Here is a 57,671-nt window from a genome sequence, read left to right on the forward strand (position 1 = left end):
GCCACAAGAGGCTATCGATCACCGAATGAATTATTTATGGGGCGGCAAGTGGATTTGCTTGCTGCGTAATTGAATTGCAGTTATTACTTGAAACCGCCCTTCACTACTGAGCAGCCACTCAGTCATTACACCTTAAAAATCGTTTTGATTTCAATTGAATATATTCCCGAAAAAGAGATCGTGAACAACAGCAGGTACGCGAAAATCGCTGTTTCAGAGCACTTATCCGGGTTCCAGTTCCGGGGTGGGCTATGCGAGAATACGCCCCCTTTGATCAGACCAATTGAAGAATGACCCGCGCCATGGCTTACGACGCTGAGAAAACAGCATGCTCCCCACTCGACCCGCCCCTCCCACTTCAGGCTGGCGAACGCCTCCTGTGGGGTCGGCTCTATGGCATGAGCGACGCCTTGGCCATAGCGGGTGCCGCCAGAAAGCATGATGGCCTGCTGCTGGTGCTGGCCAACGATATGCAGAGCGCGGTTCAGCTCGAGCACAGCCTGGAGTTCTTCCTCCAGGGCGAAGAGATTCCCGTGTTCCCGTTTCCCGACTGGGAGACCCTGCCCTACGATGTCTTCTCACCGCTACCCGAGTTGATCTCCCAAAGGCTGCTGACCCTCTACTGTATCGCCACCATCAGGCGTGGCGTACTGGTCGTTCCGGTCAGCACCCTGCTGCAACGTCTTCCGCCAAAATCCTACCTGGACGGCAACTCCCTGATGATCAGCATTGGCGAGGAGATCCAGCTGGACACCATGCGCCAGCGCCTGGAAAAAGCGGGCTACCAGTGTGTGCCCCAGGTCATCGCACACGGTGAATTCGCAGTTCGAGGCTCCCTGCTCGACCTGTTTCCCATGGGCAGTGAAACACCTTACCGGATCGATCTTTTCGACGAAGAGATAGAATCCATACGCACCTTTGATCCGGAGACACAGCGCACCATCGATAAAGTAGAGCGTATCGAGATGCTGCCCGCCCGTGAGTTTCCCCTGGATGAGACCGGCATCACCCGTTTCCGCCAGGCGTTTCGCAACAGCTTCGAAGGCGACCCCCAGCGCAGCCTGATCTACCGCGAGGTATCCGAAGGCAACGCCCCCGGAGGACTGGAGTACTATCTGCCGCTCTTCTTCGAAGAGACAGCAACACTTTTCGACTACTTGCCGGAAAACCTGCTGATCACCCAGTTTGACGAGTCCAGGGACGAGGCTGATGCTTTTCTCGACCGGGTTGCAGAGCGCTATGAACAGCGTCGGCACGATGCAGAGCGGCCGCTGCTACCCCCCAATCGCCTGTTCCTCGACAGCGAGGAGATGGCGGCCAATCTCAACCGGGGTTGTTCAGTCCAACTGCAACGCACCGAAATCGAGTCGCGTCAGAAAGGCTTCGGCACCTTTCACAATTTCAACACCCGTGCCCTGCCCGTCCTCAGCTTCCAGCCCAGGGCATCGGATCCGGCCAGCGGCCTGAAAACCTTTCTCGACCAGGCACCGCCACGGGTACTCTTCGTGGCCGAAAGCGCCGGACGTCGTGAACAGATGCGCGACACCCTTGGCGGCTACGGCATACGGCCCCACGTGGTGGATAACTGGGATGAATTCAGGACATCGGATGAACAGCTCAACCTTGCTGTCGCCCCCCTGGAGCAGGGCCTCTGGCTGGAGCAGGACGGTATCGCCGTCATTACCGAAACCCAGCTGCTGGGAGAGCGTGTGCGCCAGGAGCGCCGCCGCAAGGCCAAGCACCGCGATGCCGAACAGGTGGTGCGCAATCTCACCGAACTGCACATCGGCGCCCCCGTGGTTCACGAAGACCACGGTGTGGGGCGTTACCTGGGTTTGCAGACGCTGGAAGTCGGCGGTATGCAGACCGAATTCCTGACGCTCGAATACGCCAAGGGAGACAAGCTTTACGTGCCGGTCTCCTCACTGCACCTGATCAGCCGCTACGTCGGGGCTTCTCCTGAAAACGCCCCCCTGCACCGTCTTGGCCGCGACCAGTGGGAGAAAGTAAAACGCAAGGCCGCCGAACAGGTACGGGATACCGCCGCCGAGCTGCTGGAGATCTATGCCCGCCGTGCTGCCAACCAGGGCTACGCCTTCCCGCCCCCGGGTGAAGAGTATGCCAGCTTCGCGTCATCCTTCGAGTTCGAAGAGACGCCGGATCAGCAGCAGGCCATCGATTCCGTGGTAGCGGATATGGAGTCCCACCAGCCCATGGATCGCGTGGTTTGCGGCGATGTGGGTTTTGGTAAAACTGAAGTGGCCATGCGAGCTGCCTTCACTGCCGCCCAGGGTGGCAAACAGGTGGCGGTACTGGTACCCACCACCCTGCTCGCCCAGCAGCACTACGAGAATTTCTCGGACCGCTTCGCGGACTGGCCGGTCCAGGTGGAGAGCCTGTCACGCTTCCGCACAGGCAAGCAGCAGCAGAAGGTTCTGGATGGCCTGGCCGGTGGCACCGTGGACATCGTGGTGGGCACCCATAAACTGCTGGGAGACACCATCAAGTTCAAGAACCTGGGGTTGGTGATCATCGATGAGGAGCATCGCTTCGGTGTGCGTCACAAGGAGAAACTCAAGGCACTGCGCAGTGAAGTGGATCTGCTCACCCTCACTGCAACGCCCATTCCCAGGACCCTTAACATGGCCATGTCCGGCATGCGTGATCTCTCCATCATCGCCACACCGCCGGCGGCGCGCCACCCCATCAAGACCTTTATCAACCAGTGGAACGACGCACTGATCATCGAAGCCTGCCAGCGTGAGATCAAGCGTGGCGGACAGGTCTATTTTCTTCACAATGAAGTGAGCACCATCGAAAACACTGCCGCCAAGCTCGAGGGGCTGATGCCTGGTGTGCGGGTACAGGTGGCCCATGGCCAGATGCGTGAGCGTGAGCTCGAATCGATAATGCGCGATTTCTATCATCAGCGCTTCAATATCCTGGTCTGCACCACCATTGTTGAGAGTGGTATCGACGTACCCAGCGCCAATACCATCATCATCAACCGTGCAGACAAGCTCGGCCTCGCCCAGTTGCACCAGTTGCGCGGTCGTGTGGGTCGATCTCACCACCGTGCCTACGCCTACCTGATAACACCACCGCCCAAAACACTGACCGCAGATGCCAGAAAGCGCCTGGAGGCCATCGAATCCCTGGAGACCCTGGGCGCAGGCTTCACCCTCGCCACCCACGACCTGGAGATTCGCGGTGCAGGCGAGCTGCTGGGTGACGAACAGAGCGGCCAGATACACGAGATCGGCTTCTCCCTCTATACCGAGATGCTGGAACGTGCGGTAAAGGCCCTCAAATCCGGCCAGCAGCCCGATCTCGACCGCCCCCTGGACCACGGCGCCGAGATCGACCTGCAGCTTCCGGCCCTGCTGCCCGAAGACTACCTGCCCGATGTACACACCCGGCTGGTGCAGTACAAGCGCATCGCCAGCGCCGTTTCCAGGGAGGAGCTGCGCGAACTCCAGGTGGAGATGATCGACCGTTTCGGCCTGCTGCCGGATCCGGTGAAGGCGCTGTTCGGTATCACTGAATTGAAACTCAAGGCCAATCCCATGGGTATCCGCAAGGTCGAGGCAGGCCCGGCAGGAGGACGTATCCTGTTCGATGGCCAGCCGAAAATCGACCCGGCGAACATCATCCGCCTGATCCAGACACGACCGAAGGAGTACAAGCTGGACGGCGGCGAGAAGATCCGTTTCTTCCGCAACCTTGAGAAGCGTGAACGCCGTATTGAACAGATAGCGGACATACTGGATGAAGTGGCTGGCCGAAACTGAGAAACCCGTTATTGAGCCCTATACTTTTTCTTCCGGGCAACGCAAAATGAACCATCAACAAACCACCCTGTCGCAAGTATCTATGAGATTTACCGGCTTACTGAGTACCCTGCTTGTTGGATTGACGTTCCTAGGCCAGACTGCCACCGCCCAGGAATCAGCCGTGGAGGAATCACAGCAACTCTACGATGTCGAGATCGTCATCTTCTCCCGCCAGGGCGCAGGCGCAGGCAGTACAGAGAGCTGGCCCGATGATCCGGGTACCCCCGACTGGAGCAATGCAGTAGTACTTGGTAATAATGATGTATCAATGGTGCCTGGCGCCTCGCTGTTCGAGCTTCTCCCGCCGGAGGCCCACCTGCTGTCTGCCGAGAAGCGTCAGCTGAGGCGAAGTGGTGGACGTCTCCAGTCTCTTACCCACATTGCGTGGCGTCAGCCCGGGTTCCCCAGGGAACAGGCACTGCCGGTATATGTAAGGTCTGCACAGAAAACCGACTTCGACCAGCCCCTTATGGAAGGTGTCGTCATCATCAGTCTTGGCCGCTACCTCCATGCCAATCTCGATCTTCTGCTGCGCCCCCAGTACAACATCATCAGCAGTGGCGAACCCCCCTTTGATCCAGGTTCTACCGGTCACCGTTTTCAGGGCCATAGAAAAATGCGCAGTGGGGAACTCCACTACCTGGATCACCCGCTCATGGGTGCGCTCATCACGATAGAAAAATACGAAGAGCCTGAGCCTGAGCTGATGACTGAAGAGATGCCGATCGACGTAGAGGCGCCTGCCCAGGAGATCTCGACAGAAAGCCCTCCCGTAAAAAGCGGTGCAACTGCTCAATAAGTTCCCGGAATCGTTGTATATATAACCTACTCATTACCCAGGGGACTGGGCTCCTACAGTGGAAAAGCTATACTCAACAAAACGAAGGGCGTAATGCAAAATCCATCGAGGAGGCCGCATGACAGTTCACTGGCGGGAACAACTCAGTCTTGGCAATGAAATCATCGACATGGAGCACCGTTACCTGATCTGCCTAGTCAATATGGTGACCCATTCCCTTGCCCATCCTCAAGACAGCCTCGACGATCTGAAATATGCAACTGAACAACTTGTGGATTACACCAAGAAACACTTCGAGCACGAAGAGAGGATACAGCTCAAAATCCAATATGCCGGTTATGCCGACCATAAAGCGGCCCATCAGAAGCTGATGTCAAAAATCGGCGAACTCCATAATGAAATTATGGCCATGGAAGAGGCATCACAAATTGAAGGTAAGGGTGATGAAATCGCAGAGTTGCTTCGCAGCTGGCTACTCGATCATGTCATCAAGGAGGACATGAAGCTAAAACCCCTGCTGTCGGGCTACTCGAAATACCTGATGCCTGAGTGATCACCTTTGTCTTGCCAATTACAGGGCAAAAGCCGTCACTACGCTCACTCCAGAAAACTGATCTCGCAGCGTACACCACCGGGCACTTCGTAATCGGGGTTTGGCAATTCGAGTCTGACGCCGAATGTTCCGCTGGCGGCATCGATCACCTTGTCCACGATCTTGACCTGGGTGCGGTGCTTTCGGCTGCCTGGCACCAGCGGCATGATTTCAGCCGCCTTGCCCACGGTCACTGCACCGAATAACCGCAACGGAAGCACTACCTCAACGTTCAGCGGATCGACCTGGGCCAACACCATGATGGGGCGATCCTCCACTGACTCACCGGGGTCCAGCAGCACCTTGTCGACGATACCCGAAATCGGGCTGGGAATGGTACGGCGGGCCAAGGCGTGTTCGGCTCTCTCCTGTTCGATTTTCGCCATCTGCAAACCCTCGCGGGCTTCCCGCAGTTCCATCTCAGCCAACATCACATCGGTATCGGCCTTGTCCTTCTCCGTGAAAGAGGTCGCCTTCTTCTTGTACAGGTTTACAACTCGCTTCTGCTGCCGCTTGAGATATTCGAGCGCAGCCTTTTTGGATTCCACGTTTGCATAGGAGGTGGCACGGGCTTTGGCCAGTTTCACCGCCAGCTTTTCGTGGCCAGATTCGAGTAACAGAAGCGGATCGCCTTTCTTTACAATACCGCCGCGGTTTACCGACAGTGCTTCAATAATTCCGGTTTCACGGGTGCTTACTTCGACCACCACGTGGGGTTCGATCAGGCAATCAACGTCCCTGGAATCGAGATTGAATGCGCCCGATGTGCCTGGAATTGCCAGGGTGCGCAGTTCTGCTGTGGCCAGGTAGCCTCCCTGACCCGGACCGGAAGAACCCTGCATGGCATCCGCTGCTAACGCAGGGAGGCAGCCACCCATCAGTGAAGCTAACAGAACTGCCCTCGTTCCTTTCAAAGCATTTTGCATCTTGTTCCCCATTTCGTTTATTCGCCGCGTCCGCTGAATGCAAGCATATCGCCAAGATTGTCATCCATCTTCAAGAGATCCTTGCGTGTCCGACTGTTATGCCCTTCAGCAAAACGCTGTACTGCGTAAACTATCACTTTCCCCAGCCAGGTCGGCAAGGCGTGTTCATCATATAGAGCCCAGGCAAGTATACGTTGCGTCAACGACCCCAGGTGGTCCTGCACCAATTCATCGTCAAGGGATACGAATGCCTGGTAACTGCCGGGATCACCCTGACGTCCGCCACGCCCGAACAGCTGCCGATCGATTCGCCTCGCCTCGTGACGCTCACTCCCCAGCACGTGCAAACCGCCGAGCTCCTGGACGCCTTGATCCAACTTGATATCCGTGCCACGTCCCGCCATGTTGGTGGCCACCGTTATGCGCCCGCGCTGCCCGGCCCGGGCCACGATTTCAGCCTCTTCCTGGTCCTGGCGTGCATTGAGTACCTGGTGAGGAAGATTGGCCAGGTGCAGCAGTTTGCTCAGTTGTTCTGATGCGACTACCGATCGCGTGCCGATCAACACCGGTCTTCCCTTCCGGTGCTCCTCCTTGACGCTATCGACAATCGCCCGCCATTTAGGGGCTGCCGACTTGAACACCTGGTCATCATACTGCATGCGCTGTACCGGCCGGTTGGTGGGTACCGACACCACGTTCAGGCGGTAGACCGACCAGAGTTCCTGGGCAACCTCGTGAGCCGTTCCGGTCATACCGGAGAGCAGCATGTATCGCCGGAAGAAACGCTGATAGCTGATGCGCGCCAGGGTCTCCTGTCTTCCGGTAATATCGCACCCCTCCTTGCTCTCGATCATCTGGTGGAGACCACGTTCCCAGGAACGATCCTCCATTACGCGTCCGGTGAACTCATCGATGATCTGCACCTTGCCGCCTTTCACAAGGTAGTGCTTGTCGAGCTCGAACAGGTGCAGCGCCGAGAGCGCCTGTTTTATCAGGTCCTCTCTGCGCTTTCGCCCTTTCCAGACACCGCCATAGCGCATGGAGAAGCGTTTCAACTGGGCCTTGCCGAGATCTGTCAGTTCGATCTGGCGTTCACGGCTGCGGACGGAAAAGTCTCGGGGTTTTTCCAGCTTCTCGGCGATGGTGAGCGCCTCCCGGTAGATCTGGTTCTGCTGGTCGACCTGTCCCTGTCCGCCCGACTTCGAAATGATGAGCGGGGTCCGTGCCTCGTCCACCAGCACGCTGTCCGCCTCGTCCACGATGGCGAAACAGAGTCCGCGCATGAGCAGCCTGCTTTTTCTCGGGTTGGGGTTGTAGAGCCCTTCCAGCTCCATGTGAAGTCGCCTGCTCTCCTGGGCCAGCAGGATCCGGTCCTTGAGATAATCGAACACCACCTGCTTGTTGGTGCAGTAGGTGATGTCACAGGCGTAGGCCACCTGGCGCTGTTCCGGGGTCATCTCCTCGGTAATAGTCCCCACGGTTAGCCCCATGGCCTTGTAGACCGGGGTCATCCAGTCCGCATCGCGGGTCACGAGAAAATCGTTGACCGTAATCACGTGCACCGGGATACCGGCGAGTGCGGCTGTCACCGCAGGCAGCGTTGCCGTGAGTGTCTTGCCCTCGCCGGTCTCCATCTCGGCGACCATGCCTTTGAGCATCACCCAGCCACCGAAGAGCTGGACATCATGGTGCCTGAGTCCAAGCTGCCGGATTGCCACCTCCCTGACCAAGGCAAACGAGAAAGCGATCAGCTGATCCCGCAACCCTTCACTGTAGAGGCGTCTGCGTAGGTCGACGGTGAGTGAACGCAGCGCTTCGTTACTCAGATCAGCCAGCCCCTTCTCAGTGGCTACCTGGTCCACTGATTTCACGAAACGCCAGTATCTCGTCTGCCGTCCATGCAGGTGCTGGCGAAAAAAACCGGCAGTCTCGGCTGCCGTTCTCTCCAGCCAGTTGTCCCGGATGTCGTCCCGTTGTGGATACCTGCCGACGGCAACACCGGGTCTGTATAGTGCAATGCTAGACACTGAACTGCCTCAGGAAGAGTTGACGCAGGCTCCGGTAAATCTGGAAGCCGATGGGTTCATAGCCGTGATCGAAGCGCACGAAGACCCGGCTGCCAAGAAAGGAGCTCCCTGCTTCTGTCGGAAGACCAATCTCGAGTTCAAACACACGTTCCAGGGTTGTCCTCCCGTTGTTGTCCCGGGGGTCTACGGCAAACTCACCGCCGCCACCTGTTCCCAGTGCGGCTGTCGGCAACTGGTTGGTACCGCCCGGAACCCGGCGCCAGACCACGGAGGGATAGGACGCCGCACCCCACTCTGCCTGCATGACATCCACCCTTTCCGTACGTTCACGTACCAGTGCAATATCATCCTGGGAGACAACAACCCGCGCGGTCAGGTGGTCAGATGGGTCGATCACATAGGCGATGAGCTGGCCTTTCTTGATGAAATTTCCAGGTATGTCTTCAACTCTCGGGATCACCAGTACGCCATCCCTGGGACTGCGGATGGTCAAGTCCTGGTACTGCTCCCTGGCCCGATCCAGGTTGGCACTGACCGAGGCGATCTCCTCCCGAATGACGGCAACCTGCACCCTGTCCATGGTCTGGGCGGCCATCCGCTGGAGTTCCAGTTCATCGAGTTGGGATTGAAGAATTTTCACACGTGCCAGTAAAAATGGGTCTTCAGCCTGAATCAGGGGTGTCCCGCTCTCCACGCGACTGCCTTCGGCTACCAGGACCTTGGTGATGAAACCGTCTGCCTCTGCCCGAACCTGGGATTTCTCTGAAGGCCAGGTCACGCCTTCTGCCCGTGTCCAGTGGGGTGCCGGCATGAGAAACAACAAAGCGAGCACCAGGCTTAATACCAACCCCGACATAGCCAATGCGCGTTTTCGTTTTCGTCTGAGTTTTGGACTGGTACACAAAAATTTCATGGTCTTACCTACCGGAATGACAACCTGGGTAACCGTACCCCATATGGCCAGCAGCACACCGACGATGAAGAACTTGCCGCCGATGTAGAGAATAATAGTGAACAGGATAAACAGTCGGTATAAAAATGCAGCTACACCGTAGAAAGAGAACCATACCCGCTCTCCCCGGCTGTTGGCGGGGGACTCTGCGTCGCGGGATTTGAAGAGATAGCGTTGAAACAGGTATCCCAGGTACTTGTTGGAGCGGTTACCCAGGTTGGGGATCTCTATGGCATCCGAGAGTACATAGTAGCCATCGAAACGTAGCAAGGGGTTGCCGTTGAACAACAGAGTCGACACCCCGCTGATCAGCATCACGTTATAGGCAATGACATGCACGGGGCCCGGTTCCACGTTGAGCCAGACAAACAGGGCCAAGGCACCCAGGAAGAGTTCGATCCCGATGCCGATGGCACCCACCAGCATGCGCTTGCGCTTCTCCCGAAAACCCCATGCCGAGGAAGCATCCACGTAGGGCACAGGGACCAGCACCAGCAGCATGATGCCGATTTCATGAACCTCACCCCCCGCCACCTTGGTGGCATAGCCGTGCCCCAATTCATGTATCGCCTTGACGATGGGATAAACCAACCAGAGAACCAGCAGGTTCTGGGGAGCCAGTGCACGGTCTACGACATTCTCGGTGAGATCATCCCAATGCATTCCGGCAAAAACCACACCCGCGCCAACGACCGCCAGCCAAAGCAGTGCGCCGTACCAGGTGAAGACCCAGCGAAACATGGGCATGGTTCTGTCCAGAAAGCCCTCGGGATCGAACAGTGGAAAACGGATAGCCAGCGGCGTCCAGAGTCTGCGCTTCCACTTCATGCGTTCGTGGCGCTTATAGCGCCTGAACAGTTCCCGGGTGTCAGGAGGGACATCGCAGATCAGCGAGTCAGCGGCGTGAAGCTGGCCCAGCAGGCGAATCACCTCATCCTGGGTCGGCGCGTCGTCTCCGGCATGTTCGTTGGTAGCCGACCAGAGATCCTCTATCGTCCTGCGTCCGTCCATCAGGCCGATGAAGTGATAGGAGGCCGGTGTCAGTCGATGGGAGCGCCCTGCCGCGATATCCTGCAGCACATACCAGACCCTTCCCCGATAATCGTGGCGGTGAATCTGTATGTGGTTCCGCATGCGGGGTTTGAGTTCCGCAACGCGATACCAGGAGGGACTGAACAGCGTATCGGCCATCTCTTTCCCGGGTTAGGGCCACCATGACCAGAAGAACATGCGCATCCAGTGCACGATCTTATGGGTCCATATCCAGATCAGCTTGCGCTCTTCGACAAAGATCTTGCCGACGCCTTCCATGCCGGGGCGCAGCATTGTGATCGTCTCTTCCTCCAGCTGGGCCTCTACCCGGAAGAAGTTACTACCCTCTTCCGCGGAAGATATGGGTGTAAGTTTTTTGACCTTGATTTCGAGAATGTCTCCCGGCATACCTGTCAGTGCCAGCTGACCGGTCTGTCCTTCGGTTATCTCGCCGATATCCCGCTCGTCCACTTGCAGGATGACCCGGTAATCATGCAACGGGGCCACCTCGAACATGATATCCCCCCGTTCCACCGGGGCACCCAGGGACTGACTGAGGTCTCCGGCAACTACAAAGCCGTCAAGGGGGGCCGCCACATTGAGGCGATTGAGCTGCTCCTCGATCAACGCGATCTGCGCCTCGGCCTGTTCGATCTGGGTGGCCAGGATGCGTGTCTTGGCTCGGTCATGTTGTGCCGAGGCCTCGCTGTATTCGCTTCTGCGCTGGGAGCGCTGGCTGATCCACTTGAGCCGCTCGAGTCGAAGGTCGCGGTCGTCCATGGCAAACATCACATCGCCGGCCTTGACGATGTCACCCGCACGCACACCGGCATGTGCGATATAGCCCGACAGCGGAGCTGCCACCGCCCGCTGCACAGTACCTTCAAGTATCGCATTGCCCGTAACCCTGTAATCACCTTTGGCAAAGGTAAAAAAGAGCACGACCAACACCGTGGCAATCACGCCCAGTTTTTTCCCTGTGTGCCGTGGTCCCAGCAGATGCTGAACATGGGTACGGAGATGATCCATGCCCTTCTGTATCAACCAGCGATCATCTCTACGCTTGACCTCCAGTACCGGTCCAAGCAGGGAGGCGGCGTGCTCGCACAACTGAACAGTGGCTGAGTCGAAATGTTCCCCTTCAGGGCGTTCAAGGATCAATGCGCCGATGGTCTTGTCCCCTACAGAGAACGGCACCGTGCAGATTGAACCGGTTCCATGCTCTTTTCCCAGGGTCTCGTGGGCTTTTATGACCTGTACCGGGGCATTCTGCCTGGGGGGGGTAACGATCACCGACTGCTGCTCGATCGCCTCATCCATTGCCGCTTCGATGGCACGGATGATATTGGCCTTTTCACCAAACGAAGCGCTGTGGGACAACCCCTTGAGTTGAGCATGGTTTTTCTTTACAAATCCAATGCTTACACGCTCGCAGTTGAGGTGTCCCGCAAGCTCGGTAACCACTGCAGTGGCAGCGGCCTGCAAGCGGTCGTAATGCAGCGAGGTGGCGACAAGTTCCAGTACCGTGACCAGGCGGTCAGTGGCAGTGATCTTCCTTCGCCTGATAAGAGATTCGAGCCACCCGCTACCCCATTCCAGTTGCTCTATGACCTGTTGCTGCTCTTTATCCGTACGGTGTGATATTTCGATGCCAACAGCACCACAAACCTGCGCGTCGATGATCAGTGGACAGGCAACAGCATCCTGTTTCGGACGCTGGCTCTTTCCTGCCCATTTTTCCGTACCCACAGCAGGACGTCGCTTTGTAATAGCGCTCTCGATGACCCCGATCAACCCGGAACCGCCGATGGAGCCCTCAGGCCAGACCGCTGCAGGTGAAAACGGCCCCTGCTCCGGTGCCCCCAGAACCACGACGCCCTGGGTCACGTCCTCTATGAGTTGGCATTGAATATCCAGCCATACGGCGGCAAATGCCTCCTGGCTGGCAGATGATTTAAGACGTTCCCAAGTTCCAGAGCTTTCACCGCTTGGGCTGATTATTGTTATGTTTCCAGTCTGGTCGGTATCGCCTGCGCCTGTCATCAGACCTCCCTACCACGATGCTTGACTTAAATGCAGTCTAACCCAAGCATAACCATTTAAGACAGGTCTAACCAGAATTTTGTGGCATAGAAATTACCTTCCCACGAACGGGGAATGGGCAGGTCCAGTTGTCACAGGCTCATCGGTGCCTGTTGTGAGCTGTTATCGGTTTATCCTGAACTCATTGGATCAGGGTGTCGTTGCCACTCTCGCCTTCCAGGATATCGATACCCTCTCTACCATCCAGTACGTTGTCCCTGACGTTACCCCAGATCTCATCGGCATAGCGACTACCAACCACGTTCTCGATGCCGGCACTGGTGGAGAACTCAAGGTAGAGGTCGTCTACATTGACCTCCTGCACAGTGGTGCTGGAGAGGTAGATCTCGATCGGGCCGTCAAATTCACTGAAGTCCAGGGTGTCAGTGTCATAGTAGGCAGTCTCTATGATCTGATCCTGTCCCAGGCCTGAGCCGACAAACAGGTAGGTGTCATCATTCGCGCCACCGGCCAGGTAATCATCACCTGCGCCACCATCGAGTCGGTCTGAACCGAGGTTGCCATACAGCTGGTCGTCCCCTCCGCGGCCTGTCAGCTCATCATCGCCATCTCCACCCGTGATGTTGTTGTCACGGCTGTTGCCACTGATTACATCGTTGAAATCGCTGCCGATTACGTTCTCGAGACCGCTATCACTTGAGAGTGTCAGGGCCAGGTCAGGATCGTTCACCTGCTGTTCTGTCGTAACCGCAAGATCAAGGTCGACCGTACCGGCGAAACCGGAGAAGTCCAGGGTATCCGTATCGGCATCGGCATCGGCAACCTCGACCACCGTATCGCTACCCAGGCCGCTGCCGCTGAAGATGTAGAGATCGTTGCCGCCGCGTCCCTCAAGGATGTCATCGCCTGCAAGACCTTCGAGACGGTTGTCCCGTGCATTGCCCTTGATCACGTCATCATAGGTGTTGCCGACCACATCCTCGATACCCGTGCTGCTGGAGAGGGTGAGTGCCAGGTGGGTGGCGTTCACTTGCTGCATGGCGGTATCAGCGAGATCTACGGCGACCGTGCCGGCGAAACCGGAGAAGTCGAAGGTGTCGGTATCACTGTTGTCAGCCTCGACTACCTGGTCGTGTCCAAGGTTGCCACCGGAGAAGACATACGTGTCATTGCCTGTTCCTGCCTCCTGGTAGTCATCGCCGGTTCCGCCTTCCAGTTGATCCGAACCGGTAGCACCGAGCAGTTCATCACTACCGTCATGGCCTCTCAGGACATCGTCTCCAACACGGCCTTCAATCCGGTTGTCACGTGTATTGCCGTCGATCACGTCGTCATACGCAGTGCCAAGCACATTCTCCACACCGGTACTGCTGGAGAGCGTCAGGGTAAGGTGTGTCGCGTTGACCACCTGCACCGAAGTGCTGGCCAGGTCGATTACCACCGGCCCGTCAAGGCTGATGAAATCAAGGGTATCGCTGTCCAGGTTAGCGGCTTCGATCACCGTGTCGCTGCCAAGGTTGCTGCCGTAGAAGACATACTCATCATCGCCACCGCGTCCCTCGAGGGTATCGTCACCTGCCGCACCTTCAATGCGGTTGATCCGCGTATTGCCCTGGATGATATCGTCGTTGGCGCTGCCGATTACATTTTCGATTCCGGTGTTGCTGGAGAAATCCAGGCCCAGGTTGCCGGTATTCACTGTCTGCAGGGTGGTGCTGGCTAGGTCGACGTCCACTGTGCCGGAGAAGCCGGAGAAGTCGAGCGTGTCCGTATCCACGTTCGCCGCCTCGATGATCTGGTTATCATCAAAACCGCTGCCGACGAACAGGTAGGTATCATCGCCCTCTCCACCGATCAGGGTGTCGTTGCCCGCACTGCCATAAAGGCTGTCTGCACCGGTACCGCCATCGAGTGTGTCATCACCCGGGCTGTCGTACAGGGTGTCGGCTCCTTCGCCACCCAGGATCGTGTTGGAACGTGCGTTGCCGGTAATGACATCGTCAAAGGCACTACCGATCACATCTTCAATGCCGGTCGCAATGGTCAGGGTCAATCCCAGGTTCGATGTATTCACATCCTGAAGCGCCGTATCGGACAGGTCTACCTCGACCGTACCGGCGAACGCCGAGAAGTCCAGGGTATCAACATCAGTATCGGTCTGGGCATCATCGGCCTCGATCACCGTGTCACTGCCAAGGGTACCGCCGGAGAAGATGTATGTATCATCGCCACTACGACCCTGGAGGGTGTCATCGCCTGCCCTGCCCTCGATCCGGTTATCCCGTGCATTGCCCTGAATGGTATCGGCAAAATCACTGCCGATGACATGCTCAATACCGGTGTCAGTGGACAGGTCGAGACTGAGATCGCCGACATTCACCACCTGCTCACTGGTGTCGGCCAAATCAACGGCGACGGTACCGTCAAACCCGGTGAAGTCGAGGGTGTCTGTACCGGTATTGGCGGATTCGATCACCGTATCCGTACCCAAAGCGCTGCCGTTGAAGACATAGATGTCATCGCCACTGCGGCCTTCGAGGGTGTCGTTGCCTGCGCCGCCTTCGATCCGGTTGATGCGCGTATTACCCTGGATCACGTCATCATTGCCGCTGCCAACGACATTTTCGATACCGGTGGTGATGGAAAGGTTCAGGCTCAAGTGGGTAGCGTTCACAACCTGCAGGCTGTCATCGGCCAGGTCGAGCTCAACCGAACCGGCAAATCCCGTGAAATCGAGGGTGTCGCTGTCCACGTTGGCAGCTTCTATGACGTCATCCTGCCCCAGGCCGGCTCCTGCAAACAGGTAGGTGTCATCCCCTTCATCGCCTGACAGCGTGTCATCGCCTGTTCCACCTTCCAGCTGGTCAGCTTCGGTACCACCATAAAGGGCATCATTGCCATTGCCGTCGCTAAGTACATCAGCTCCCGCTCCACCATACAGCGTATCGTTGCCATCATGGCCAGACAGTGTGTCGTCTCCGGCACCGCCATCAAGTGTATTGTCACGGGTATTGCCGTCGATGGTGTCATCATGGATGCCGCCGATAACATTCTCTATACCGGTGGTGCTGGAAAGATCCAGGCTCAGGTTGCCGACATTCACCACCTGCAGGGTGTCGTCTGCCAGGTCGACGTCAACTGATGTTGCAAAGATGGAGAAGTCCAGGGTATCGCTGTCGAGATCAGCGGCCTCTATTACTGTATCTGTACCCAAGGCCCCGCCGGAGAAGACATAGGTGTCATCACCACCCCGACCTTCGAGGTAGTCATCACCTGCCCCGCCTTCCAGCCTGTTGGGCCGTGCGTTACCGAGGATAGTGTCGTTGTTTCCGTTGCCGATCACGTTCTCGATGGCCGAACCGCTGGAGAGAGTCAGGGTCAGGTCAGTACCCAGAGCCTGCGCAGTGTTCAGTGCCAGGTCGATATTGACCACCTCGACAAAGCCGGTGAAATCCAGGGTATCGGTATCGACATCCGTCGCTTCATTGATGGTGTCGTTGCCAAGGCCACCACCAGTGAAGACATACACATCGTCACCACCCCGGCCTTCGAGGTAGTCATTGCCCGGGCCACCCTCGAGACGGTTGTTGTCTGCGTTGCCGTAGAGCTGATCGTTATATGCCGTGCCGGTGACATACTCCATGGCACCGCCGAAAACGTAAAGCACGAGGTCCGCACTGTTGACGACTGTGGCAGAGGCCATATCGACCACGACCGGTGCACCAAAACCGGAGAAGTCGAGTGTATCCAATAGTGCACCACCCTCTTCCTGAACGTAATCGGTTCCCAGTCCCGTCCCAACGAAGAGGTAGGTATCATTGTCGGCATTACCCTGTACCGTATCTAAGCCAGCACCACCTTCAAGAATATCGTCACCATTTCCACCGCTTATGATGTCGTCGCCCTCACCACCATCCAGAACATCATTTCCATCATGGCCCCACATGAAGTCGGCACCCAGACCTCCCTCGATGGTATCTGTACCTTCATTTCCATAGATGAAGTCATTGTCGTTTTCACCGTAGATGAGGTCATCTCCCGAGCCACCGAACATCTGGTCGGCGCCGTCACCACCATACAGGGTGTCATTACCCGAACCACTTGACATCAGATCGGCACCTGCGCCGCCATAGAACAGGTCATCACCGTGATCATCCAACATGGTGTCACTATCCAGACCACCATAGAGAGTATCTGAATCGGCACCGCCGTTCATTTCGTCTTCACCGGCCTCACCGTATAGGGTATCGATACCTTCGTTGCCTTCGATGTAATCGTTGCCGGCTTCACCATGGATTTCATCGTTATCCAGACCACCGTAAAGGTTGTCTGCATCATCACCGCCGTAGATCAGGTCTGCACCGGCATCACCCATGATGGTGTCGGTTCTGGCCTCGCCAAACAGGATGTCCTCGCCCTCTCCACCGGAGATGTTGTCGATGCCGTCACCACCCTTGATCCAGTCGTCACCGGCATTGCCCTGCAGGGTATCGTCGCCCGCTTCACCCCAGATGCTGTCGTTGCCGTCACCACCCTCGATATGGTCGATACCGGTCTTGCCCAGCAGCCTGTCGTCACCGTCACCGCCGTAGAGGGTATCGTCACCGGCATCGCCTTGCAGCCAATCGTTCTCGGCATCGCCCCAGAGGGTGTCGTTGTCCATACCGCCGCTGAGCCTGTCTCTGCCGATACCGCCAAGAAGCTCGTCGTCACCGGCGCCACCGAACAGGACATCGTTACCCTCTTCGCCTTCGAGTCGGTCATTGCCTGCATCACCGAACAGCCAGTCACCAGCCTGTCCGCCGTAGAGGCTATCTGCACCGTCACCACCGAACAGCGTATCGCGGGCATCGCCACCGTAGAGCATGTCATCTCCGGCATTACCGATCAGCCAGTCGTGGTCTTCCTCACCCCACAGTTGGTCGTTGTCGAGACCGCCATCCATATAATCAGCGCCGGTTCCGCCGTAGAGCAGGTCGTCTCCTGCATCGCCGAATACTTGGTCATCGCCTGTGTTGCCGTACAGGGTATCGATGCCGGCTGCACCATAGATGATGTCGTTGCCTTCTCCACCATTGATCATGTTGTTCAGCGAGTTGCCTGTAATCACATCGTCATAGACGCTGCCGATGACATTCTCAATCGTCAGGCTCTCGGCGAATGCAGACGAGAGGGTCAGATCGAGTTCACCCGCGAGCACCTGCTGCTGACTGGCGTTGGACAAGTCAACGGTTGCCGGACCGATGAACTCGCTGAAATCGAGGGTGTCGGTATAGACATTGTCGGCCTCGATGATGGTGTCGTGGCCCAGGTTGCCGCCAACGAAGACATAGACGTCGTCGGCATCGCGGCCATACAGGTAATCGTCGCCTGAACCACCCTGGATCCTGTTGCCCAGGGTATTGCCGTAAATGGTGTCCCCGTTGTCACTGGCGATGATATTTTCAATGCCGGTATCGCTGGAGAGTCTCAGGTTCAGGTTGCCCGGATTGACGACCTGCAGGTCGGTAACGGCCAGGTCCACGTTGGCCGCGACACCGAAGCCAGAGAGATCGAATGTATCGCTGTCAATGGCACTGAGCTCGATGATATCGTCGGTGCCCAGACCGGTACCGATGAAGGCGATGGTGTCGTCACCCCGCGATCCGACAACCAGGTCATCCCCGCCGGTGCCGGGCTGGATCCAGCCGTAATCGCCGTAACCAGTTGGGATCCAGCCTAAAACGCCGTCGTCCGGGACCCAGCCATAACTGTCGTCGGTTGGGATCCAGCCATAACCGCCGTCGCCGGCGATCCAGTCGTCACCAAAGCCGGCATACAACTCGTCGTTGCCATCACCGCCCTCGATGTGGTCATTGCCACTGCCTGCGCCGAGGCTGTCTACCCAGGTCTGGAGCTGCTCTGGCGTCAGCGCCTGATCAAAGATGACAATTTCATCGATCCAGCCATGGAAAGCGTCCTGTATCCTGAAATCGTCCAGATCGCCAGGTTCACCTCTGTTGACCCGGATGTCGCCACCCATGACAAAGGGATCGACATTACCGGCCAATCCGCCTGTGTAGCCATTCTGCCCGACAAGTACGCCATTCAGGTAGAGTTGCATGCCGGCATCGCCGAAGCTGAACGCCAGGTGATACCAGGTATCCGCGGCAATTGTCTGACTCGACTGGACAGTCCAGAGCTGGCTCGCTCCCTGCAGGCTAACGCTGAGGTTTTCATTATCAAGTGCTATGCGCAGATCGCCTTCGGTTATGCCGTCAACCGTTGATTTTTCGAACAAGGTCTGTGCGGTGTTGATGCGATCGGTGTTGAACCAGAACTGAATCGTTCCGTTGGTCAGTTCAAATACCGAATCGTGTGCGACCGCCACGTATTCATGGAGAGTATTGCCAAATTCGATTGCCGTACCGGCATCATAGAATACGAGGTCGGACGATGGGCCCGGATCCACCATATCGGGCGATGACAAATACAGGGTAGCGTCTTGCGGGAAGCCAGCCGAGTCTTCCAGCAAGGTTCCGCTGGTCTCGTTGAAGTTCCACCAGGCCACCGGCGGCATCAGGTCGCTGGCAATGATGTCGTCACCTTCATCACCGCGCAGGGTATCGTCTGCCTCGCGACCGATGATGAAGTCGTCTCCGGCGCGGCCTTCTATGGTGTTCTCGCGCAGGTTGCCCCAGATCTCGTCAGCGTAGGCGCTGCCGATCACGTTCTCGATGCCGGTGCCGCTGGAGAGCGTGAGCTGCTGGTGATCGACATTGAGCACCTGCAGATCGGTCACTGTCAGGTCGATGGTGATGCCACCGGCGAGGCCGCTGAAGTCGAGGGTATCGGCCAGGTTGTTGCGGTCCGGGTCTTCCTCACCTGTTTCGAATACCTGGTCGCTGCCCTGATTACTGTCGGTGAAGTAGTAGATGTCGTTGCCGAGCTGGCCGTAGAGCAGGTCATCGCCCTGACCGCCGGTGATGCGATCATCACCACCCAGATCGGGATGGGTCAGCATGATCTCTGCGCCGCTCTCATCGAGGGAGACCAGGTAACCGCGGTCACCGGTGATGATGTCGTCCTTGCTGCCACCTTTCAGAATGTCGTGGCCCTGGCCACCAAAGATGATCATGGGCACCGAGGAGGTGGATGCATCCAGGATATCGTCGTCTGCGTAACCCGGATAGATGTCGTAGGGCCGCTGGGTGTAGAAGACGCTGAAGTCATCTTCGTTTTCGGTCAGGTTGACCGTCAGTTCGTCATTGCCCAGGCCAGTGTAGATCGTGGTGATGGTCTGCACGCTGTTGTTGTAATGGGTTCCATCGATGTCGATGGTGTCATCACCGAAACCGGTCCAGAGGCTCACGCCGCTGCTGAAGTCGCCGTCGGTACGGTAACTGATTGCACCGTCGGCCAGGCCGAGCATGTAGATGTCATAGGTTTCAGGCACATCGTTGAGATCGTTGGCATCATCGTACGGCGGTACGTTGGGATCCCTGGCCTGGGCCCTGCTGAGCTGATCGGTAATCAGTACATCGGTGTCACCTACCAGGCTCGCCTCGTCGCTCACCATCAGCTGGTGGCTGCCGGCACCGGCGTCGATGTTGAGCCAACCGTCGATGTCGTGCAGATGGCCGAGCAGGAACGTGGTGTTATCGGACTGATCGTATTCCGCCCTGGAGGAGACGTAGATCCGCTCATCGCCGGCACCCAGGTTGAGGTTGGTATTGGCAGTGGTGCCCTGTACGCTGAAGACATCATGGCCATCACCGAGATCGATATTCAGGTAATCGATACCGTAGTAGTTGATGCCATCCACGCGGGTCTCGACAACCGCAGTCGCGGGCTCGATTATCTGTGCAGGCTTGACTACCGCCTCTCCATCACCGCCGGTGGTCACGTCGATAGTGAAGTCATCTGCGTTCAGCTTCTCAATCAACAGCTCGTTGCCGTCCTGGGTTGCGCTGTACGTGGTCTGACCGTCGGTATTGATCAGCACTACCAGGCCCTCGACCACCTCGGCCACACTGAGATTACCGGTCACGCTGAAGTCGAATACCATCTCAGATGCGTCAGCACTATCAGTCAGGGTGACGCTCCAAGTATCACCGTCACGAGGCGCTCCACCGAACTCGACAATACTTCTCTTCGCTGTAGTGGCTACTTCAACGCTGAAGTCGTTCCCGGCTAGGTTCTCGATGAACAGCGTCTCGCCCTCGTGTACCGCGCGGTACTGCGGCAGGCCGTTGATATTGATCTGTTCTGCAAGGGCCTGGACCACGGTGGTGAGGCTGACGCTGCCACTCACGGTGTAGTCGAAGGTCATGACCGAGCTGTTGTCGGCATCGGTCAGGGTGACGCTCCAGGTCTCACCGTCCTGAGGCGCGCCATGGAACTCGACGTTGCCGCTCAGGGCCTCGCCGGTCAGCAGGCTGGTATCGATATCGTGGATCAGCAGATCGTCATACTCACCCTGGAAGATGATATGGAAGACGTTATCGTGCTTGGTGACCAGTACGTTGTCGGTGTACGGCCATGCCGGATCGCGGGTCGCCTCGTCAAATACCGGGTCAATATCGCGGCTCGAGCCATTCGGGTTCAGGATCGGGCTGATTGCCTTGTAGAGATCAACGGCCGATGCGTCGTAGTCGATCGGATCGGTCACATGCTCGATCCATTCACCTATATCGTTCTGGAGCATGAAGCTGAGGGTGAAGGTGCCATCTGCAGCGTTCATGGTGATGGTCTGCACGTTGTTGAGCAGCTGCTCGGTGGTACCGTCGCTGTAGGTACTGACGAATACATTCACCGAAGCGTTCGGGCTGGGCAGCAGTCCACTGGTCTCGATGGTCTCGCCCCAGGTGATCTGGTCGAAGTCCACACCGGCCTGGTCGCGAACGAAGCTGATGCTGTAGCTGACCTGTCTGGGTACCGGCGGTTCATGAACCTCGACACGGATGTCGTCGAAGTCGAAGAGGCCCTGCAGCCTGGTTTCGATATCGGATTCACCCAGTCCGTATGCCAGGGTAACCATGGAGTAGCCATCGCCGCGGGTGTAGTACTGGCCTTCGGTGACGGTGGTGAATTCGCTGCTGTCGCGATACACGATCACCAGGGTCTCGCCAGTAGCCAGGGCGGTAAATGCCGCATCGGCCAGGGTATTGATTGCATCTGCAAGGCCCGCGGCCACATCGGCCATGGAGTCGAGGGCATCACCGGCGGTTACCGTGTAGCTGAATACGCTGGTGACATCGTCCACAGTGATCGAGACTGACCAGGTCTCCCCTTCTGCAGGCGTGCCGAGCAACTGGGCAGTGGTGGTGCTGGTTTCTGCATCGATGACCTGGTAACCGGAGATGAAGTCGTCACCGACGATCAGCTTGTTGAACTCCATGCTGAACTCGGTTGCAGACAGGTTGGTGACCAGCAGGTTGCCGCCGATGTTGGTTGCCACGAACGCATCGCCGAATGCGGTATCTGCGTTTATTGCCGCGGCCAGGCCTGCTGCCACTTCGGTAAGGGTGTTGCCCGCAACGACTGTGTAGCTGTAGCTGGTGGTGAATTCACCGTCGGTGATCGAAACTGTCCAGACCTCATCGGCGACCGCCTCAGTCAGCAGTACAGCGGTGGCAGCCTTATCGTTATCGATGATGTAGCTGCCGACATCGGCGAAGACCATGCTGAACTCATCACCTGCCGAGTTGGTTACCTGCAGGCTGGTTCCGTCAGTCCAGGCGGTGAAGGCACCTTCATAGGCATCGGCATCGTTAATTGCACTTTCGAGACCTGCCACGACATCAGCCAGCGTATCATCGGTTACAACCGTGTAACTGTAGTTTGTGGTGAGGGCATCCACAGTGATCGCAATCGTCCACACATCATCAGCTACAGGCGTACCGAACAGCACTGCAGTGGCACTGGTCGTGCCCCTGGCAACGGTGTAACTGTCGACACCATCGAAGTCCACGCTGAATGCATCGCCAGCCAGGCTGGTGACTACCAGTCGCTCACCAACTGCTATGGCGGTAAACGCATCATCCGCGTTTATTTCACTGGCGAGTCCTGCCGTCACATCTGCCAGCGTATCATCGGTTACAACCGTATAACTGTAGACGTTGATGTCTGCACCAACATTGATCGTGACTGTCCATACGTCATCAGCAACAGGTGTTCCAACCAGGCTTGCCGTGATGGTAGTGTCATACGCTGCCCTGCCATTATCGATGATGTAACGATCGGCATTATCGAATGTCAGTCCGAACTGATCGCCATCGGAGTGGCTGACAACCAGGCTGTCACCGCTGGCTGTGGCGATAATTGCCTGATCCAGCTCGGTATCTGCGGTGATCGCGCTTGCGAGGGCTGCAGCCACATCGGCCAGGGTGTCATCGGTCACAACGATGTAGCTGTAGTTGCTTATAAAACCGGCAACCGTGAGTAAAACCGTCCAGACATCACCGGCTACAGGCGTACCCATCAACTGAACAGAAACCGCCGTATCGTAGCTCTCGTTGTAGCTGGCGACCATCTGGATATCAAAGCCCGTACTGAACTCGTCGCCGGCCAGGTTGGTTACGACCAAGCTGTCGCCATCGGCGTTTGCTGCGAATCCACTTCCAGCATCCGCATTGATCTCGGCTGCAAGTCCCTCGGCGATTTCGGCCAGGGTAACGCTATTGCTGACCACGTCGAAGCTGTACTCCAGAGTGCTGTCACCTGTGGTCAGCTGGACACTCCAGACCTCGCCTGCCAGCGTCATCTCTACCCCATCCTCGGCCAGGTAGAGATCGATCACCGTGGAGCGTGAAGTCTCGGAGTCCACCGTGTCCACGTCGGTGGTACGCAGCAAGTAGGTACCGCTGGCGGCCTGGACGGTGATGGTCTGGATCTCGGAGACCGTCGGCATGTCGAGGCCAGTCAGGGTATTGCCGGTGAGCAGACCGATATTGTCCGTGACGTCGCTGCTGTCGTTGACCACCAGGGTGTCGCCAGCGTCGCCACCGCCATTGATGGTGAGCAGTGCGGCGATCGGATCGACCAGGTTGTCGATGCTGCCGACAACGATGTCGTCTGCCCCGGCACCGGTCTCGATGCTGGTGTGGCCGGAGATGGTCTGTACATATACATCGTCCTCGCCCTGGCCGAAGGAGATGTTGGTGGCGCCGGTGTGGGTGCTCTCGATGGTGAAGTCGTTGTCACCGGTACCCAGCTCGATGTTCAGGTTCTCGAGGTGATAGTAGGTGATGCCACCGGCGATCTCGCGACCGTTGATGATGGTGTTGCCGCCCATGCCGAGGCCGGTCAGGGTGCTCTCGGTGAGAACGCCGGTATCGTTGGACGGGCTGTTGCCGTGGAATACGGTGACCGTATCGACCTGGGTCGTCTCGTCGACGCGGATATTCGGGTTGATCGGCGTGTAGTAGTACTGGTTGCCGATATCGGGCTTGGCCAGCACGATGGTGTCATTGGTGCCGGTAATCGTGGCCGTACCTGATGTCGGAGTGATCACAGTGACATCGGTGATATCGAAGGCCATGCTGAAGCCCTGGTCGGCATCATTGGTCACTGTAATGGTGCTGCCATCCACAGTGGCTGAGAAGTCGACCAGCAGAGCATCGGTGGCAATGTCCGTGCTGTTGTTGCTGTTGATACCTGCAGCGATGGCCGTGGCGATATCGGCGAGCGTATCATCGGAGAGCACGGTATGGGCAACAACAACTACTTCGTCAGCTTCGGTCGTCAGCTCAAGGCTCCAGACCTCGTCTTCTGCAGGCGTTCCGCCCAGTTCCAGTTCATCGTTTAAGATGTAGTGCGTACCCTCGGTCGGCGTGGTGGTGACCGCATCGGCGATCTCGAATACCGCATCGAAGGTCTTGCCTGCACGGTTGACGATCTCGAAGCCGCCGTTCTGGATTTCTGCAACGTAGTTGGCCAGCAGCGAATTGTCGGTACCGTCACTGTTGAGGTTCCCGTTGATCAGTGCCGCCAGGGCGGCTGCGATTTCGGCAAGGGTGTCGCCCTCTTCCGTGATGCAGGAAACTGTGACCAGCTCACCATCTTCGTTGGTCAACTGGACGCTCCAGGTTTCACCGAGCACCGCCGTACCACCCAGACCGACGTTGAGTCCGTGCGGATCGTGCACGGTGTAGCTGCCGTCGGTGGTGGCACCGTTGGGCACGATCTCGAAATTGGCGGTGAAAGGTTCGCTCGCGGCGTTGACCAGTGCCAGTGTCGCCGTACCTGCAGTTTCAACATCAGGTTCAAAGCCAGCCACGTAATCAACCAGTGTCTGGATATCCTGGTTGATGATATCTGCCAGGGCCCCCGCGATATCGTAGGGAGTATCGCCCAAGGCAACCGTGTACTCGGCACTGACGATATCACCATCCTCGTTGATCATCTCGACGCGCCAGACCTCGCCTTCTGCTGGCGTACCGCCAAGATCGATGTTGATGCCATCCGGGTTACTTCCCCAATCGCTGGTGAAGGTAACGGTGTAACCGGAGACCAGCGGCAGGTAAGCCGAGCTGATATCTTCAGCCAGGGCCTGGGTGACCGTCTCTATGTCATCGCCTGCACCGACCGTGTAAGTCGAAACATCCTCGTCATCGTCGACGGTGGTATCCGGGTCGAGGGTCAGGATCCAGGTTTCACCTTCCATGGCCGGGGTTATCGGGGTGATCAGGCGGAAAGCACCCACTGTCCATTCGACGCCCTGATAGAGACTCTGAACCGGGGCACCGCTGATCGTCGCGTTGCCATGACTACTGATGACGTTACTGGAGTTTCTGACCTCGAAATCCACATCGAACGATGTGCCGTCAGGTTTCTTCAGGCGCAGCTTGCTGTTGCCAAGGATATCCACCAGCGCTTCGGCCTCGATGCCGATGCCGATGCCTGCATCGTTGATATCTTCTGCCAGTGCACGGACGACCTTCGAAAGTGCACGACTGTCTGCAGTGACGGTGTAGGTATATACATGGGTATCATCGATCGTGATCTTCCATGTGTCGTCGATATTAGCCGTACCACCAAGGGCCACCATGGCCTCGAGCCAGCTCAGGGATGCCAGGTCGTCCTGGTTTGGTGTGCCCATGAACTCAACGCGGCCGGTCAGGTCACCAATGCTGGTACCGCCAGCATCCTCGATATCCAGGCTGATCGTAAACGGCGTATCGTTAGCAAACGACAGGATCTCACCTGAGACATCGGCGACATCCAGGTTACTGCCGAAGGCCGAGCCAGTGAGAAGGGTGAAACCATAGAGGTAGTCGTCCATGCGCGGATCGAAGCCCGGACGTTCGCCGACCAGGGCGTTGAAGTGGAAGGCATCATCGTCGCTGAGCTGTGCCACGGTTTCGGCAACACCGTCACCATCCACATCGACAGTGACCACGCCGACATCGCTTAGCGTACCGTCGGCCAGCGGGAAGTTGGTCTCTTCGGGCAGGCGGAACGGATCGTTCAGGTAGCGCTCTTCATCGACCTGGACGCCTCCCTCGATGGTGAGCGGTCCGCGGATGGCGTTGACGCGCTCTTCGAATGCCGGGAATACCAGAGCGTCGCCGCCGTCAAGGACGCTGTCGTCGATTGCCATCACGTGAACGGTCTGTGGTGCACTCCAGTTGGAATCAGTAAAGACCACCTGCTGGGTGATATTTGCACCGCCCTGGCTGTCCGGATCGATAACCACGTTCAAGGTGAACTCATCATCGGGAATATCACTGCTGATTGTCACTACCCGACCCCGGATGATGATGTCGTACTCGTCGTAGACCAGGGTGCCGGGAACAGGATTGCCAAAGAGTTCTTCAGACAACAGCTGCTCGCCGAGTTCTGCAGCCACCGTGGCCAGGGTATCACCAAACAGCACCTCGTATTCCACGGTCGCTGTGCCACCCAGACCTGTGAGGATCAGTGACCAGGTATCGCCCACGGCCACATCACCGCCGGTCTCTACGGTGCGCTCGACCAGGTCCCCGGTTTCGTCGTCACGCTTCTCACCATACAGTGCGACACCTTCGGTATCCGGGGTGATAGCAAAGCCGGTGAAGAACGGGGCATCGTCGGTTACGCGGAGTTTGTAAATCCCTTGCCCTGCGTCAGATATATCCTCTGCGAAGTAAGCGCCATCCATATTGATCGCAGTCACCAGTGCGCTGACGATATCTGCCTGGTCTTCATCGGCGCCGACCTTGTAGAAGAATACGCTGTTGGCCGTGCTGCTGTAGTCCTTATCCAGGACATCGTTCGACAAGTCGGCAATCACATCGTCGTGCAGCGTCTCCAGCCCGATCTTGGTGTTGATGCCACTCAGGGTCAGTATCCAGGTATCACCCTCGATCGCCTGCCCGGTCAATTCGATCTCGACCCGGTCGGTAGCGGTATGGACCTGCAGGGCCTCGTTTTCACCAAAGGCGGTATCTGGATTGAAGGCGTCATCCGAGTTGTAAGTACGGGTCAGTTGCGGAACCACGTCGACCACAACCTCTTCACCGGCAAGCAGCTCACCTGTCAGTGTCAGCGTGTAGCTATCTACCCTCGGTTGATATTCGTCAGCATACTCTTCGGACATGCGCAGGCTGATTTCGTAGCGGCTGCTGCTGTCCGGCTGTTCTGACCAGGTATTGAGCGGCGACAGTATGTATTCGCGGCTCTTGGCATCGTAGCCGGTAATTATTGCCGACTGTCCCTTGCCTGCACCCTCCACGATGGTCAGGTACTTGTCTTGCAAGGCAAGTGCATCCTGGTTTTCATCATGTCGTGGCAGTGAAATGATCAGGTCGTAGTCAAGGCCATGCCAAACAGAATTGATCGTCCGCCACTGGTTGGAGGCGAGTTCCGGATATTGCGCAACCAATTCATCGGAGAATGTAGCTATAGAGCTGACGCGGACCTTGTATGTACCCGCCTCTGTGAAGACATACTCGATGAATGGATCCAGTCCATGGCTATCACTGCCCAGATCTACCGCGTCGTTGCTGGCCTGGTTGTTGGGATCCGCATAACCGAACCAATCCTCGACAACCAGTTCATCCGGCGTCAGGGTATCGTCGTCCGACTTGTAGATCTCGATCTTGGGACTGACGGTAGCACCTACCTGGGTGTAAATCGGCACTTGGTAATAGTAGGTAACAGGCACCCACCCGTAGATGGGTATACCGAGGAAGGACCCAGTCTGTTTCCACTCGAGAACCGTGTAAGACCTGGTCTCCCAGTGTGAGAGCACAGGAATCGGGAACGCATCATTGACCAGTTGGGTCTTGTCGATATCGAACAGGCCACGCACCTCGCCACCACGATCGGTCGAGAAGCTGAGCGGGTCGATATAACCATTTCCTGGGTTCTTGTCCTCTATCTGGATTCTTGTCTTAACGCCATTGGCATTTTCAACCAGCGTTACATCGTAGACAGCACTTATTCCATATGTGGCCTTGTTTATCTCCTCAACGAAGAGACCCAGAATATGCGAGAGTGTCTGATCATTCTTATTTTCAATTGAAGCGGGTGATGTCCAGGTGACACGCACGCCATCGATCACGATACTCCACTCTTCACTGTACCTGACGGCTTCCTCATCGGTCAGTTCACCGTCTGCCCCGACATTCGACGCGTAATCCCAAACCATCGTCGTGTAAAGGGCTTCGGTCTGGACTTCTTCTACTGAATCATAGGCCTTGCGTACCAGGTCGATCGGGCCGAGAGCGACGACCGCATCGGTACCGGTTGATGTGACAATGATCTTGCCACCCACCACCGTGGCACTAATGTCAGCACTGTTGGCGGTTGCCCATTCGTTAATCCAGGCAGCCAGTGCATTGGCAGCCACAGCAGAATCCCCTTGCTCTGCAGGGTACTCTTCCTTGACGCCATCATTATCCAGATCGATGAACCACTTATCACCCGTACGGTTCGGTCCATAATCACCAAGGGTAATGACCTGCTCCCAATCCACGTCAGGCTCACCGCTTTCGGCCATGGAGACAGTGCCAATAACATCTGGTGTAGCAATCGTTCCACCCGCTGTAAATGAGCTAATATCCATTGTTGTCCGATAGATGTAAATCTTTTCAGCATTGTTGAAGGCATCATAGTCACCACTGACATCACTGGCGACTCCTAATGCAACACCACTAAGACCACCGGTATTATCAACCGGAACCGTGTAACCATTGACACTACCGATTACACTCCATGTTTCTTGTTCCGCCGCAGTTCCTTGCGTGCTGGTAAGAACTACCGTGGCCGCTGCATGCACTTCGCCATCGATTACCTCGTCAGGCGTCGTACCATCACCAGGGTTATTGTCCCCGTCATGGTCATAGGCAATGGTAGGCGTGTTGGCCAGTTCATCAGCAGTACCTCCTTCACGGAAGATTACAAGGATACTGCCGGAATTGAATGCCTTATATCCATCACTAGCACCTTCTGTATCAATATCAGACGCCAGGTCATTGGCAACTTCAGTAGCGTCATGCGAAGGATTCTTATTGTAGGTAAAGGTAATGTCATCCGCTGGATCTGTCGTTGTATAGAGTGCAACCTCCCAGCTATTGTCATTCGACAAATTGAAATCCGCGATATCGAACACAGCCACCGAAGCAGTACCATCCGTGAAACCACCATCGGTAACTGCTTTGGTGATTGTCGCTGATATAGCAGATGACCAGTTCAATTCAGAACCGCCGAAGACAAGTTCACTGCTATTCCGGGTAATAGTGAAATCGGTATACCCGTCAACTATTCCATCAGAACCAGTATCATCAAATGCATCTTCCAGGTCACCGGCAATGAGACTTGGAGTATCATTAAGGCCGGCCGTTACTTGTTTTGTCACCCCGCCGACACTCAATGACCACTTTTCGTTCTCATAAACTGTTCCGCCGAGATTGACAACCAGTTCACGGCTGTTCCAGGTAATGGTTCCATCCAAAGTGAAGGACAGACTACCGGCGGTACTCGTCTGTGCAGGCAGAGTGCCGGTGATCGTGGCAGGCGCACTGCCATCAGGCGTGTGTGTTCCGCCCGGATCGATTTCTATACGGATGGTTATGGGATCACCATTGCTGATGATTTCCAACACATCGTCCGGACTGCTGACCGTAAGATCAATGCCACTGTTATTCGTATCATACGTCTCGATAGCAGTCTCAAGGGCATTTGCTAATGACGATGCTTGGCTTCCAGCTGTAGCCGTGCCAGCCAGTGCATCGTTGATATAAATATTCCAGATGTGCCCGTCGACTATGTTGTCAATGCTGATTTCGACCTTCTGGAACTCGATGGCACTGTCAGTGCTGTCTACCGGCTCGACACGGGTGATGATGCTGCCCGCCGGATTGATGGGCAGGGTCAGGGCATCGGGATAAGTATCACCAGCCAGGTTGAAGGCGTACTGGAAGGGATTACCATCGTCATCCAGGATGTTTGTGTTTATTGCACCCTCGATGATCAGGCTGATATAACCGGTATTGTTGACGGTGACCTTGAAGCGGGAGTCTGCATTCTCATAGACCAGGTCTTCATCATCATCGGTATCACCGGTGATGGCTTCAGCAAAGGCCTTGGCAACATCGACCAGGGTATCATCCGAGTCGACGGTATAATCGTAATCGCGGTATTGGAGGCCGAGGTTCCAGGTATCTCCATCCGTTACCGTAGTGCCGTCAACTCCGGTGCCTACCAGCTTCAGTTCGACCTTGGTGAAGTAGAGGTTGCCAGTATCCTGGACCGTATCGCCATCAACTGCCTCGTCATCGCCGGGTTCGAGCATGTAGTCGCTGATCTCGAATTCGTAGATGTCGTAGGTGCCGTCACCGGCGCCCTGGATCCGTACATAGGGCACGTCGGAACCGATGATAACGGCGCCATCATCACCAACATGGTATGCGGCGTTACCAATTTCCGGATCGTAGAAGGTGAAGAAGTTGACACCGTCCTCGCCTGTATCTATATCCCGCGGATCCACATCCTGAGAAGTGATATGGGTATTATCTGCCTCTGGCAATGGTTCAGGCTTGAACAGGAAGCCACCTACCTCGTGACCTTCTATGGAGACCTGGAGCTCGTAGTCAACACCTTCCGGTACCACGCCAACCTGGAGTCCGCTGTAGGGCCACCAGTTCTCCACTTTCAGGTAATAGGTGCGCTCTGTTCCATCCAGGTCTGCACGGTTGAAGGTGTAAGTGAGATAATCGTCCAGCCAGCTGGTGCTGCCTGAAGCGCCGTACCTGGAATCATAGGGATTCGACCAGCCCCAACCCCTGGCAACTCTGACCTCCACCCCATCGTCGTCTTCACCGTCATCGTCGGCATCAACACTCTCCAGGGTGTACAGGCTCAGGCGGCTCGCCCATATGAGCTCGTCTCCGTAGGTGAAACCGTGATCGATGTCGAAGATACCCTGCAGCGACGATTTGTAAGTAATGACATCGGGGTCACCATCATCTTCATCGATGAACATGTCATCCGTGATGGTGAATTCATAGAAGTCTGCATGACCATCACCGGAGCCGAGGATGGTCAGGTGCGGCCACACCGTGGCGTTCTTGATCTCGTTGTGCGCGTTGGCATTCCAGTCAGGCGCATCGATATTCAGCGCAGTGTAGATGCTGTCATGGATGCCGGATTCGATCATCACTGCCAGTCCGAAATCGCCGATTATCCGCTGCTCTCCATCCACTCCTTCGGTGAAAGTCAGGGTGAATGGCGTAGTATCGGAGATGTATATATGTCTGCTTCCGGCTTCTACACTGGCGGAGAACAGACCACCGTTGTTGATATCGGTAGCAAGCGCAGAAGCGACACTGCTCAATGTATCTGTATCGGCAATCGTATGACTGTAGGGATTACCGTTGATATAAATCCTCCAGGTCTCACCCACCACCAGGTCACCGGACAGGGTCAGCCATGAACTGGTTATCCGGCTGAGGAACCCTGAACCGAGCTGTACATAGTCGGTAGGCTCAATGACCTTGACCTCGCCATTATCCTGGATGACCAGGACACCTGGTGCGTCATCGTCGTGTATCTGCACATCAATGGCATCCGGAACCAGGATCTCTCCATTGGAGCCGGCGGTGTAGACGTAGCTTGTACCATCCTGCAGGAACGCTTCGTTGGTAAGGTTGGTACCGAGGGTCAATGTCCACTCGGTTCCCATGACGATATTCAGATCGTCCTCGTCGAGGCTCACCACCAGGCTGGACCAGTGGGTGTCGCTCTGCTGGCCGGTGATAGTGCCATTGGCGAGAGACTCGACAGCAGCTGACTCCGCGCGTCTCAGTTCAACGGTGAAAGGCCTGCCGTCGTTGCGAACGAGATGGACACCTGCACCTGCCGGGGTCGCATCCGGTGTGGAGGCACCCTTGATATCGAGTGTTCCAACTGCCTGGGCGCCTGGATCTTCGACACTGAAACTGACCGTCAGGGTTTCGGAAGCAGTAATCGTTATGGTGGAGACGTCTGCCGAGGCCGTGAAGCTTGCATTGGTGTCGGTATCGATCAGCAGGGCCAGTGCTTCTGCCACGTCACCCAGGGTATCATCAGTCTCAACCTGGTAGGCGTAGACAAAGCCGCCATTAAGCGTCAGCGACCAGACATCTCCTTCATTGAAGGGTCCTGCCAGGGTGACCCTCTTTTCAGTGTCGGAGACATCGACGATATTCGCAGTTCCTGGTGCCTCGGGTGCAGTCACCGATACCTGGATGGTAAACAGTCCTGTTCCTTCGTCGATATTGATCTGGCTGGTGAACGTGGTGTCGATTACTGCATTATAGGTTCCAGAGTCTGCAATGGCTGCACTGAGCCCCTCTGCAACATTGGCGCGACTGGCATCCATGTCACCTTCGACGATATCGGTTTCCTGGACGGTGTAGGTATACGGTGATCCATCCAGTGTCACTGTCAGGCTCTCACCTTTGATGACGTCACCACCGACCAGTACAGAGGCTGCGACGTACTCAGCCAGGGCCGTATATTCGGTACTGCCGGCCAGAGTAGCCAACCCAAGGGCAACATCTGCAAGGGTGGAAATTTCCGTTTCTACAGGGTACTTGTACTCGATTCCATTGAGAATGAGCGACCAGACGCTGCCTTGAGTTACAAAACCTGTTGCAGGATCCACAACGCCATCCAGGCTACCGTCCAAGGTCGCGATTGCATCGTCGTACGCTTTATCACCGCTGACAGTAACCGTGGCCTGGGTACCGGTTATGCTTGCCGTGCCATCGGAATCGCCGGCAGCTGCAAAGGTCACTGCGAAGAGTTCTACAGTTGAACTGATGGTGATTGTCTCATTGGCAACCGAGACACTGTAAACCAGCGGATCCAGTTCGTTGGTGAGAGCGGTTCCGATGGCCGCTGCAATATTGGCCAGGGTATCGCCCAACTGAACGCTGTAGTCGTAGGAGACACCGTTGAGCCTGAGCGACCAGAGCTCTCCGGACTGCGGAGTGCCGCTGAGGGTGATGTCCGCACTGCTGTAGGACGCGATAATCTGGTATTCGAAAGCCGGTGGTCCGCTGACGGTAATGGTATCGGTACCATCGAACTCTGCTGTCAGGGCCTGGTCCATGTCGCCATTGATGGCATCGGCAAGCCCATCGGCCACGCCGGAAATAATCACACCCAGGAAGTTATCAAGCGTATCTGTCACGATCTCATGGGAGATACGTGCATAGTGGGTGCTCTCTTTCTCATCATCACCGATGGCGCGGACAAAGATCTCCTGTGGCGTTGCCCAATCGTTTTCATCGAAGGTAAGACTGGTGACCAGTTCCTCACCACCCACGATCTTCTTGAAGATCTCTATCTCGCCATCGATGCTTGTCAGTATTATCTCGACAGTACCGGTAGGCTGCTTGGTAAGTACCACAGAGTAACTGTCTTCTGCGAAGTCACCGTTGGCAATGGTCGGATCTTCAGCAACCGTAGTATTGTCATCGGTCGGTAGAATCAGTACTGATGCCGTATCGTTATCGATCACCTCGACAACCACACCGGGAACGATGAGGCCGTCATAGGCGCCACCATCTGCAGGTTCGTCGCCCTGCTGAACCTTGTGCTGCAGGTTGATGACCATGTTGCCTTCGGCAAGAGTGTCATCCACTGGAACAGTGACATAGATCGCCTGTTTCTCGAACCAGTTGGCGCGAGTGAACAAGACAGATGTGCCTTTTTCAGTTCCCTCGACAGAAAGATCTTTGGTTACTGCGACACCGTAACCGCCTGCCAACTGCTCGCTCTCGGTGAGCGGCACCGGTTGAACCGAGATGCGGACATTCTCTTCCGGTGCGCAGGTCAGTACCAGCCAGTAGCGGTTGACGATCAGGCCGGTATCGGTGGTGGCTTCCTCGAATACACGCAGCGGCCCTTCGTCCATAATCACCATGACACCGGGTTCTTCGTTGTCTCCAACCTTGGTCGAGATGTCCTGCACGAAGATGGCGTTGTAGGCCTGGACCAAACTGCTGGCATCGTGTTCGATGAGGCCACTGTGGCCTTCGAGACTGTTGCTGACCACGGTGACGGCCTTGCCGTCGCTGCCGCCTATATTGAAGGTATCACTGCCGACACCCCCGACCACTTCGAGGGCAACCGATTCGCTGGTACTTTCGATGAAGAAGCGGTCGTTGCCTTCCAGGGCGTCTACAACGATCTTCTCGATGCCGCCGTAGGTGATGAAGAGGCCGGAACCGTAGACACCCTCGTCTGTGATCACGAAGTCGTCGCCGAACTCGGTACCGATGACAGTGAGGGTATCGAAGCCGTCGCCGCCCTCTACCCGGACCGGCGCGTTGACGGTGAAGGAGATGAAGTCCGCACCCTGGCCACCATTGATGTTGGTGTAAGGTGCCTTGGGATCGTCCGGGTTGACCTTGACGAAGGCGCGGATGCGGAAGGTGTCGTCGTCTTCGTCGCCGAACAGGAAGAGTTCCGCCTTGTTGCTGTAGACGGTGAAACTGTCGTTTCCGAAGCTGCCGCGCAGGGTTGCGTTCTCGCTGATACCGTTGCTCAGGAAACCGCGGGTAACCTGGGTGGTCTCGAAGTAGTCTTCCTCTGCCAGGCCGTTGTCCGGGTTGGTGCCGTCGCGTGCAGATGCAAAGACCTGGCCGACCTGGAAGGTGTCGTCGCCGGCATCTCCGAAGATGACCAGCGGAGAGAGCGTATCGTCGAGCACGAAGGTATCATCGCCCTGGCGCCCGAAGATCTGGATGGATCCATTGATGTTGCCGTCGTAGTTGACCCGTTCGACAAACCCGTTATCCACCGGTTCACGGTTCTCGTCAACCTCGATGGCCGCAACCATGCCCTGGCCGATTGCCTTGTTCGCCCGCAGCAGGAAGAAGTCAGACTCGTTGGTACCGAAGATTCGCAGCGAATCGACGCCAGGATCAGTGCCAGGACCGTCATCAAATACGTTGATCCGGGAAGCACCCAATCCGGACAGCCCGATATCATACTGATCGCTGCCATTCAGGCCATGCAGGCTCAGTTCGGCGCCGATACCATTCAGGTAGGTCTGGTTGCCGTACTGGTCGTAGTTCACCAGGAACAGTTCGTTACCTGATCCACCATAAATATTGGTGATTCCCTGGCTCGACTCTATGATGATGATGTCGTTATTGACCCCGGCTGTGGGCACTTCATCACCAGTAAAGATCGAGGTGGAACCGGTATGCGTGGAGGCGATAAAGAAGGTGTTGTTACCGTTGCTCAAACGCAGTTCAAGATTCTCAAAACCCTCGTAGTGGATACCAACGGTCATTCCCAGGCCAGAGATGGTGGTCGTGGTCAGCGATCCCTGCTCTTGTGCTAGGTCGCCACTGTCGATGACCCACAGATAATCTGCATCACCTGCCGTCTCTCCGTCGGCAACGAGTGTCAGGAGACCATTGGAGATCGAGTTCAGGGTACTGTCGTATTCGTTTCCTGTAACTGTACTTCCGACGTGAACCTGGTCATTTCCGGCACCCGTATTGACGTTGGTGGCCGCATTGATAGTCTCAATGTATATGACGTCAGCGCCAGTACCACTGGTCACATTGGTGTCTACACCGGTGCCACTGTGAGTGCTTAGGATGGTGAAGGTGTTCGCGTTGGCCGCATCACCCATGTTGATGTTGACGGTCTCGAGGGTGCTGTAGAGAATGCTGCCACCCATTCCGAGTCCGGTGATGGTTTCGTAGGTCAAGGTGCCGCTATCGTCTGCATTATCGCTGGTATCATCGAGATCAAGGATATCGGAATCGTTGGCGCCCTGGCCGTTGACCTTCAGCAGTGCACCGATCTCGTTGACTGTTCCACCCGTATTGGTACCGTTGTCGACATCCGCATTGCTGCCCACGTAGACGATGTCGGAACCAGCCGCCAGGTTGAGGGTGGTCTGGGTATGAATTGCCTGCACGGCCAGGATATCCTCGCCGGAGCGGGTGTTGAACTCGACGAACTCGACGTTCGAATAGGTAATGGTCGTTGCCGCCTCGCCGCTGGCCGTTATGGTGCCGACCCCGGCTTCCGAATCGTGGGTGAACAGGTCGCGATTGTCGGTACCGGTGACCACCAACCTGTCGTCATTGGCCGTATTGTTGTCACTGATGGTGATATCACCCTCGGTGCCCTGGGGCACGGTGACCAGGTAGTGCTCGTATTCGGAGTCGTTGGCGGCGTTGTTGAGAACCACCTTGCCACGCCAGGAGACGACGCCGAGCAGCTGGGCGCCGACACGGATGACGTTATCGAGGTCGTTGACCACGAAGGTGTTGTTGCTGGCGCCACCGATGATCTCCGCCTCTTCGAAGAGGTTTCCGAGATCCTCAACAACGGCATCAGCGTCATAGCGGTCGCCTGCATCAGCCAGTTCGGTATCGGGATCGAGGCCCTGTGCAAACGGCGTTACACCATCATCCTGGTAGAGGGTACCGACAACCAGGTAGTTGTTGAACAGGCTCACATCCGAATCGAAGGTCTCCAGCAACTTGTCGACATCGGTGGTCTCTTCGTCCGCTTCGTCGATCTCGCCGTCTTCGTCGTCGTCTATGCCGTTGTAGATACTCCAGCTCGCATCATGGAACTCGTCGTGGCCAAGGCCGCCGGTAACCGTATCGCTGCCCAAGCCGCTGTCGATCACATCGTCAAACGGCGAACCTACAATTACGTCATCGCCATCACCGCCGTAGAACTCAAGTGCAATGAGATCCTTGGTAATGGCAGAGGCGTTGATATCGTCATTGCCACCCTTGGCCTCGATCTTCAGGGTATCGCCTTCGGAGCGTACACTACTGAAGACATTGATGTTGATGTCATTGGTGAGATCGAAGGTGGTGCGGATACCGTCACCGAAATCATCATCGCTGGTATCTGTCAATTCGATAACATCGCGATTGTCAGAACCCCTGATGATGACTGTATCAGCGGCATTGTCATCGGAGATGATCACCACGGGCTGCTGTGAGGTTACCTTGACCGCGTCTTCACCCTCACCAATGGTTTCGGTGACAGTTCTGGTCTGGCCCGTATCGGTGACCAGCTTGCCGGTATCGATATCCACGTTACCCACGCCTGAACCGTCAAGATAATCCACGGTGATGTTATCGGATCCACTACCTGCATCGACCACCAGCCGCTCTATACCGGTGGCTGTGATGTAACCCTGGCTATCATCGTCAACCATGACAGTATTCGTTGTCGGGCTGCTGATGTAGATCACGTCGTCGTTGATGGAGGCGGTTATCCAGAGCATGTCGCCGTCGGTCTCTGCCGTCTCACCACCAGCCACGTTGTTCAGTTCTGACTCGTCGATAATCCAGGTGATCAGGTCGTCGCCGTCGCCACCGTCGATGTTATCGTCACCACCACGGCCCTGAATATCATCATCGCCGGTACCACCGTTGATCACATCGTTTGCGGAACCGCCCAGCAGTTTGTCGTTGCCACTATCGCCATTCAGCGTGGCCTGACCTGAACCATTATGAATAGCATAGTCAGAACCCGTACCACCGTTATAGACGACTGTTGTGGATGCAGATCCGGTTTCAAGGTAGTCATTGCCGTGACCACCGTTGAAGATGGCATGGCCACTGCCTTCATGAATCATTACATCGTTGTCGTTATCGAAAGGATCGATAGCGGGGCCGCCGGTGAAGGTTACGTCTGACAGTACACCTTCGCGGATATAGAGATGGTCTGCCCCGGTTCCACCGTCTGCGACAATGCTGGAAACACCGGTATAGACCTTTTCACGACCGCCGAACTTGACGCGGACAGTCTCGTTGCCAGCGGTACCTGCAACATGCTCGACGATAAAGACTTCGTCCTTCTGGTCTTCTGCGATACCGCGGTCCCCCTGGCGAAGATCGCCCATGTTGAGCTGGAGTGCGCCACCGCTCCAGGTCTTGGTACCTCCACTACCAGCATTACCGGCCAGGTAGATGGGTTTGGGCAGTTCGATGTAGCCCAGGGTAAAGCTCATGGAGACCTTGATCTTAACGAACAGGATCTTCACCGAGGCCTTGGCGCTGACCTTGATGGGTACACGCCCTGCCCCCTCGGCGGTCACGCTGAAGCTGAAACCGACAGAGGCGAAGGATATGCCGAACGCCTTGAGCTTGGCCGATGCGCTGAAGCTGATACCGAAGCTGAACTCCTCTGTTTCAGGATTCTGTGTCAGCCATACCCGAGCGGAGAAGTCTGCAAACAGGCCAAATCCGCTGCTGCCCAGTTTCAGGCCACCCCTGATAGTGATATCGAAGTGACCCTTCGAATTGAGCCAGCCGTTAGCGCTTACCGTGGCAATGCCGAAGAAGTCCATACTGGCATTGAATTGGAACTTCCATCCACCGAGGCCGAGCCCCAGGTGACTGCCCACATCGATACGGAAGCCGGCGTTGAACTTCAGCACCTTGAGGATGACGATCTTGCCGTTCAGGGCCAGGGTGAATGACTCTTTTGCAATCGTGATGCCTGAAAGTGTGCGAGCGGCTCCAGATGTGTTGAGTTGCAGTGTGCCGTTAGCCTCGATCTCGAAGATGCGCAGAATATCGACGTCGAGGGAGACATCAAGTACAAGGGCCAGACCGGGGTTACTATCCAGGTAGACGCCTGCACCACCCTTGGCCTGGAGGCTCATGGGACCGAGTATCAGGGTCACATCGAACTCGATGGTGAATGTCGGGTACTGCATGCGGATGGTGACCGAACCACTGGCCGAAGCAAAGCCGAGGAAGGTCACCGAGCCGTTGATGGTCAACAGGAATCCGGATTCGACCAGTATGCCGTCTGCCGTCTCCTTGGCGTAATCGGCGGTGTTGAGTTCCAGCAGGCCGCTTGCACTGAACTGCAGACCCAGGTCGCCGCCGAATCCGGCGTCGATATCGACCGCCATTCTGAGGACCAGCCCTTCATTATCGATCAACAGGCTGCCGTTGACACTAAGCTCACCAATGCCATCCAGTATCAGCACGGCATCAACTACAACTGCAAGTCTTAGGGTTTCTTCCGGCGTTCCTTCGTTCACTTTTTCGAATGCGAGGGTAAACCGGCCTTCAATGACCACCAGGTCTGCGATGTTCATGCTGCCCAGGAGGACAATGAACAGACCAGGAGTCAGTGCGATCTCGTTTATGTAGAATTGTGATGAGTCAGCAGGATCCAGCATCAGTTCATAGGCTGCTGCAGAATCCGGGTCGACTGCTTCATAGGGCACGCTTTCATCCACGTAGTAATCGTGCTCCTCGTAGAATTCGTACTTGGTGACAAACGAGTCCACGTAGACCGTTTCGCCAAAGGTATTCACCTCGAGCACGAAGAAGCCTTCGATATTCACACCCGGAATGATGCCGTTGCTGTCGGTAGCAAGTGACAGGGAGGCTCGACCTATAAGACCGGCACCCAACTCGTCACCATTACCTTCTATGCCGTCGGGATCGTAATTGGAGTAAAGAACAAAGTGGAGCGAACCTGTCAGAACACCCACATACTCTACTTCGGCACTGACTGCACCGGCGATCTCGACAGTGGCGCCATACTGCGACACGGAGGCGGTGAAGGCGATGAAACCGTTCAGGGTTATGACGTCGAACAGGTTGATCGAACCCTGGATCCTGGCTGCCAGGTAAGCCTCCGGAGCACCACCTGATGGTTCATCCCCCAACAGCGTCGGTGCGGTTGCAAAGATCTCAATCTCTGTCGGATCACTCGGCAGCAACAATGGCAGGAAGGAGTCCGGAACCTGGAATGCCTGCTCTTTCAAGGTGGTGTTCAGCATCACCTTGACTTCACCCTTGATAGTGAAATTGGCACCGGAATCCTCGCTCGGTCCATTCTCGGCCGTTTCGGGTTCTGTGCCAACACTGAGCTCAAGGCTGAACAGGGCCGCAATACCGGCGATACCTGCGTCAGGATTTTCTACATAACCACCATTGCCATCCTCCATCAGGTCGAGATCGAGTATGACCAGACCCGTGGCCTTGCCTTCAAGGGGACTACCCTCTGTCGGCAACAGTGCCGCATTGGCAAGCGCAAAGATCTCGAACCGGGTCGGCTGTATGTTCAGGTAGAAGCCACCGTTCATGGTGACCCACGGATTTTCGAAGTCACCGTCAGGTTCGATATTCAGCTGACCCAGGATCTCGATGCTGAAGGAGAGCGGTGCCATCTCGAAGGTCTGGTATTCGGACCTTACGATCAGGGTCTCGGTCTCGCCACGCTTGTCGAGTTCGACAAAGTAGACGTCGTTGCCGTCGAAGATCTTCCACTTGCTGAAATCGGCGCGCTGGACGATAGCCATGACGGAGGCATCGTCGCCCAGGGTGACATCAACCTTCGACAGGAAGAGGTCCTTCCAGGTCTGGGAGAGTGCCTGCTCGCTGAACAGGCCGCTGGAGAGTTCATTGGCCTTGGAGACGTCCTCATTGACATCGAAGATCTCGTCTCCGGGAATGCCTTCCAGTGAGATACGCTCGGTCTTCGGTGCGCTGGTGGCATTAATCTGCAACAGTGCACTGCCCTTCAGTTGGATGCCGAGGTTCTCGAGGAACTCGAAGTTGGTCTGGATCTTGGCGACACCCCAGAACTGCGGCAGTGATCCGAAACTGAGATCCTGTTGCAGGATGAAACGGGCCGCAATGGAACCAATGTTGCCCAGCTTGATGATCTTGACCGTACCCGAAACATCCAGGGTGAAACGGACTGCAGTCCTGCCGTCTTCAAACTCAGCTTTACCGATTTCCAGTGTCATCTGGCCGCGGATGTCGAGAATCGGCTCGTCCAGGAAGCCGGCACCATTGAGCTGCAGACCACCGGCGATGGTGATGAAGAAGACCTGTCCGGTGACAGTACCCTGGTCGTTGCCGTTATCCTGGGTATTGTCCTGTACCTGCTCGAGCAGGTTGAAGCGCTCGGTTTCGGCACCACCCGGATTGCCGACCTCGTCCAGCCAGCCTGCATCGGCGAACACGACCTTAACCGAGCCGGCTTCATAGTCGCGCTCCAGGTAGTAACGGAAGGTTACCTGGTCATCATCTTCGCTGATCTTGGTCGGATCGACAGCCACCATGGTCGCACCATCGATGGTGAATTCGTCACCGTCGATAGTGGCCTTATCGATGGCCACGCCACCCGCCTTGTTGTAGCGGACATCGATCCAGGTCTTGGTGTCGGCCTGGTTGATGGTGATCGAATCGGTCTCGACAACTTCGCTGACCTCGTTGTTGGTATCAACATCGGCATCGTAGTTGAAGGTCCAGGAGCCAGCCACATAGGTAACGGTAACCTTGTCACCGGTTACGACTGCACCCTGGTCACTAAAATCGAAGCGGTAGGTTCCCGGAGGTCCCTGGGCGCCGATCAGTGAGACAAGCAGCTGACTCGCAGTGCTGTCGGCGACGGTAATTTCGTCGCCGGCGATGGAGTCAGTATCAAGATCCTGGGTGCTGCCGAAGGATACGGTAATGTATTTGACACCACTATCATCCTCCTGAACCATGGCTTCGAAATCGGCAAAGTTGGCGATTCCGTCACCACTGACCTGATCTACGAACTCATAGCTTTCGCTGATGAAGTCGATGTCGAAAGTAATGCTTGGTTCTTCGAAGCTTCCGGTATACCAGTAGCGGAAGGTGTAGGTACCGGCCACATCGTCCTGCTCGAGCAGTACCGGTGCCTTGCTGTCGTCCAGCGTGATCGGGCTGTCGTCAGGCAACGTGAATTCCGGATCGAGATCGGTGACCGACTCGATATCCAGCTCTGACGCATAGGCCGGAAGCGTGAAGACCACGTCAAAGTAGCCCCGCTCGTTGAGGTCGGTGACATCCAGGTTTGCACCGTCCACCGGGTCTACCAGGTCAGCGGTGAGCTCTTCCACCGCAAAGCTTTCAACACCGGGCAGGTGTCCTACCACCCTGTTCTCATCGCTGCCGACATCGATGCCTTCCTCATCCTGCTGCACGGACTGGAAGCTGTTCTCTTCAAGTGTCAGGGTAACATCGCCACCCACGAACTCACCCATCAGGTAGTAACGGAAGGTGTTGGAGCCGGACATTTGGGTCGGCGTCATGCTTGAGAGTGCAATGGTGTCGATTCCGTCACCACCGAGGACAAACTCGGCATCCGCATCGGTGACGGAGTCCACATCCAGTTCGTACCCTGCAACCGGCCTGTAGGAGACGTCGATATAGGTCAGGTTGACGGTTGTCGGGTCGACAACGGTGTACTGGCCGTTGCTTTCGCTCTCTACACTGTTGCCGTCTTCGTCGAGCATGGACCAGGTGTTCGGCAGGAAGGAGACCACGATATCGCCGGACTCGTAGCTGCCGGTGACCCAGTACCGGAAGGTATAACTGTTGGCTTCCTGATCAACCAGCTCCGGTGCCTGGGTTTCATCAAGCTCGATTCCGGGCTGATCGAGAATGGTGAATTCATTACCATCTTCACCGAAATCCTTGACCGAGGTGATATCCAGTTCCATGCCAAGCGGTACCGTGATAATCACGTCGATGAAGCCCTGGTTGTTGAGGGTGTTGACGCCTATGCCACTGCCGTTTGCCGGGCTGGTCAGGTCAGCGCTGGTACCCTGAACGGTGAAGGTTTCGGTTTCACCCAGGTTCGTGATTGTTCCGCCTTCATCCTGCAAGGTGCCGATCTGGAAGTTGACATCCACGGCTCCCAGGTCGAATGGACCGGTTACCACGTAGCGGTAGACATTGTCGCCCATGGCCAGAGGAGCAAAGGTGGTATTGATAGTGGCGACAACGTTAGCGGTGTCGTGCTCGGCCAGGGTGAACTGTTCGCCACCAATGAGTGTCACACCGTCTGCTGCATTGCTGGGAGTGTACCTGACGTCGATATAGGTACGCGCATTGGTACCGGAAAGGTCGCCTTTGTTCTCAGGTTCAAACGTAGTCGTGGTATCGGCAAAACTCCAGGAATTGGCGATAAAGGTAACCGTGACATCCTCGGTACCTGCCAGTGCATCAAGATAATCGTCGGAAACCAGTGTCAGTGAATCGACACTGCCACCATCGACTGTCAGGCTGTCAGCTATCAAGCTGAGCGTGATTGGACCATCAACATCGTAATACGTGCCGCTACTGCCGGTGAGCCAGTAGCGGAAGGTATCGCCACCCAGGTCTTCCGGTGCACGGGTGCCATCGAGGGCAATGCTGAAGGCTTGATCGTTGGCCGGGTCATAGCTTGCATTCTGTGCCGGAGCAATGATTTCAAATTCGGCGGACAGGTCGGTGACCGAATCAAGGTCCAGTGTACCGCCGCTCAGGTTGAACGTGACATCCAGGTAACCTGCGCTGTCGAAACGGAAGCGGTAGAGATTCTCTGCTTCATCGACCAGTTCTGCCGCCTCATTCAGATCAAGGGCGATTTCACGACCCGTGGCCGTTTCGGTCAGCGTGAATTCCGCAGCGGTATCCAGTATGGAAGCGGAGTCGATCTCGTAGCCTGCGGGCACACCGTCATCCGGCATGCTGTCGAAGTCCAGCTCGATGTAGTTGGTGTCTTCCAGGGTCACCGCTTCAGTACCCGGAGCATGGGCATCAAGCGTGTAGGCCCAGCTGCCAGGCTCGAAAGTCAGGATGACTTCGGCGTTCAGGTTGCCCAGGTTGACCGTACCCATCTCGGTGGCAAGGCCGGCATCATCATATAACCAGGTTTCGGTCTGGAAGGTGACTTCCACGTCGCCGCTCGCGGCAAACTCGCCAGTGATCCAGTAACGTACGGTACCGGTCAGATCACTGACCAGTTCAGGTGCCTTGGAAGTATCGATAGCGACCGTGCCCTTGCCTGCACCACCGAGGGTGAACTCATCGAATCTCTCGCCTTCATCGAGGATCGTAGCGTAATCGATCACCTTCCCTTCCGGTGCTTCCGGATAGGTGATGTCGATGTAGTCCTTGTCGGTATCGAAGTTGCCGATCAGCCAATAACGATAGATATGCTCTGTCTCTGATATCTTTACAGGTGCCTGGCTGCTGTCCAGGATGACACTGCCGAGTCCGGCGCCACTGAGGGTGAACTCGGGATCCAGGTCCGTTATGGAGTCGATATCGATGGTGTAACCGGTATCGGCATCCGGGAAGGTGACATCAATAAAGTTGCGGCCATTGATCTGGGTAACGTCGATATTACCTTCATTGTAGGGTCCTGCCAGGTCTGCTATAGGACCTTCTACGCGGAGGCTGTCAATGCTGGCTTCGCCTTCGTTTCCGTCGGTGTCGAGCCAGCCTTGTTCGCCACTGAGTGCGAGGAACCTGATCTCGACGTTACTCGGGTCGTAATTAAAGCCGCCCTGAGTAATGTCGTAACGGAATCGGCTGATGCCTTCATCAGTCAGGTAGGTGATGAGTTCGTCGGTATCAATACCTCCACTTTCATCATAGTCCTTACCTTCCACCACTGATGCTTCAAGCAGGTAGTCTTCGTTGAAGGCCATCTCGATGGAATCAGGCGTTCCTTCAACGGTGACCTGGGTCTCAAAGGTCCCGTCGTTGTTGCCATCGATCCAGAGTTCAAACTCGGCTCCGCCATCCAGGATGCTCGCATAGTCGATGCTGGCTCCGGGCGCAGGCTTGAAGATGACGTCGATGTACCTGGGCTCGTTATTGAGTGCGCTGACATCGACGCTGTCGCCCGCAAACGGGCCAACCACGCTGGCCTCGGGTGACGCCACGTTGAAGAATTCGATCGACTCGACGCTGCTGGCACCGCTGGAATCCTTCCAGTGATCCGCATTGAAGATGACCCGGTATTCGCCGGACACGAACTCGACCGCCGGGTCGAAGAAGAAGCGTACGGTCTGGCCACCCAACGCGGTCGGCGTGATGGTGGTGCTGTTGGCCGCGAAGGAGACAAATTGCCCGGTACCTTCGTCCTTCTTCTGCACCATGAAGGCAGCCACACCGCTGTTGACGATTGACTGGATAACCACATCATCGACATCTCCGCCCTCGCCCGGCAGGAACTTGACATCGATGTAGGCTGCCTGGGTCAGCGCAAGGCCGGTTTCATCGTGACTATCGAAGGCAAGATTAAAGTTGTCATCCGGCAGTTCACCGTGATCTGAAGGAGCGTCTTCACCAGTTGACGCCAGGTAGGACCAGGTCTCCTTGATATAGGTGATATTGAGACCGCCGGTGGTCGTACCCAGGGTCCAGAAGCGGAAGGTCGTACTGCCGAGATGCACCGGTGCCTGGGTCAGGTCCAGCTTCACTTCGCTGCTGTCTATGGCGAACTCAGGTTCAAGGTCGAGGACAGAATCGATGTTCAGCTTGGTCACGCTGATCAAGGTATCGACCAGTGCATCCGGCAGTTCGACATCGATGTAGCCGCGTTCGTTGAGCATGCCTGCACCGACGGAGTTGCCGTCCTCGGGGCCTGCCAGCATGGCGGTTGGATCGGACACTTCCGGATTGGCAACGGTGAAGTAGACCTCGTCTCCGTTGGCATCGCGGAAACCCATCTTCAGCTTGCCGTTGATGGAGAGCAGGTCGACCTGTTCCGGAATGTCGGCCAGGAACAGTACCGTGACCTCGCCATTGAGCACCTTGGAGAGGTCAGCGTAGAGCTTGCCACTGATACTGATGTTGTCTGCGGCGAAGTTGAGCTTGCCGATGATCAGGAATTTGCCGTCTGTACTAAACCTGATCACTACCTCACCGTTGAACACCTGTTGCGAGGCATACATCGAGTAGATCTTACCGCCACCGGTGATGGTCATGGGAGACGTGAATGCAGCCAGGAAGCCCTGTCCTGGTGGCAGATCCTTGGTGGCCAGGTACTGCTTCACGATCTGCTGCTTGACGCTCTCCAGCCAGCTTTCGGGCGTAACGTCGGTTGGCAGTCCGAATTCAGGTCTGCGCAGATCGTATGGATCTTCAATGGACGGCAGGGACTTGAAGAATTCCACGCCGGCGGTAAAGTCGTTGAGTGCCAGGCCGATATGAGGCTCGATCATGATGCCGCCGGGCACAGATACACTGAGCAGCACGCCGAGCGGACCCAGTTCGGAGAGTGCAAACTGGATGGTCAGTCCGCCAACACCCGGAAATTCGAAGCCGCCCTGCAGGCCGAAGAAGATGATCCGCTTGGCAACCGGCGTGACAGTATCGAAAGTATCAATGATCTGGCCGCCCTCACTCAACTTGAGGATACCGCCGATAAGGGCTGCCTCGATGGTGCCGCCAAACATGTTGCCCTTAACGCTGACACCGATTGAACGAATATCGACGATTGGGAACTGGCCGTCGAGGAGTTTGCCCACGTCGATCTTGACGCCTTCGATGAGACCGGAGATCTCCAGTCCCGGCACACCCTGTATGCCTTCCACCGCCGCTGAGAGCGTAAGCAGGAAGTCTGTCGGATCTGCCTGGATGTCCGGCCATTCGATACCGATCTCGGTGATCTTGATGGGCAGGAAGCTCGGCCACTTGAAGCTCTCGCCGCTAGCTGAACCAATGCTGATGAAGACACCGAATCCTTGCTTGGTTACGAAGGTGCCATCACCAAGGAATGCAAAGTTGCGACCTTCACCACCCAGCAGCAGGGAGCCGATCTTCACTTCGGCGCCAACCGCTTCGAAGGCAATCAACTCTTCATTGGCTGCCGCACCGGTGTCGAGCTTCAGGCCACGGCCGGTCAACGAAAGGAAACTGCCAAGCTGGATCTTGAAGGTATCAACTTCGAAGACGAAGGCTTCCACCTTACCGTCATCGTCAAATTCGATGGTGGCACGTAACGCCTCTGTATCCGGCTGGTTGAGCGCCAGGTTGTCACCAGGTTCCGAGGTGAGGCGATCGCTGATCTCTGCGGAGATCGGCATGCCCGGGAAGAACTTGGCACCGCCGGAGGCGATGAAAATGGAACCAGTGAACTTGAACTGCTGGCCGAAGGTGACCGAGAAGTTCTGCACGCCAATACGGATATCCTTGAGCTCGAGGATGCTGCCGATCTTGATCGCCGCGCCGGATTCCGCACCCGTGCTGTCGGTCATCTTCGCGGCACCTGGGCAGCTGCTGCCGTAGCAGAGCATGGCTTCGCCGATGGTGAAGCCGCTGTCGGTGACCACCAGGCCGGGGTCGCCATTGGCCGGGCTGATGGAGCCGGTAACGCCCAGGGCCGGGAAGCTGATGGAGGCTGACTGGATACGTACGAACTCTTGAGGCTCGCCGCCCTCGGCTTCCTTATCGTAATTTGGGTCGTAGGAGAACTTGATACCGGAGCCCGTGACCTTGAGCAGGTTCGGAATGTTGGCTTCGAGGGTACCGATCTCGAGGCTGAACTTGCCAGTCAATCCGATGGGGAAGCCATCGGGATCGCCGCTGAGCAGGCCGAGGATATCCACGGTGACATCGAAGGTACCCAGGACGCCGGTCAGGGTAACGCCGACACCGCTGTTGCTTTGTGTGGCCGCACCCTCGTCGCCGCCGAACGACAGGCTGGCCAGGTCCGCACCGATAGCGATGCTGAGGACCAGTTCGCCCTCCTGGAAACCAAGGTTGGCGAGACTCAGTGACGGGCCTTCGAGGGTCAGCGGACCGATCTTGATGCCATTGCTTGCAGATGCTGCATCCTGGGCCGCGGCATCAACGGTGAAGCGCTGTACGATCCTGAGGCTGCTGATATCGTCCGGATCGGAGTAATCACCGTCGTCGTTCTTGTCGACACCCCAGGAGCCGGCAATCACTTCAACAACAACCTCACCATTCTTGAACGCCTCGGTGATGTTGCCGTCTTTGGCGGTTACGTAGTAGCGGTAGGTGACGGAACCCGTTGCCGGGTTGCCTGTGGCCTTCAGCGGTGTGCCCTGCAGAATATTGGTAGTGGGCTGCAGGCTGATGTTCGCGGCCCCTGCCCCGCTGAGGCGGATTTCGTCGCCATCAATACCTACAATTCTGCCGCCGGCCGGGTTGATGAAGGTAACGTCGATATAGCGCTTCGCATTGAGCGAGGAGAGGCTGACCGTGGCACCGCTGTACGGGTTGGCCAGGGTTGCGCTGGGCTGCGGTGCAGGCTTATCCGCATCCGGCAGGCTCGGATTGATCGGGAAGTAGATGGTGAACTGCTCGGTCTCGGCAGCATTGTTGACACCGCGCATATCCGACCAGCTGCCGGCCAGGAAGTTAATCTCGATGCGCTTGTCGAGCTCGGCCTGGTTGAACTCACCGGTCAACGTGTAGCGGTAGGTGTTGTCGTTATAGGCATCCTCCACCTTGGTGGGTGTGCTGTTGACCGTCACCGTACCGACAGCAAGGCCGCCAATAGTGAATTCCGGACTGGAGTCGAGGATAGAGGCCTCGTTCAGACCGGCGCCGTTGACGTCGTTGAAGACGACATCGATGTAACCGTTGTTGAGATCGTAGCCGTTGACGAATGTGCCGGCTCTCGGTGATGCGAGATCGACCGTAATCGGTCGGAGCGCCGATGTCGGTGTTGCGATGGTGGCCTCGGTACCGAAGATGGTGTAACCACTGACCCGCAGATCCTGCAGCTGGAAGCCCTGGCCACCACCCAGGCTGAAGCGTGCTGCGCCGGAGATGGCGAAGTCGGGATCGCTGTCCTCGAGACCCGGGATATTGACGGCCACTTCAGCATTGGGCACATCCACCTCGATACGGCCGGTGGGTGTGCGGGTGAACTTGACCGAACCGCTCAGGGTGAAGATGTCAGCGGCGCTGATGGTGATCTTGCTCGCATCGTCAATCTGGCCAGCCTGGTTGTAGCCGGCCTGGAAGACCTCGATCCTGGAACTGGTCGTGAAGTAGACGTTGATCGGATCGATCTCCGGATCGAGGAAGCTGATCGTTTCGTTGACGGTACGGCCACTGTTGTTGACCAGTACCTGCACGGTTCCGCTCACCGTCAGGCCGTCGAGACCGACCAGCCCGGCCTTGCCGAATGCGTAGATTGCGAAGGTGTTGTCGGAGAACTTGACGACACCCAGTTTCGCCTCGGTTACCGCAATACCGACAGCATCCGGGTTGAGGCTGCCGTCTTCAAGACGATACGGTCCTTCACCCAGGAACAGCTCGACGTTCGAAGCACCGATCAGGGTCTTGTCACCGGAGCTCACTACCTTGAAGGAGCCAGTGAGGCTTACGATGGGCGGATCACCGAAGCTGAGCGTGGCATTGGTGAGTTCGAAGCCGAAGGTGTTGCCCGGTACATTGATGCGGATCTCGGCACCGGCAAAGGCGATGGTCTCGTCGATGTCGGTAGCGCGGGTATTGATCAACAGGGCCACTTCGGACTCGGCGGTCACACCGTCAAGGCTGAAGGTTTCGGCCAGGTCCACATCGCCCTTGAGCACGCCTGCCACGCCGGCGCTGCTGAAGATCAGGCCACCCTGGCCGTTGGTGAGGGTGCCCTGCCCGTCCACGGTCAGCGAGACGTTGGCCACGGCGATGCGAATCACTTTCTGGCCCTGAACGGTGATCTGTTCGAACTGGAAGTCGCCATGCAGGTTGACGCTGTCGATGGTCAGGTCTGCGTCGAGGAGACCAATTCTCAGGTATGGACCTGCCGGCAGGTCGAGAATGGCCAGTTCGCCCGCTTCATCCACCACGTTGTCGCCGTCGTTGTCTACGCCGTCGCCATCCAGGATGAACTCTTCGTTCACTCTCTGGGTGGTGTTGTTGATGGAGACAACAGCATCGCCGGAGAACTGGAGCGAGCCGAGGGAGAGATTGATCGGCACTTTGAACTCGGCGGCCATGCCGAGATCGGAAAGAAGGATCAGACCGGAGACATCCTGGATTTCGAATATGGGATCCGCGGGATCACCCAGGATGAAATCAAGGTTGGTCAGCGCAATCTTGGTGATTGCAGCGCCGTTGCTGCGTTGGGTCTTTTCGAAGGAGATGAAGGCATTGAGAGAAATCTCGGGAGTGCCATCCGTATCGAAATCGAGTTTCAGCGAGCCATTGCCAGAGGCCGCGAGGAGACGGTTGGTGAAATCGATTTCCGTTTCACTGGACGGGCCAGTCGGTACCATGAGACCGGTATTTGGCGGATCCGCACCTGTCCAATCGGTGGCGAGAAAATTGATTACAGCTGGAGGCGGACCGGTCTGGCCGGTTCCGCTGCTTGCACTGTTCACCTTGACTGAGAGGTTGGTCGCTTCAAGCTGAACACCCTCGACACCGACCAGTTCAATGATCGCCGCCGTGGCAGACAGTGCAAAGTAGCTCTTGCGCTCCGTCCCTTCAGTGGACTTCATCAGGGCCAGGCCGAACTCCAGGCCACCCAGGGCAACACCGACGGTGTCGTCATTCAGGACATATTCCGTATCGTCGATGGTGCCGTCATCATTGGTGTCCTCCCAGTACGGCCCACCCAGTCCCACAAATGCCCTGACGTTGCTGGCGCCGATGGTCATGACGGAAACGGTCTCGGTCGTGCCATCGCTCAGGGTGGTAACCACGTTTGAGCCCTTCTTGAAGGCAAAGCTGCCTGAGACATGGACGAACTCGCTGATGGTGACGGTGAGGAAACCGGAGACCTGCAGCAGTTCACCCTGGAAGTCGAGGGTCATTGAAGTATCGGTACCCGTGGGTACTTCAAGACCAGTGGCACCACTGCCAAAGTAACCTGCTGCCGCGCTGGCCACAAAATCAGCGATCTTGGTCGTGTCGTTGCCGCCGTTGACCTCTACCGTCAGTTGACGTGCCGAAATCTCGATGCCTTCGATACCCACGAATGCCACATCGCCGCTGGCCCTGAGTGCATAGAGACTGAGCGTATTATTGACATCGGTCGGTTTCAGCAGGGCGAGACCGAATTCCAGGTTGCTGAAGGCGATACCCATCGCGTCATCGGACGGCGTATCTTCTGCAGTGATGATGTCATCGTCGTTGGTGTCCACAAAGTACGGACCGACACCGGCAAAGACATTCACGTTGCTGGCACCGATGGTCAAAGCGGTCATGGTGGTTTCGGTACCGTCTGCCAGCTTGATGGTGTACTCCTTGCCTTTCTCGAAAGCGAAGGAGCCGTACAGCTGCACGAATCCACCAATATTCATGTTCACATGACCGGTAGCCCGGAGGAACTCGCTGTTGTAATCGATAGCGGTACTGGAGTCCGGGCCGGTTGCGACAGTCAGCGCACCACCTGCCAGGCGGGTGAAATCGATCACCTTGGCATTGGCATCAGTGGAGGAGACGCTGTTGACCTCTACGGTCAGGCTGCCGGAGAGTTCGAACTGTTCCGGGTCGAGACCGACAAGGGCCGCGGTACCGCTGGCCTTGAGTGCCATGTAACTGCTCTGTACCGGCGCGTCAGGCGGCGCGTCAGGCAGCGTCTTCATCATCACCATGGCCAGTTCCTTGATCTCAAGGGTCACACCCATGGCGCCGTCAGATTCAGGCGTATCGGTATCGTCAATGATGCCATCGCCATTGCTGTCAACCCAGTACGGGCCACCGACACCAACAAACGCTTTCACGTTGCTGGCACCGATGGTCATCACGGAGACTTTCTTTGTGGTATTGGGCTGATCCAGCGTGGTCACATCCACATCCTTGCGGCGTTCGAAGACGATGCTGCCGCTGACATGGACGAACTCGGAGATGCTGATGGTAGCCGTTGCACTGACCCGCAGGAACGCTTCGCTGAAATCGATAACCTGGCCACCGACATTGAGGATGCTCTTGTCGTCAGCCATTCCAGGAGCGCCTTCATCAACCGCGGGGTCCAGATCCAGCGAGTTGGTCCAGTCAAGCGCTGCGAGATCCGGATTGCTGGCGGATGAGGCCTGGTTGATCTCGAGTTTCAGCGAGGTAGCGTTGAGAATCAGGCCGTCGATACCGACAAGTTCTGCGCCACTGAGTTCTGCTACGATTGCCTGGTAGCTGCGATCATCCCCACTGGTAGGGTCGGCCTTGATGGAGGCAAAGGTCAGGGAACCGCTGTCGAGGCGGAAACCGATATCGTCATCGATCTCATCAAAGGGGTCATCACCCGGCACACCGATGAACAGGTCGGAGATGGTCAATGAGAGTGTGACCAGGAGTGCATCGTGAAGATCGGCAACATCGTCACCATCGACATCGACATCCACACGCTTCTGTTCGAATTCAAAGCTGGCAGTCGCGCGGACAAAGTTGAAGGCGTTGAGTGTCAGTGTGCCGCTGACGGTAAGCAACTCGCCCGTGTAATCGATAAGGATCGAGTTATCCACCGGCGTCGTGGGCCCTACCCTCACCTCTTCAACAACGAATGCACCGCTGGGCTTACGGCCTACCCGGGTATTCCAGTTGAGTGCCGACAGACCTTCGGTAGCAGAGCTGACCTGGTTGATACCCAGGTTGAGTTCGGTAGCCTCGATAATCAGGTCGTCCGGCAGACCGGTCATTCCTGCACCCTGGATACTTGCGGAGAGTGCGAGGAAGCTGCGGTCGTCGCCCGCATGCCGTGTGGCGTCGGGGGTGATTGCTGCCAATGCCAGGGTGCCTGAGTTCACCTGGAAGCCGACACCGTCGGGAACACCGATAAACAGATTGGTGATCTGCAGGTACACGGTCACCATGTGTGCATCGTCCAGGTCGCGCTGGGTCAGATCTGGTGTTGTCGTGTTGAACGAGGAGCTTCCTACATTCACATCGATCAGTTGTTTCTTGAACTCGAAGGTTGCCTCGGCGGTTACGAAACCATCGAGAATGTCCAGTGTCACGCCACCGGAGATCGCCAGTTCCAGGCTGTCCGTCAAGTCACCAAGGTTCGTGCCGTTCAGTATTGCCAGCTCGTCACTGATATCCATGCCACTGGCGGTTGCACCGAACGTGCTCCAATCCAGCTTGGCGGGTGTTGTCACACCATCACCGTGTGCTGCATTGTTCAGCAGTGCGTCCACATCGTAGGCGCTGAACACCAGCAGGTCTTCAAAGCCCACCATGTCGCCGCTGAAGTCATCCAAGGCGATGGCCAGGTAGCTGATGTCATCTGTCGTGGCAGCCGGATCTGCATTATTTCCACGGTCCTTGATGCTCACCAGTGTCAGCGTGGTCACCGTGGCGCCAAAGCCCACTGAACCGTTCTCTACCGTGTCGTCACTGTAATCGCTCGGTGTTGCCGCACCACCACCGTTGTCCAGCAGGCTGCCACCAACACCCACGAACACACCGACGTTGCTCAACGTCAGCGTCATCGCATCGGCATCCTGGTCGGCAGTCAGACCTGCAGCGTTGTTCTGCACCTGTCCAAGAGCAATCTCAAAATCGCCCTTCGCTACCAGCGTACCGTCCAGTACATTCAGCGCTACCCCACCGCTGACTGCCAGGTCCACGCTGGCGTTGAGATCACCCAGGCTGGTGCCGTTCAGCGCAGTCAGCTCTGGATTGATATTCATGCCTGAATTGGTAAACGTGCTCCAGTCGAGCTTCGCAGGCACTGTCGTACCGTCTCCATGGACCGCCTTGTTCAACACGGCATCCACGTTGTAGGCATGGAACACCAGCAGATCATCGAGACCGATCAGGTTGCCGTTAAAGTCATCCAGCGCCACACCCAGGTAACTGATGTCATCGGTCGTGGCTACCTCATCCAGACCACGATCCTTGATGCTCACCATCGTCAGCGTGGTCACCGTGGCGCCAAAGCCCATGGTGCCATCTTCTACTGCCGAGGTGCTCCAGTCATCGGCCACCGTCGGGGTCGCCAGGCTGCCGCCAACACCCACGAACATGCCAACGTCACTCAACGTCAGCACCATCGTGTCAGCGTCTTGTGTCGGATTCGGCAGCGCCGCACTCTGCACCTGGCCCAGGGTAATCTCAAAATCGCCCTTCACTACCAGTATGCCGTTGAGCACATCCAGCGCCACGCCACCGCTGACCGCCAGGTCCACGCTGGCGTTAAGATCACCCAGGCTGGTGCCGTTGAGTACAGCCAGCTCGGCACTGATATCCATGCCACTGACCGTCGCGCCGAACGTACTCCAATCCAGCTTCGCCGGCGTTGTCACACCATCACCGTGTGCCGCCTTGTTGATCAAGGCATCCACGTTGTAGGCGTGGAACACCAGCAGGTCTTCAAGACCGATCAGGTTGCCGTTGAAGTCATCCAGCGCTACACCCAGGTAACTGATGTCATCGGTCGTGGCTACCGCATCGGCTCCATGATCCTTGATGCTCACCATCGTCAGCGTGGTCACCGTGGCGCCAAAGCCCATAGTGCCATCTTCTACATCCGAGGTACTCCAGTCATCGGCTACCGTCGGGGTCGCCAGGCTGCTGCCAACACCCACAAAGATGCCAACATCGCTCAACGTCAGAACCATCGTGTCGGCATCCTGGTCGGCAGTCAGACCCGCGGCGTTGTTCTGCACCTGGCCCAGGGCAATCTCAAAATCGCCCTTCGCCACCAGGATGCCGCTCAGCACATCCAGCGCCACACCACCACTCACTGAAAGATCCACGCTGGCGTTGAGATAACCCAGGCTGGTGCCGTTCATTACCGCCAGCTCAGCATCAATGTTCAGTCCCGTATAGCTAAAGGTGCTCCAGTCGAGTTTCGCAGGCTCGGTCACACCATCTCCGTGCGCCGACTTGTTCAACAGCGCATCCACCCCATACGCGTGGAACACCAGCAGATCATCAAGACCCACCAGGTCGCCGTTGAAGTTATCCAGCGCCACGCCCAGGTAACTGATGTCATCGGTCGTCGCTACCGCATCGGCTCCACGGTCCTTGATGCTCACCATCGTCAGCGTCGTGACCGTCGCACCAAAGCCCAGCGTGCCGTTCTCGACCGTGTCGTCACTGTAGTCGCTCGGCGTGGCCGCGCCACCACCGTTGTCCAGCAGACTGCCGCCGACGCCCACAAAGATGCCAACATCGCTCAACGTCAGCGTCATCACATCGGCATCTTGGGTATTACCACTGGGCAGATCCGCACTCTGCACCTGACCCAGCGCGATATCAAAATCGCCCTTCGCCACCAGCGTGCCGCTCAGCACATCCAGCGCCACGCCACCCTTGAGCAGCAAGTCCACACTGTCGGTCAGACTGCCCAGGCTGGTGGCATTGAGCGCCGCCAGCTCCGTGCTGATATCCAAACCACTGGAGGTCGCACCAAAGGTGCTCCAGTCCAGCTTCGTCGTGGTGACACCATCACCATGGGAGGACTTGTTCAGCAGCGCATCCACGCCATACGCATGGAACACCAGCAGATCATCAAGACCAATCAGATCAGCCGTGAACTCATCAAGCGCCACACCCAGGTAACTGCTGTCATCGGTCGTCGCCGCCGTGGGACCATGATCCTGAATGCTCACCATCGTCAGCGTGGTGACCGTCGCACCAAAGCCCAGCGTGCCGTTCTCTACCGTGTCGTCACTGTAATCACTCGGCGTGGCCGCGCCACCACCGTTGTCCAGCAGACTGCCACCCACACCCACGAACAGGCCAACGCCGCTCAGCGTCATTACATCGGCATCCTGGTCGGTGGTCAGACCCGCAGTGTTGTTCTGCACCTGACCCAGCGCAAGATTGAAGCCGCCCTTGGCAACCAGCGTGCCGCTCAGTACATCCAGCGCCACACCACCAGTGACATATACATCGAGGCTCTCGTCAACTGCCAGACTAACCAATGTCAGTCCACTGGTGGACAAGCTATCCCAGTCCAGGTTGTTCGTCGCACCACCGCCCTTACTGTTTATCTTCAGTGAGCCATCGTAAGCGTGGAAATCGAGTAAATCGTCAAAACCAATGAGGTCTGCATCAAAAGCATTAGTATCGGTTTCGACACCCAGGTAACTGTAACCGGTCGCGCCATCCTTGATTGCTACCAGGCGCAAATCACCAGTCAGGCTAAAACCAAAACCCGCTGTACCGTTCTCGACTGTGTCGTCACTGTAGTCGCTCGGCGTGACCGCTCCACCACCGTTGTCCAGCAGGCTGCCGCCTACTCCTGCAAATACCTGGATACTGCTCAGTGTCAGCGAGACCGCATCAGCACCCGAGAAGGTAACAGAGCCACTGCCATTAGGTACTGTGGTACTGACCTGACCAATTCCCAGTTCGAAACCACCTTTCGCTACCAGAGATCCAAATACATCGATAACTGCACTGCCAGAGACAAGTTTGAACTCTCCCTGTGTGGCATCGAAATCAAGAACCGATGTGGTGGGAGTTGAAGGATTCGCTGTGTAATCAATTACCGGGGTAGTACCGGTGCTGTTCAAGTTCAGTTCCACAGCAAAGCTGTAAGTGCCCATCGTGAAATCAGATAGGCCAACGAATTCTCCGCTACCTCCAATGGTGCTGAGTGCTGTATATGTAGTACCGGAGTATGTAAACCAGACTAGATCGATATCAATGTCAGATAGTGACAAGCCAAAGGCATCTGGTGTCGTTGCATCGTCAACATATGGTCCATTGTTACCGACAAAAGCACTTGCGCTAGTGACGCTCAGGAACTGCCCACTGTGTGTAGCGCTATCCAGTAATGTATTGTCGCTTAGCCTGACGGAGTCAGTGAGATCACCAAAGTCAAAGTTACCTGTAAGGTAGAAGTAATCGAAAAGCTCGAGGCCCAGGTCACCCGTGCCGTCATCAATGACCCCGGTAACACCACCAAGCTCATCGATGACGAATGTGTCTTTCTGGGATCCACCTGTCAGATTCTCAATATCTTGAAAACTGATTAAGGCCATGCCAGTCGATGCCAATGAACCCGTATTGAGTCCTGTCAGCTCCCAAACATTATTTGCATCTGGAGCTGTAATAGTTTCAGAGCCACTGCCACCCTTTATGAGAGCGATGTCGTTATAGGTGGTACCATCCGGAACTGTGGAGTGACCATATACCTTTACATCAGGCGTCCCCGCATCACCCCCAAAATTACCGATCTCAAAAGTCAGGTCTTCCGTATCAGTTGATGCATCAAGTGTGGTGCCATCAAGAGTCAGGTATCCAGTAACTGGGGCCGCGGCAAACTCTAATCCGTCCTGGACATCTTCTAACGTAATCCTCTGACCAGCTTCGAGTGATTCGCCCATGATCTGAAGATCAGTATCATGGTCGAGACCGAGGACGTGACCGATCTCATGGAGCAAGACTGTCAGGAGGTCAATTCGTCCGTCTGCCTCGCTCCCGGAAATTGCTGAGAGAATAGCCAAGTATCCTGCTTGGTTATATTCTTCGTTCGTCTCCGGAGTTAAGTCGACGAACCAGCCATGACCGGCAGCGGTCGGATTGATGGTGATGGTGTAGCCGTCTGCGAGACCGAGAGCTCCGTATGGAAGGTCGGCAATCTGGACGGTGATATTTTCGAGCCTGGCCTTGAGCTCGTCGGAGATGTCTGAGTCAGCCCAAATCTGGATGGCTGTCTCGAAAATGTTGGCCAGTTGTTCGTCGGTAAGTTTGGATTGTTCAGTGGATGAAGTGGGTGCCACTTCATCGATGAGATAGTCACCTTCAAAATCATTAGCAGGTGGTGCACGTGGTGCTATTTCTGAGAAGCTTCCTGCGTCTGAATCTTCGTTATTGTTTGAGTAATAGCCATACGCTCCACTGGTATCAGCAGAGTCTTCATTTTGTTGATTTGTAGTAACTGCTTGATTTGCAGGGGGACCACGTGCAGTTGGATTTTCAGTTAGTAATGAAGTCGATGCTTCATCGTTATCAAGTTGATCTGTTTCGTTAGCGACTTCTGATTGATCTGATGATGTCTTATTCAGTGCATAAAGCGCGAGCAGTGAAGCATCAATTTCATCGTTATCAGCTGTTGTCTGAGGGTCGCCTTCAGTGACATTTTCCTGATTGGTATTGTCACTATCCTGTGCATCCGAGTCGGTGTTGTTCTGATCATCTGCGGACCAATTTTCTGGCCAGATAAACGATAGATTTTCTTGTGATGAATCTTCTTGATCGCTGTTTTCTAGAGAGCCATTTTCCGAGCCAGTGAAGTAATCATCGACTTCCTGGACTATGGCTGCGAGGTCATCTGTGGGGGAATAAGATTGGTCGTCATCGACC

General features: G+C 56.4%; 8 protein-coding genes. 3 read left to right on the top strand and 5 right to left on the bottom strand.

Translation table 11 applies throughout. The annotated features are described in order from the left end of the window. The first annotated feature begins 302 nt into the window (after positions 1-302). The 3 genes from mfd to BOW53_RS01115 all read left to right on the top strand — a co-directional run bounded on the left by mfd (position 303) and on the right by BOW53_RS01115 (position 5,185). Positions 303-3,791, top strand: coding sequence for a transcription-repair coupling factor (mfd, locus tag BOW53_RS01105; RefSeq protein WP_078485704.1), 3,489 nt, complete (start codon positions 303-305; stop codon positions 3,789-3,791). Positions 3,792-3,837: 46 nt separating this feature from the next. Next, positions 3,838-4,632: a CsiV family protein gene (locus tag BOW53_RS01110; RefSeq protein ID WP_172838720.1), complete on the top strand. Its 795-nt coding sequence runs from the start codon at positions 3,838-3,840 to the stop codon at positions 4,630-4,632. 118 nt (positions 4,633-4,750) lie between these two features. Further along, positions 4,751-5,185, top strand: a complete 435-nt coding sequence (locus BOW53_RS01115; RefSeq protein WP_078485695.1) for a bacteriohemerythrin — start codon at positions 4,751-4,753, stop codon at positions 5,183-5,185. A 44-nt stretch (positions 5,186-5,229) separates the two neighbouring features. Here BOW53_RS01115 and BOW53_RS01120 read toward each other — a convergent pair whose 3' ends face one another. The 5 genes from BOW53_RS01120 to BOW53_RS12660 all read right to left on the bottom strand — a co-directional run bounded on the left by BOW53_RS01120 (position 5,230) and on the right by BOW53_RS12660 (position 57,088). Further along, the gene (locus BOW53_RS01120) at positions 5,230-6,066 is read right to left on the bottom strand and encodes an efflux RND transporter periplasmic adaptor subunit (RefSeq protein WP_172838721.1); all 837 of its coding nucleotides are present in this window, start codon (positions 6,064-6,066) and stop codon (positions 5,230-5,232) included. A gap of 101 nt (positions 6,067-6,167) precedes the next feature. Next, positions 6,168-8,177, bottom strand: coding sequence for a preprotein translocase subunit SecA (locus tag BOW53_RS01125; protein ID WP_078485697.1), 2,010 nt, complete (start codon positions 8,175-8,177; stop codon positions 6,168-6,170). Further along, positions 8,170-10,320 carry an HlyD family efflux transporter periplasmic adaptor subunit gene (locus BOW53_RS01130; protein WP_078485698.1) on the bottom strand — a complete coding sequence of 717 codons (2,151 nt, stop codon included), beginning with the start codon at positions 10,318-10,320 and terminating at the stop codon, positions 8,170-8,172. The genes BOW53_RS01125 and BOW53_RS01130 overlap by 8 nt, the downstream gene beginning before the upstream one ends. Positions 10,321-10,332: 12 nt before the next feature. Next, the gene (locus BOW53_RS01135) at positions 10,333-12,204 is read right to left on the bottom strand and encodes a GAF domain-containing protein (RefSeq protein ID WP_078485699.1); all 1,872 of its coding nucleotides are present in this window, start codon (positions 12,202-12,204) and stop codon (positions 10,333-10,335) included. 181 nt (positions 12,205-12,385) lie between these two features. Next, the gene (locus tag BOW53_RS12660) at positions 12,386-57,088 is read right to left on the bottom strand and encodes a LamG-like jellyroll fold domain-containing protein (protein WP_245831929.1); all 44,703 of its coding nucleotides are present in this window, start codon (positions 57,086-57,088) and stop codon (positions 12,386-12,388) included. Positions 57,089-57,671 lie beyond the last annotated feature (583 nt).

Origin of the sequence: Solemya velesiana gill symbiont (genome assembly GCF_002020805.1) — a bacterium.
GTDB lineage: Bacteria > Pseudomonadota > Gammaproteobacteria > Chromatiales > Chromatiaceae > Sedimenticola_A.

Excerpts from the sequence above, each read along its gene's own strand:
- mfd (WP_078485704.1), top strand. The coding sequence starts at position 303 with ATGGCTTACGACGCTGAGAAAACAGCATGCTCCCCACTCGACCCGCCC.
- BOW53_RS01110 (WP_172838720.1), top strand. The coding sequence starts at position 3,838 with ATGAACCATCAACAAACCACCCTGTCGCAAGTATCTATGAGATTTACC.
- BOW53_RS01115 (WP_078485695.1), top strand. The coding sequence starts at position 4,751 with ATGACAGTTCACTGGCGGGAACAACTCAGTCTTGGCAATGAAATCATC.
- BOW53_RS01120 (WP_172838721.1), bottom strand. The coding sequence starts at position 6,066 with ATGCAGGGTTCTTCCGGTCCGGGTCAGGGAGGCTACCTGGCCACAGCA.
- BOW53_RS01130 (WP_078485698.1), bottom strand. The coding sequence starts at position 10,320 with ATGGCCGATACGCTGTTCAGTCCCTCCTGGTATCGCGTTGCGGAACTC.
- BOW53_RS01135 (WP_078485699.1), bottom strand. The coding sequence starts at position 12,204 with ATGACAGGCGCAGGCGATACCGACCAGACTGGAAACATAACAATAATC.